This is a genomic window from Mesorhizobium sp. B2-8-9 (genome assembly GCF_006439475.1).
Lineage (GTDB): Bacteria > Pseudomonadota > Alphaproteobacteria > Rhizobiales > Rhizobiaceae > Mesorhizobium.
Window position 1 is genome coordinate 108,493 of record NZ_VFTQ01000009.1, and the last position, 54,890, is coordinate 163,382.

58 protein-coding genes, 1 tRNA gene and 1 pseudogene (2 of these 60 only partly in view) are annotated in these 54,890 nt (G+C 63.0%); 24 read left to right on the forward strand and 36 right to left on the reverse strand.

From position 1 onward, the window contains the following. The 5 genes from FJ423_RS13755 to cysS all read right to left on the reverse strand — a co-directional run. Window positions 1–221: the 5' end (the start) of a GFA family protein gene (locus FJ423_RS13755; RefSeq protein ID WP_095767181.1), read on the reverse strand. 256 nt of this gene lie to the left of the window's left edge; only the first 221 of its 477 coding nucleotides appear in the window; its start codon is at window positions 219–221; its stop codon lies off the left edge, out of view. Then, entirely contained in the window at window positions 218–709 is a 492-nt protein-coding gene (locus FJ423_RS13760; RefSeq protein ID WP_140842459.1) for a GFA family protein, read from the reverse strand. The genes FJ423_RS13755 and FJ423_RS13760 overlap by 4 nt, the downstream gene beginning before the upstream one ends. A gap of 21 nt (window positions 710–730) precedes the next feature. Continuing rightward, on the reverse strand, window positions 731–1,117 hold the full coding sequence (locus FJ423_RS13765) for a VOC family protein (protein WP_140842461.1): 387 nt from the start codon (window positions 1,115–1,117) through the stop codon (window positions 731–733). Continuing rightward, entirely contained in the window at window positions 1,114–1,512 is a 399-nt protein-coding gene (locus FJ423_RS13770; protein ID WP_140842463.1) for a DUF559 domain-containing protein, read from the reverse strand. The genes FJ423_RS13765 and FJ423_RS13770 overlap by 4 nt, the downstream gene beginning before the upstream one ends. 208 nt (window positions 1,513–1,720) lie before the next feature. Continuing rightward, a complete protein-coding gene (cysS, locus tag FJ423_RS13775) occupies window positions 1,721–3,172 on the reverse strand; it encodes a cysteine--tRNA ligase (RefSeq protein WP_140842465.1) in 1,452 nt (483 codons plus the stop codon). 394 nt (window positions 3,173–3,566) lie between these two features. On the opposite strand from cysS, the gene FJ423_RS13780 reads away from it, so the two are divergent. Beyond that, on the forward strand, window positions 3,567–3,722 hold the full coding sequence (locus tag FJ423_RS13780) for a hypothetical protein (protein ID WP_140842467.1): 156 nt from the start codon (window positions 3,567–3,569) through the stop codon (window positions 3,720–3,722). Between the two features lie 110 nt (window positions 3,723–3,832). Here FJ423_RS13780 and FJ423_RS13785 read toward each other — a convergent pair whose 3' ends face one another. Beyond that, the gene (locus FJ423_RS13785) at window positions 3,833–4,594 is read right to left on the reverse strand and encodes an SOS response-associated peptidase (RefSeq protein WP_140842469.1); all 762 of its coding nucleotides are present in this window, start codon (window positions 4,592–4,594) and stop codon (window positions 3,833–3,835) included. 116 nt (window positions 4,595–4,710) lie between these two features. Here FJ423_RS13785 and FJ423_RS13790 point away from each other — a divergent pair, with 116 nt between their 5' ends. The 4 genes from FJ423_RS13790 to FJ423_RS13805 all read left to right on the forward strand — a co-directional run bounded on the left by FJ423_RS13790 (window position 4,711) and on the right by FJ423_RS13805 (window position 7,109). After that, complete coding sequence (locus tag FJ423_RS13790) at window positions 4,711–5,136, forward strand: NUDIX hydrolase (protein WP_140842471.1); 426 nt, start codon at window positions 4,711–4,713, stop codon at window positions 5,134–5,136. A 71-nt stretch (window positions 5,137–5,207) separates the two neighbouring features. Then, the gene (locus FJ423_RS13795; RefSeq protein WP_140842597.1) at window positions 5,208–5,585 is read left to right on the forward strand and encodes a TIGR02301 family protein; all 378 of its coding nucleotides are present in this window, start codon (window positions 5,208–5,210) and stop codon (window positions 5,583–5,585) included. Window positions 5,586–5,938: 353 nt separating this feature from the next. Beyond that, window positions 5,939–6,196 carry a hypothetical protein gene (locus FJ423_RS13800; RefSeq protein WP_040984202.1) on the forward strand — a complete coding sequence of 86 codons (258 nt, stop codon included), beginning with the start codon at window positions 5,939–5,941 and terminating at the stop codon, window positions 6,194–6,196. A gap of 124 nt (window positions 6,197–6,320) precedes the next feature. Next, the gene (locus FJ423_RS13805) at window positions 6,321–7,109 is read left to right on the forward strand and encodes a hypothetical protein (protein ID WP_181174793.1); all 789 of its coding nucleotides are present in this window, start codon (window positions 6,321–6,323) and stop codon (window positions 7,107–7,109) included. Between the two features lie 122 nt (window positions 7,110–7,231). On the opposite strand, the gene FJ423_RS13810 is transcribed toward FJ423_RS13805, so the two are convergent. After that, entirely contained in the window at window positions 7,232–7,456 is a 225-nt protein-coding gene (locus FJ423_RS13810) for a hypothetical protein (RefSeq protein ID WP_140842599.1), read from the reverse strand. Between the two features lie 49 nt (window positions 7,457–7,505). After that, window positions 7,506–8,837: a dihydroorotase gene (locus FJ423_RS13815; RefSeq protein WP_140842475.1), complete on the reverse strand. Its 1,332-nt coding sequence runs from the start codon at window positions 8,835–8,837 to the stop codon at window positions 7,506–7,508. 85 nt (window positions 8,838–8,922) lie between these two features. On the opposite strand from FJ423_RS13815, the gene FJ423_RS13820 reads away from it, so the two are divergent. The 3 genes from FJ423_RS13820 (at window position 8,923) to FJ423_RS13830 (ending at window position 12,626) form a co-directional block, all read left to right on the forward strand. After that, on the forward strand, window positions 8,923–9,786 hold the full coding sequence (locus tag FJ423_RS13820) for a folate-binding protein YgfZ (RefSeq protein WP_140842477.1): 864 nt from the start codon (window positions 8,923–8,925) through the stop codon (window positions 9,784–9,786). Then, a complete protein-coding gene (locus FJ423_RS13825) occupies window positions 9,786–10,424 on the forward strand; it encodes an HD family hydrolase (protein ID WP_140842479.1) in 639 nt (212 codons plus the stop codon). Before FJ423_RS13820 ends, FJ423_RS13825 begins: the two co-directional genes overlap by 1 nt. A gap of 66 nt (window positions 10,425–10,490) precedes the next feature. Further along, window positions 10,491–12,626: an EAL domain-containing protein gene (locus FJ423_RS13830; protein WP_140842481.1), complete on the forward strand. Its 2,136-nt coding sequence runs from the start codon at window positions 10,491–10,493 to the stop codon at window positions 12,624–12,626. 152 nt (window positions 12,627–12,778) lie between these two features. Here the strand turns inward: FJ423_RS13830 and FJ423_RS13835 are convergent, their stop codons facing one another. The 8 genes from FJ423_RS13835 to FJ423_RS13870 form a co-directional block, all read right to left on the reverse strand. Next, window positions 12,779–13,669 (reverse strand): fatty acid desaturase family protein, encoded by an 891-nt coding sequence (locus FJ423_RS13835; protein WP_140842601.1) that lies wholly within the window; start codon window positions 13,667–13,669, stop codon window positions 12,779–12,781. 238 nt (window positions 13,670–13,907) lie between these two features. Next, the gene (locus FJ423_RS13840) at window positions 13,908–14,897 is read right to left on the reverse strand and encodes a DMT family transporter (protein WP_181174794.1); all 990 of its coding nucleotides are present in this window, start codon (window positions 14,895–14,897) and stop codon (window positions 13,908–13,910) included. A 226-nt stretch (window positions 14,898–15,123) separates the two neighbouring features. Next, window positions 15,124–15,759 (reverse strand): hypothetical protein, encoded by a 636-nt coding sequence (locus FJ423_RS13845; RefSeq protein WP_140842485.1) that lies wholly within the window; start codon window positions 15,757–15,759, stop codon window positions 15,124–15,126. A gap of 111 nt (window positions 15,760–15,870) precedes the next feature. Next, window positions 15,871–16,143 (reverse strand): DUF3303 family protein, encoded by a 273-nt coding sequence (locus FJ423_RS13850; protein WP_095766946.1) that lies wholly within the window; start codon window positions 16,141–16,143, stop codon window positions 15,871–15,873. Between the two features lie 219 nt (window positions 16,144–16,362). Next, window positions 16,363–17,826 carry a RimK family protein gene (locus FJ423_RS13855; protein ID WP_140842487.1) on the reverse strand — a complete coding sequence of 488 codons (1,464 nt, stop codon included), beginning with the start codon at window positions 17,824–17,826 and terminating at the stop codon, window positions 16,363–16,365. A gap of 4 nt (window positions 17,827–17,830) precedes the next feature. Next, a complete protein-coding gene (locus FJ423_RS13860; RefSeq protein WP_140842489.1) occupies window positions 17,831–18,928 on the reverse strand; it encodes a GNAT family N-acetyltransferase/peptidase C39 family protein in 1,098 nt (365 codons plus the stop codon). Window positions 18,929–19,137: 209 nt separating this feature from the next. After that, complete coding sequence (locus tag FJ423_RS13865; RefSeq protein WP_140842491.1) at window positions 19,138–19,932, reverse strand: anti-sigma factor; 795 nt, start codon at window positions 19,930–19,932, stop codon at window positions 19,138–19,140. Continuing rightward, window positions 19,929–20,447, reverse strand: coding sequence for an RNA polymerase sigma factor (locus FJ423_RS13870; protein WP_040984221.1), 519 nt, complete (start codon window positions 20,445–20,447; stop codon window positions 19,929–19,931). The genes FJ423_RS13865 and FJ423_RS13870 overlap by 4 nt, the downstream gene beginning before the upstream one ends. Window positions 20,448–20,656: 209 nt before the next feature. On the opposite strand from FJ423_RS13870, the gene FJ423_RS13875 reads away from it, so the two are divergent. Continuing rightward, window positions 20,657–20,908, forward strand: a complete 252-nt coding sequence (locus FJ423_RS13875; RefSeq protein WP_140842493.1) for a prevent-host-death protein — start codon at window positions 20,657–20,659, stop codon at window positions 20,906–20,908. A 53-nt stretch (window positions 20,909–20,961) separates the two neighbouring features. Beyond that, entirely contained in the window at window positions 20,962–21,285 is a 324-nt protein-coding gene (locus tag FJ423_RS13880) for a hypothetical protein (RefSeq protein ID WP_224607503.1), read from the forward strand. Window positions 21,286–21,313: 28 nt separating this feature from the next. Here FJ423_RS13880 and FJ423_RS13885 read toward each other — a convergent pair whose 3' ends face one another. After that, on the reverse strand, window positions 21,314–24,082 hold the full coding sequence (locus FJ423_RS13885; RefSeq protein WP_140842495.1) for a DUF2339 domain-containing protein: 2,769 nt from the start codon (window positions 24,080–24,082) through the stop codon (window positions 21,314–21,316). Between the two features lie 235 nt (window positions 24,083–24,317). Here FJ423_RS13885 and FJ423_RS13890 point away from each other — a divergent pair, with 235 nt between their 5' ends. Further along, complete coding sequence (locus FJ423_RS13890) at window positions 24,318–24,782, forward strand: NUDIX domain-containing protein (protein ID WP_140842497.1); 465 nt, start codon at window positions 24,318–24,320, stop codon at window positions 24,780–24,782. Window positions 24,783–24,795: 13 nt separating this feature from the next. On the opposite strand, the gene recO is transcribed toward FJ423_RS13890, so the two are convergent. Beyond that, entirely contained in the window at window positions 24,796–25,554 is a 759-nt protein-coding gene (gene recO, locus FJ423_RS13895) for a DNA repair protein RecO (RefSeq protein WP_140842499.1), read from the reverse strand. Between the two features lie 252 nt (window positions 25,555–25,806). Between recO and FJ423_RS13900 the strand changes: the two genes are divergently transcribed. Both FJ423_RS13900 and FJ423_RS13905 read left to right on the forward strand, forming a co-directional pair. Next, entirely contained in the window at window positions 25,807–26,610 is an 804-nt protein-coding gene (locus FJ423_RS13900; RefSeq protein WP_140842501.1) for a type II CAAX endopeptidase family protein, read from the forward strand. A 207-nt stretch (window positions 26,611–26,817) separates the two neighbouring features. Beyond that, a complete protein-coding gene (locus FJ423_RS13905; protein WP_210239560.1) occupies window positions 26,818–27,258 on the forward strand; it encodes a VOC family protein in 441 nt (146 codons plus the stop codon). A 38-nt stretch (window positions 27,259–27,296) separates the two neighbouring features. Here FJ423_RS13905 and FJ423_RS13910 read toward each other — a convergent pair. The 6 genes and pseudogenes from FJ423_RS13910 to FJ423_RS13935 all read right to left on the reverse strand — a co-directional run bounded on the left by FJ423_RS13910 (window position 27,297) and on the right by FJ423_RS13935 (window position 31,696). Beyond that, window positions 27,297–28,191: pseudogene (locus FJ423_RS13910) on the reverse strand (aminoglycoside phosphotransferase family protein). A 40-nt stretch (window positions 28,192–28,231) separates the two neighbouring features. After that, window positions 28,232–29,164 (reverse strand): GTPase Era, encoded by a 933-nt coding sequence (gene era / locus FJ423_RS13915; RefSeq protein ID WP_140842504.1) that lies wholly within the window; start codon window positions 29,162–29,164, stop codon window positions 28,232–28,234. Then, window positions 29,149–29,865, reverse strand: coding sequence for a ribonuclease III (gene rnc, locus FJ423_RS13920; protein ID WP_140842506.1), 717 nt, complete (start codon window positions 29,863–29,865; stop codon window positions 29,149–29,151). Before rnc ends, era begins: the two co-directional genes overlap by 16 nt. Window positions 29,866–29,869: 4 nt before the next feature. Further along, window positions 29,870–30,619, reverse strand: coding sequence for a signal peptidase I (lepB, locus tag FJ423_RS13925; protein ID WP_095766934.1), 750 nt, complete (start codon window positions 30,617–30,619; stop codon window positions 29,870–29,872). Between the two features lie 79 nt (window positions 30,620–30,698). After that, window positions 30,699–31,112: a holo-ACP synthase gene (acpS, locus tag FJ423_RS13930; protein WP_140699845.1), complete on the reverse strand. Its 414-nt coding sequence runs from the start codon at window positions 31,110–31,112 to the stop codon at window positions 30,699–30,701. Further along, window positions 31,109–31,696, reverse strand: coding sequence for a DUF2062 domain-containing protein (locus FJ423_RS13935; protein ID WP_140842508.1), 588 nt, complete (start codon window positions 31,694–31,696; stop codon window positions 31,109–31,111). The genes acpS and FJ423_RS13935 overlap by 4 nt, the downstream gene beginning before the upstream one ends. A 211-nt stretch (window positions 31,697–31,907) precedes the next feature. On the opposite strand from FJ423_RS13935, the gene FJ423_RS13940 reads away from it, so the two are divergent. Further along, on the forward strand, window positions 31,908–32,438 hold the full coding sequence (locus tag FJ423_RS13940) for a GNAT family N-acetyltransferase (protein WP_140842510.1): 531 nt from the start codon (window positions 31,908–31,910) through the stop codon (window positions 32,436–32,438). Here the strand turns inward: FJ423_RS13940 and FJ423_RS13945 are convergent. From FJ423_RS13945 to rpoZ, 4 genes are all read right to left on the reverse strand, one after another. Continuing rightward, complete coding sequence (locus FJ423_RS13945) at window positions 32,416–32,799, reverse strand: VOC family protein (protein ID WP_140842512.1); 384 nt, start codon at window positions 32,797–32,799, stop codon at window positions 32,416–32,418. The genes FJ423_RS13940 and FJ423_RS13945 overlap by 23 nt on opposite strands. Before the next feature lie 75 nt (window positions 32,800–32,874). Beyond that, entirely contained in the window at window positions 32,875–33,453 is a 579-nt protein-coding gene (pyrE, locus tag FJ423_RS13950) for an orotate phosphoribosyltransferase (protein WP_140842514.1), read from the reverse strand. Window positions 33,454–33,573: 120 nt separating this feature from the next. Continuing rightward, window positions 33,574–35,805, reverse strand: a complete 2,232-nt coding sequence (locus FJ423_RS13955) for a bifunctional (p)ppGpp synthetase/guanosine-3',5'-bis(diphosphate) 3'-pyrophosphohydrolase (RefSeq protein WP_140842516.1) — start codon at window positions 35,803–35,805, stop codon at window positions 33,574–33,576. A 124-nt stretch (window positions 35,806–35,929) separates the two neighbouring features. Continuing rightward, window positions 35,930–36,331 (reverse strand): DNA-directed RNA polymerase subunit omega, encoded by a 402-nt coding sequence (gene rpoZ / locus FJ423_RS13960; protein ID WP_095766929.1) that lies wholly within the window; start codon window positions 36,329–36,331, stop codon window positions 35,930–35,932. 304 nt (window positions 36,332–36,635) lie between these two features. Here rpoZ and FJ423_RS13965 point away from each other — a divergent pair, with 304 nt between their 5' ends. Both FJ423_RS13965 and FJ423_RS13970 read left to right on the forward strand, forming a co-directional pair. Further along, entirely contained in the window at window positions 36,636–37,217 is a 582-nt protein-coding gene (locus FJ423_RS13965; RefSeq protein ID WP_095766928.1) for an NYN domain-containing protein, read from the forward strand. 11 nt (window positions 37,218–37,228) lie between these two features. Beyond that, a complete protein-coding gene (locus FJ423_RS13970) occupies window positions 37,229–37,885 on the forward strand; it encodes a uracil-DNA glycosylase (protein ID WP_140842518.1) in 657 nt (218 codons plus the stop codon). Between the two features lie 33 nt (window positions 37,886–37,918). Here the strand turns inward: FJ423_RS13970 and FJ423_RS13975 are convergent, their stop codons facing one another. Further along, entirely contained in the window at window positions 37,919–38,392 is a 474-nt protein-coding gene (locus tag FJ423_RS13975; RefSeq protein WP_140842520.1) for an Lrp/AsnC ligand binding domain-containing protein, read from the reverse strand. Window positions 38,393–38,536: 144 nt separating this feature from the next. On the opposite strand from FJ423_RS13975, the gene FJ423_RS13980 reads away from it, so the two are divergent. Further along, window positions 38,537–39,466, forward strand: coding sequence for a DMT family transporter (locus FJ423_RS13980; RefSeq protein ID WP_140842522.1), 930 nt, complete (start codon window positions 38,537–38,539; stop codon window positions 39,464–39,466). A gap of 39 nt (window positions 39,467–39,505) precedes the next feature. Here the strand turns inward: FJ423_RS13980 and FJ423_RS13985 are convergent, their stop codons facing one another. The 3 genes from FJ423_RS13985 to dapA form a co-directional block, all read right to left on the reverse strand. Then, window positions 39,506–40,216, reverse strand: coding sequence for a GH25 family lysozyme (locus FJ423_RS13985; protein ID WP_140842525.1), 711 nt, complete (start codon window positions 40,214–40,216; stop codon window positions 39,506–39,508). A 92-nt stretch (window positions 40,217–40,308) separates the two neighbouring features. Beyond that, window positions 40,309–40,788 carry an SsrA-binding protein SmpB gene (gene smpB, locus FJ423_RS13990; protein ID WP_112095724.1) on the reverse strand — a complete coding sequence of 160 codons (480 nt, stop codon included), beginning with the start codon at window positions 40,786–40,788 and terminating at the stop codon, window positions 40,309–40,311. A 246-nt stretch (window positions 40,789–41,034) separates the two neighbouring features. Continuing rightward, entirely contained in the window at window positions 41,035–41,916 is an 882-nt protein-coding gene (gene dapA / locus FJ423_RS13995; protein ID WP_140842527.1) for a 4-hydroxy-tetrahydrodipicolinate synthase, read from the reverse strand. A gap of 464 nt (window positions 41,917–42,380) precedes the next feature. On the opposite strand from dapA, the gene FJ423_RS14000 reads away from it, so the two are divergent. Both FJ423_RS14000 and FJ423_RS14005 read left to right on the forward strand, forming a co-directional pair. Next, window positions 42,381–44,414: a lytic transglycosylase domain-containing protein gene (locus FJ423_RS14000; protein ID WP_140842529.1), complete on the forward strand. Its 2,034-nt coding sequence runs from the start codon at window positions 42,381–42,383 to the stop codon at window positions 44,412–44,414. A gap of 219 nt (window positions 44,415–44,633) precedes the next feature. Beyond that, the gene (locus tag FJ423_RS14005; protein WP_140842531.1) at window positions 44,634–45,527 is read left to right on the forward strand and encodes an alpha/beta hydrolase; all 894 of its coding nucleotides are present in this window, start codon (window positions 44,634–44,636) and stop codon (window positions 45,525–45,527) included. Between the two features lie 72 nt (window positions 45,528–45,599). Here the strand turns inward: FJ423_RS14005 and FJ423_RS14010 are convergent, their stop codons facing one another. The 3 genes from FJ423_RS14010 to FJ423_RS14020 all read right to left on the reverse strand — a co-directional run bounded on the left by FJ423_RS14010 (window position 45,600) and on the right by FJ423_RS14020 (window position 48,579). Continuing rightward, on the reverse strand, window positions 45,600–46,673 hold the full coding sequence (locus FJ423_RS14010) for a site-specific integrase (protein ID WP_140842533.1): 1,074 nt from the start codon (window positions 46,671–46,673) through the stop codon (window positions 45,600–45,602). 240 nt (window positions 46,674–46,913) lie between these two features. After that, window positions 46,914–48,098 (reverse strand): porin, encoded by a 1,185-nt coding sequence (locus FJ423_RS14015; protein ID WP_140842535.1) that lies wholly within the window; start codon window positions 48,096–48,098, stop codon window positions 46,914–46,916. Between the two features lie 390 nt (window positions 48,099–48,488). Then, window positions 48,489–48,579: transfer RNA gene (locus FJ423_RS14020), tRNA-Ser, on the reverse strand. 335 nt (window positions 48,580–48,914) lie between these two features. Here FJ423_RS14020 and FJ423_RS14025 point away from each other — a divergent pair. Beyond that, the gene (locus FJ423_RS14025; RefSeq protein WP_140842538.1) at window positions 48,915–50,096 is read left to right on the forward strand and encodes a porin; all 1,182 of its coding nucleotides are present in this window, start codon (window positions 48,915–48,917) and stop codon (window positions 50,094–50,096) included. Window positions 50,097–50,288: 192 nt separating this feature from the next. Here the strand turns inward: FJ423_RS14025 and FJ423_RS14030 are convergent, their stop codons facing one another. Further along, complete coding sequence (locus FJ423_RS14030) at window positions 50,289–51,965, reverse strand: sulfotransferase (RefSeq protein WP_140842540.1); 1,677 nt, start codon at window positions 51,963–51,965, stop codon at window positions 50,289–50,291. Between the two features lie 234 nt (window positions 51,966–52,199). Between FJ423_RS14030 and FJ423_RS14035 the strand changes: the two genes are divergently transcribed. From FJ423_RS14035 to FJ423_RS14050, 4 genes are all read left to right on the forward strand, one after another. Next, window positions 52,200–53,312, forward strand: a complete 1,113-nt coding sequence (locus FJ423_RS14035; protein WP_140842542.1) for a pyridoxal phosphate-dependent aminotransferase — start codon at window positions 52,200–52,202, stop codon at window positions 53,310–53,312. 212 nt (window positions 53,313–53,524) lie between these two features. Next, window positions 53,525–53,806, forward strand: coding sequence for an acylphosphatase (locus FJ423_RS14040; protein ID WP_140842544.1), 282 nt, complete (start codon window positions 53,525–53,527; stop codon window positions 53,804–53,806). 219 nt (window positions 53,807–54,025) lie between these two features. Further along, window positions 54,026–54,673, forward strand: coding sequence for a TetR/AcrR family transcriptional regulator (locus FJ423_RS14045; RefSeq protein WP_140842546.1), 648 nt, complete (start codon window positions 54,026–54,028; stop codon window positions 54,671–54,673). A gap of 42 nt (window positions 54,674–54,715) precedes the next feature. Continuing rightward, window positions 54,716–54,890 carry the start of an isovaleryl-CoA dehydrogenase gene (locus tag FJ423_RS14050; protein WP_140842548.1) on the forward strand. The gene runs 989 nt beyond the window's last position, so only the first 175 of its 1,164 coding nucleotides appear in the window; it begins with the start codon at window positions 54,716–54,718; its stop codon lies beyond the right edge, outside the window.

Consider the following 54,890-nt stretch of genomic DNA (forward strand, 5'->3'; position numbering starts at 1 on the left):
CAGAAGCCGCGGTCGATGTTGACCGAGGACTGAAAGTAGCTCGGCTCCTCATGGGTCCACTCGACGCCGTCCTTCGGCACCGTCACCAGCGCGCCGAAGAAATTGCCGAACTGTTTCTGGCACATGCGGCAATGGCAGATGGACGGGCGCCCGAGCTTGCCGTGGACGCGGAAACGTACGGCGCCGCACTGGCAGCCGCCTGTTCGAACTTGATCGGTCATGGTCTTTCCTCCGGCGGCCATTGGTCGGTGTCGTGATCGGGATGCTGATAGGAGACGAGCCCGGCCAGGTAAGGCGCGGACGCGATATCGGCCATCGTGTCCTCGGACGGCAGTTTGGGGATGGCGTCGACATAGGGAAGCTTTGCTTCGATGCCCCACTGGATGGTGGGCGCGATGCCGGTCGGATCATCGAAGGCGGCGATCGCCAGTGCTGTGCCATCCGGTGCCTCGAAAGTCAGCGGCGTTCCGCATTCGGCGCAGAAGCCGCGCCAGACGGCGTTGGACGAGCGGAAGCGCTTCGGCTCGCCGCGCGTCCAGTCGAGCGTGGCGCCGCGCACCGAGACCAGCGGCAGATAGAAATTGCCGCTCGCCTTCTGGCACATGCGGCAGTGGCAGACAGAAGCGTCGCCCAGCGCGCCCTCGACGCGGAAGCGCACGGCGCCGCACTGGCAGCCGCCTGTATAGACCGGCCGGTTGTCGAGGCTCATCGCTCACTCCTGGTCATGGGCTTACTCCGCATCATGGCAGACCGCCTCGACATTGTTGCCATCGGGATCGAAGACAAAGGCGCCGTAATAGTTGAGGTGGTAGTGCGGCCTCAGGCCCGGCCCACCATTGTCCTTGCCACCAGCGGCAAGCGCTGCTGCATGGAAAGCGTCGACCTCGGCGCGGCTGCGTGCGGTGAAGGCGACATGCTGAGTGGATTTGGGCTTGTCCCTGCTATCGCTCAGCCAGAACACCGGCCGGTCGCGGCCATAACCGCCAACCTTGGCGCCGCCGGTATATTCTTCCGGCACCATGTAAAGCAGCGAAGCCCCCAGCGGCGCCATCGCCTTGTCGTAGAAGGACTTGGACTTTTCGAAGTCGGATACATTGACGCCGAGATGATCGATCACGGGACGAGCTCCTCCGTTTGTGGCGCGGGCGCATCGGCTAGGCCGGCCACGATGACGATGTGCTTGCAGGCATTGTCGATATCGCGGATCACGTCGTCGTTCCAGAAGCGCAGGATGGTCCAGCCTAAAGCTTCGAGCTTCGCGGTTCGTGCAGTATCGGACGCCGACACTTCAGCAAGAGCGTGCTGAGAGCCATCGATCTCGACGATCAGCTTTTTGTCGGGGCAAGCAAAGTCGACGATGTATCCTGCGATAGGCATTTGGCGTCGGAATGACAGGCCCATGAGCCTATGTGCCCTGATCTCGTTCCAGAGCTTCAGTTCCGCATCTGTCATTTGCTTGCGCATCTTGCGCGCATTGCCGCGATGGGCGGGAGATACCCGATGATGGGTCATCGCGAGGCCCCCCTCTCTGTCCTGCCGGACATCTCCCCCTCAAGGGGGGAGATTGAATGTCGCCTAGCCTTTCGCCAATCGCCAACGTTGGAGATGGGACGCTGTCGCCGAAGCTGCTGATCTCCCCCCTTGAGGGGGAGATGTCCGGCAGGACAGAGGGGGGCGCCTCGCGCCATCCTCTCCAATTTCAGGTCGCGAGCACCCAGCATCACCGCTTGATCTCCCAGGTCGTCACTCGCTCGCCCGTCGCGGGGTCCTTGCCGTCCTTCAACTGCACGCCCTGCGCCAGAAGCTCGTCGCGGATGCGATCAGCCTCGGCCCAATTCTTGGCGGCGATGAATTCCAAGCGCTTGGCGATCGCCTTGGCGATCGCTTCCTCGTCCACCTTGGCCGCGCCCGTATCGAAGCCGAGGAAGGCCAGCGCAGTCTTCAGCGAAGCGGCGGCAGTATTCTCATTGGCACCGGTGTGCTCGACCGCCTCGCCGGCGAGCTGCGTCAGCCGCTGGAAGGCGGTGTAGGTGGCGAGGTCGTCCGACAGCGCTTCCACCACCTCGGCCGGCAATTCTTTTGCCGCAATAGGCGCGAGGTCGGCGGCGCGCTTCCATTTGCGCAGCGTGTTTTCCGCCTCCTCAAGCTTGCGCACGGAGAAGTCGATCGGCTCGCGGTAATGTGTCATCAGCATCGCCAGCCTGAGCACCTCGCCCGGCCATGCGCGGCCGCCGAAAGTGTCGGTCTCCAGCAGCTCATGGATCGAGAAGAAATTGCCGAGGCTCTTCGACATCTTCTGGCCTTCGACCTGCAGGAAGCCATTGTGCATCCAGACATTGGCCATGATCTTGGTGCCGTGGGCGCAGCGCGACTGGGCAATCTCGTTCTCGTGGTGCGGGAAGATCAGGTCTAGCCCGCCGCCATGGATGTCGAAGACCTCGCCAAGATAGGCGGCCGACATGGCCGAGCATTCGATGTGCCAGCCGGGCCGGCCCCTGCCCCACGGGCTCTCCCAGCCGGGCTCTTCCGGGCTCGACAGTTTCCACAGCACGAAATCGCCGGGGTTCTTCTTGTGCGCGTCGACAGCGATGCGCGCGCCCGCCTGCTGCTCGTCGAGATTGCGCTTCGAGAGCTCGCCATAGTCCGGCATCGAGGCGGTGTCGAACAGCACCTCGCCGCCGGCGACGTAGGCGTGGCCGCGTTCGATCAGTTGCGCAATCAGCGAGAGCATGTCGGCCTTACCGTCGGCACGCGGCGCGACAAACTCGGTGGCGCGCGGCTCGTAGGTGGGCTCAAGGCAACCGAGTGCGGCGACATCCTTGTGGTACTGATCGGCGGTCTTTTCGGTGACCTTGCGGATCGCATCGTTCAGCGAGAGCTTTCCGGCCGCGATGTCGTCGCCGAAGTCGCGCAGCGCCCTGGCATTTATCTTGTCGTCGACATCCGTGATGTTGCGCACATACGTGACGTGGCTTTCGCCGTAGAGATGGCGCAACAGACGGAAGAGCACGTCGAAGACGATCGCCGGACGCGCATTGCCGATATGGGCAAAGTCGTAGACGGTCGGGCCGCAGACATACATGCGCACGTTGTGCGGATCGATCGGAACGAAAAGTTCCTTCGCCCGCGTCAGCGTGTTGTAGAGGCTGAGGCCCTTCGATGCGTCCGACATGCGGTCCCGGTCCTTAATTTGGGTTCCCTGGAACCAGCTCTGCGCCGTTGGCGCAAATCAGGCTCCAGCCTGCTGGCCGGGGCGTTTTTTCCGATCTGGGGAAAGATGAGGCGAAAACGTCCGGACCAGCGCGAGGCTAGCCAATAATGCAAATGCCACAAATGGCGAAAGACGTTTTCATGGGCGGCTTTATCGCGCCGGCGGGTGTTGCCGTCAAGTCGCTCCGCTCAGGAAACATGTCGTTGGGTCACAGGTAAAGACAGGCCGAAACATTTTATTAAACATGTCGGCACAGTGATGAAACATTCGCCGACTAGACCGCCAGAAGTCACGATTTGGTCGGAATCAGCCGACAAACGCTGAACACGAAACCGTTACCAGGAGGGAGAGAATCATGGCTCGCACCAAGCAGGAACAGGACCGACAAACGCAGTCGGCTCTCGCCAGCCACTACCGCGCGATCGGCCCGGCGGCCATCGTCGCAGCGCTTCTTCGCACCGCGAAGAAGAAGAAGCCGACGCAGAAGATCGTCTCGCCGCGCGCCGCCTGACAAGAACGACCGGCACGGTTCCCAACCATGGGGACGCCGGCGATGAGGGCGCAAACAAGCGCCCTGGAGATGAAGGCCCCAAAGCAGCCTATCAAGGCGAGCAGCCTTTGCTAAAAGAGCGTCATCTGGTTTTCGTCCGCGCCGGGCTTCTGGCGCCTGGGCTTTTCGGCCTGTGGCGAAATGATGCCGCGCTCCTGGATCTCCGGCCCGGTGTTGGCGACCTTGTTGACCAGGTCTGAAACCGGAATCGCCTCGAAGAAATCGGGCTCGGCGGGCTTCAGCAGATCGAGCACGTCGCGCGGCTCCTGCGTGCGGCAATCGAGCCAGCGGGCGAAGTCGCACTCCTCGATCACCACGGGCATGCGGTCGTGGATATGGGCGATGCCGGCATTGGCCTCGGTCGTGATGATCGCACCGGTGTCCATCTCGGAACCGCCAGGTTCGGAGTAAGTCTCGATCAGGCCCGCGAAGGCAATCACCCCACCTCGCTTCGGCCGGATCCAGTAAGGCTGGCCCTTCTTGCCGCCCGACTGCTGCCATTCGTAAAAGCCGGAGGCCGGCACCAGAGCACGGCGGTGGCGCATGGCGGTTTTGAACGAAGCCTTTTGCAGCACGCCTTCGGAGCGGGCGTTGATGAGCAGCGGAAACGCCTTGGTGTTCTCGACCCAGGCAGGAATCAGGCCCCAGCGCACCAGCATCGCCTGACGATCCGGCAGGTTCGAGCCCGGCTCCCGCCGCGGCCCGGCAAGCGCCATAAGCACCGGCTGCGTTGGCGCGATGTTGTAGCGCGCCGGAAATTCCTCCAGCTCGGCCAGGCCGAGCAAGGCGGCGGTCTGGTCCGGCGTCGCGGTCAGGGCAAAGCGTCCGCACATGGATCGGGCTCGTCAGTTGATGTGCCATGAAAGTGGCGATGGAACCGCCACGCCGCAACGGCTAAAGCTGGATTCGCCCAATCGGTCCACAAAAGGCTGCAGAAAGATCGGCACGCATGGAACAGCGCAAGATCATACCGGCCGTTTCCGTCGCCGTCGTGCGCGGCGGCACCGTGCTTCTGGTCAAGCGCGCGCGAGCACCGTCGCAAGGGCTCTATGCCTATCCCGGCGGCAAGGTCGAGCCGGGCGAGACGCTTGCGCAAGCCGCGGCGCGCGAGTTGCAGGAAGAGACCGGGCTCGAGGCGACAGGCTACCGCCCGCTGCGCGACATCCATATCGACGGCCATGCTGAAAACCACGCTGTCGACTACCTGCTGACTGTGTTCGGCGCTGCCTATGCCGGCGGCGAGCCCGTTGCCAGCGACGATGCCGAGACCGCTGCGTTCTACACGCTGGCGGAAATGGCAGGAATGCCGCTGGCGGGCGACGTGTTCTCGGTCGCCGAGGAATTGCTTGGGTCAGCGCAAGGCACAAGGCGGTGAGCATCCAGAATGGCCTTGCGGGCGACGAAATGTTTCGCCACAAAGCCCTGCCCTTTCACCGCAAGGCTTTGATGACCCGCGCTCCCGCTTTTCTCGCCGCGTGCCTCGCCGTCAGCATGACCGTCGCAGCGTCCCCGGCGCCCGCCGCCGAGGCGCCTTTCGAGCCCGGGCTGATGCGGCTGGCGGAAGTGCTGGGATCGCTGCACTTCCTGCGCAACCTCTGCGGCGAGAAGGGCGACAAGTGGCGGGGCGAGATGGAAAAGCTGCTCGAATCGGAAAATCCCGATCCTGACCGGCGCGCCCGTTTCATCGCCTCGTTCAACCGCGGCTACCGCTCCTTCAGCGGCACCTACACGCGATGCACGCCTTCGGCGACCGAGGCCATCGCGCGCTACATGAAGGAAGGCGAGACGCTGTCGCGCGACATCGCTTCCCGCTACGGGAATTGAGACCGGCTCGACCGCTGCGCGTTTTGCCCAGATTTGTTGCGGGCAATCGGCGCCAATGTGACCTGCCTTATTGTGTCCTGTCTCGCTCTGGTGCAATCATGTGTTGCACTTGCGCAACAGTGTTAATGAAACGTTAGCGCGCAGTTGTGGAATTAACTCAAACTGAAGGTTTCGATGCCCCAAGCCGGTCTAATCGGCTAAGCTCGGCATCAATTGAGGGCAGTCTCGCCCGGAATGTGGATTTCGACCGTAAAAATGTCGTATTTACAAAGACTTAATTGAGACTGCGGACGAACTGACAGACCAAGCCGGATCCCTCGTCGGATCGACGCTTGTAGAAAGTGGATATCGCAATGGAACATGGTGTCAGCGACATCGACGCTTTGGTCAGGGAAGAAAAGCGGCTGACTGCCGTGGAGAGCCACAGCGAAGCGTGGGCCGAGGGCCTGTCGGCCGGCATCGAACCGGAAATCATCGCCGAAGCGGCGCTGGAGACCGCTTTCGGCGAGATGTTGCGCGCCAATGGCGAGACCTCGGCGCTTGCCCTGCTCGACCGCATGCGGGAAAAAGTGATTGCCGGCGCGTTCGAGCCGGAACGGCTGAAGCACTAGCCACCTGTTTTGACAGCGACTTTTTGATAGTGACTTTTGACGCGCCGTTTGGGCATCATGTCCATGCGCTCGGACATTCAATGTGCCGGCCGGGCCGAGCCCGGGAACCATGGAGAGGCAAGCGGTGAGATTTTCGATGTCAGGTCGGCCGCGTGGGCTGGCCCTCAGCATCCTGATCGCCGCCTCCTGCCTGGCGCTGCCTCTGTGCCTCACCAGCACGCCTTCCTACGCGCTGAGCGAGATTCAGCGCGAGGACGTGCCTTCGCCGGTCACCCCGCCCGCCAATAGCGACAGCCCCGCGCCCGGCGCTGCCGTGCCGATGCCGGAGCCGCCCGGCACCAAGCCCGCGGACGGCCAGCCGGCCGACGACACCGACAAGTCGGAGCCGGAGACGCCGCCCGCCAATGGCGGCATCACCAGCCCGCGCGCAGACCCTGACGCGCCACCGCCCGCGGTCGTCTACGACCTCAACACGCTTCCCGAACCAGTCAAGCGCATGCACGGGCTCCTCATCGAGGCCTGCCGGACCGGCGACATCGAGAAGCTGAGGCCGCTGATCGGCAAGGGCGAGGCGATGACCCAATTGTCGCTGGGCGACATCGATGGGGACCCGGTCACCTTCCTCAAGAGCCTTTCGGGGGACGGCGACGGCCAGGAAATCCTCGCCATCCTGGAAGAGGTGCTTTCGGCCGGCTACGTCCATGTCGACACCGGTACGCCGCAGGAACTCTATGTCTGGCCGTATTTCTTCGCGCTGCCGCTCGACAAGCTCGATGCCAGGCAGCGCGTCGAATTGTTCAAGCTGGTCACCGCCAGCGACTATGACGACATGAAGCAGTTCGGCGCCTACATCTTCTACCGCGTCGGCATCACCCCGACGGGACAGTGGCTGTTCTTCGTCGCCGGGGATTGAATTTCGCCCTTACTCGGTAAGGCTGGCGGGACAGCGCCCCCCTCTGTCCTGCCGGACAGAGGGGGGCGCGAAGAAACACGACCATAGCGGATCGTCCTATTGCCGAGGATTGTTGCGATGGCTCAGGCAGTGGTCAGAAGGATGCCGTGACCGAATTCGTCGGCCAATTTCATGATAAGCCGCTTCTCACGCGCCGTAAGGCGCTTTTGGTCGACAAAGCGCCAGTTGCGTTCGTAAAGCGCAAAGGCCTCTTTCGCGGGAATAGGGCGCGCGACATCGCGGTTCCAGGCGAGCGCCTGGAGCTCAGGAAACTCCGCAGGAATGATCGGCGCAATATTCGCGGTCATAGCCCACCCAAGACAATGCAGAGCGCTTAACAAATCCAATGTCGGGGGATCAGGCCGGCAGCGCCTCGGAGAACTCCACCGCCCTGCCCTGGCCGGGTGTCGCGATCTCGCCTTCCCACATGACGCGCACGCCGCGCACGATGGTGCCGACCGGCCAGCCGGTGACCTCTTTGCCGTCATAGGGTGTCCATCCGGCCCTGGAGCCGGCCTGCGCGTTGGTGATGGTCTCGCGCCGCTTCATGTCGACGATCGTGAAATCGGCATCGTAGCCGGCGGCGATGCGGCCTTTCCTGGCCAAGCCGAAAATGCGCTGCGGACCATGGCTGGAAAGGTCGACAAAGCGCTGCAGGCTGAGCCGGCCGGCATTGACGTGGTCGAGCATGATCGGCACCAGCGTCTGCACGCCGGTCATGCCGGACGGCGAGGCCGGATAGGGCTTCGCCTTCTCGGCCAGCGTGTGCGGCGCGTGGTCGGAGCCAAGGACATCGACGATGCCCTGCGAAATGCCGTGCCAGACGCCTTCACGATGGCGTGGCGCCCGCACCGGCGGGTTCATCTGGATGAGCGTGCCAAGCCGCGCATAGTCGTCGGCGCTCAGCGTCAGATGATGCGGCGTGGCCTCGCAGGTCGCGACATCCTTGTACTGCTCGAGGAAGACGATCTCCTCGGCCGTCGATATGTGCAGCACATGGATGCGCGCACGCGTCTGCCTGGCGATGCGCACCAGCCGCTCCGTGCAACGCAGCGCCGCGATCTCGTCGCGCCAGACGGGATGCGACGACGGATCGCCGTCGACGCGCTCGCCGAGCCGTTCGCGCAGGCGGAACTCGTCCTCCGAGTGGAAGGCGGAGCGGCGGCGGGTGTTGCGCAGGATCGAGGCGACGCCTTCGTCGTCCTCGACCAGAAGGTCGCCGGTGGACGAGCCCATGAACACTTTTATGCCGGCCGCGCCCGGTAGCCGTTCCAGTTCGCCGACATCACGAGCATTGTCGCGCGTCCCGCCGACCCAGAAGGCGAAGTCGCAATGCATGCGGCCGGTAGCGCGGCGCACCTTGTCGGCAAGTGCTGCCTCGCTGGTGGTCAGCGGATTGGTGTTGGGCATTTCGAAGACGGCGGTGACGCCGCCCAGCACCGCGGCGCGGGAGCCGGTTTCCAGATCCTCCTTGTGCTCCAGCCCCGGTTCGCGAAAATGCACCTGGCTGTCGACGACGCCCGGCAGGATGTGCAAGCCGGTGCAGTCAATGGTTTCGCCGGCCGAAGCCTGGCCGAGATCGCCGATCCGCGCGATGCGTCCGGCCTTCACGCCGATGTCGCGCCATCCCTCGCCGTCATGGTTGACCACCGTGCCGCCTGTCAGGATGAGGTCGAAGGTGGTTGCCATGGGCAGGTCCAATCTCTTGCGGGGGGAGTGTGGCCGGCTTACGTAATGACCGGACGTTTTGCAAGATCAGGCCGATTTCACGCTCATGCCCTTTGCCCAAATCAAAGACCGCGCGCTCGTTTCCGTGTCGGGCCCCGATGCCGAGCATTTTTTGCAGAACATCCTCACCACCGATCTCGACGCCCTTGGCCGGGGCCAGGCAAAACCTGGCGCGCTGCTTTCGCCGCAGGGCAAGATCCTGTTCGATTTCCTGGTCTCGCGCGCCGGCGACGATGGCTTCCAACTGGAATGCCGGGCCGACATCGCCGACGACTTCGTGCGCAGGCTGATGCTTTACCGGCTAAGGGCAAAGGCCGAGATCGCCAAGCAGGATCAGGTGCTTGTCACAGTCGCATGGGGTGATGATTCAACCGCCTCACGTTCTGATTCAACAGCGCTCTCCGACACGCGGTTTCAAGATATCACGGTTACGCGCACTTATGGCGGCGAGGCGCAGGACGGCAGCGACCCGAATGGCTGGCTGAACATGCGCATCGGCAACGGCATTGCCGAAAGCGGCAGCGACTACCAGCTTGGCGATGCCTTCCCGCATGACGTTCTGCTCGACGAGACGGGCGGCGTCGGTTTCAAGAAGGGCTGCTATATCGGCCAGGAAGTGGTCTCGCGCATGCAGCATCGCGGCACCGCGCGGCGCCGTGTGCTGATCGCTTCGGCCGATAGCCCCCTGCCCGCCGCCGGGACCGAGCTCACCGTGGCCGGCCGACTGGTGGGCACGCTCGGGTCTGTCGGCCACCGGACCGGTCTCGCCATTGCCCGCATCGACCGCGTCAAGGCGGCGCTGGATGCCGGCGAGGCGATCACGGCGGGCGAGATTCCGGTAAGGCTCGCCATTCCCGCCTGGGTGAAGTACACCTTCCCTGAAGGTGCGGTCAGCGCGGAGGAGGCCTGATGGCGGCCGACCGGGCCGGCGCGCCGCCGCGCGCCTGGCAACGCATGCTGTCCGGACGGCGGCTCGACCTGCTCGATCCCTCGCCGCTGGACATCGAGATCGCCGATATCGCGCACGGGCTCGCCCGCGTCGCGCGCTGGAACGGCCAGACCAGAGGCGACCATGCCTTCTCGGTGGCGCAGCATTCGCTGCTGGTCGAAGCTCTCTACGGTGAACTGGCGCCTGCCGCCCCGGCCGAGGCGCGGCTCGCAGCGCTGCTGCATGATGCGCCGGAATATGTCATCGGCGACATGATCTCGCCGTTCAAATCGGTGATGGGCGGTTCCTACAAGGATTGCGAGCTGCGCCTGCAGCGCGCGATCCATCTGCGTTTCTCGCTGCCGGCGGAACTCGCCGCCTCCTTGCGCAACGACATCAAGCGCGCCGACCAGATCGCCGCCTATTACGAGGCGACGCTACTGGCCGGCTTTTCGACCGCTGAGGCGACCGAGTATTTCGGCCGGCCGCGCGGCTTCTCCGCCGATAGCTTCGACTTCACACCAAAATCCGTGACCTGGGCGCAAACAGCTTTTCTCAGGCGTTTCAAGACGCTGGAAACCAGGCGCCAGTCTTCGCGCGCGGTCAATTCCACCCCTTAATAGAACGCTAAATTAACCGGCGAGCAGGACAGTATTTGCGTTCGGTCACGATCCGAAGGCGTGCTCATGCCCGGCGCACATGTCAAGACTGGTTCGTTCGCCGGCAAGCGAAGAGCGGCCGGTGTTGGCCCGGTGCGACGAATAGCCGAAGAACTTCGCGCGCAGAACGAGCGCTTCGCGGCGGCTGTCGAGAATATGTCGCATGGCCTGTGCATGTTCGACGCCGATGAGCGGATGATTATCTGCAACCGCAACTACATCGACCTTTTCCGCCTCGACGCCAAGGTGATGAAGCCCGGCATCCGCTTCTTCGACATCCTCCAGCACAGCGTCGATATCGGCATCGCCTCGCAAAGCGCCGAGGAGCTCTATGCCGTCCGCAAGCCCTATATCGACGGCGCGAAGCCCTCGACCTATGAGGAGGCTCTGGCGGATGGGCGCATCATCGTCATCTCGCACCGGCCGCTGGCTTCCGGCGGCTGGGTCTCGATCTACGAGGACGTGACCGTGCAACGGCGCGCCGAAAAGGAGCTGAAGGAGCAGCACCGCCGCTTCGACGCTGCCTTAGCCAACATGTCGCAAGGCCTGCTGATGTATGACGCCGGCGGCAAGATGATCGTGCGCAATCAGCGTTTTCTGGAGCTCTACAACGTAGCCGCGGCGGATTTCCCGTTCGGCACGACGCACCGGGACGCGCTCAAACGACTGCTGGAGCTCGGCATCTACACAAAGATCGATGTCGACAGCGAAGTCGCCAAGACCGAAGCTTGCCTGCGGGCGGGGCAGATGCATTCGACTTACCGGTATCTTGCCGACGGCAGGACATTTCTGGTTGTCCGTCAGCCGATGAGCGGCGGTGGCTGGGTGGTGACCTTCGACGACGTCACCGAGCGCCGGCGCACCGAAGAGCGTATGACGCATCTTGCGCATCACGACACGCTGACCAACCTGCCCAACCGGTCGATGTTTCGCGAAAAGCTGGACCAGGCGCTTGGCGAGGCAAAGCCGCTGGCAATCCTGTCGCTCGACCTCGACCGCTTCAAGGCCGTTAACGACACGTTCGGCCACCCGGCCGGCGACTGGCTGCTGAAATGCGTCGCCAAGCGGCTACAGCAGGCCGTGCGCAGCAGCAAGGACGTGGTGGCGCGCTTCGGCGGCGACGAATTCGCCATCATCCAGTCGGGCATCAAGAGCGTCGCCGACGCCGAAAAGCTCGCCAAGCGCATTGTCGAGATCGTCGGCAAGCCTTATCGCGACAAGGGGCGAGAGATGCATGTTGGCGTGAGCCTCGGCATCGCGCTCTATCCCGGCGACGGACACGACGCCGACACGCTGCTCACCAACGCCGACATGGCGCTCTACCGGGGCAAGAGCGAAGGGCGCAACGTCTACCGCTTCTTCGAGCAGGGCATGGATGCGCTGATGCGGGAGCGCCGGGCGCTCGAGGCCGATCTCGAGGCAGCGCTGTCCAGGCGCGAATTCGAACTCGACTTCCAGCCGATCCTCGACATCGGCTCCGGCAAAATTGTCGGCGCGGAAGCCCTGATGCGCTGGCGCTCGCGGTCGCGCGGCCTGGTATCGCCGGAAAACTTCATCGCCGCCGCCGAGGAAACCGGACTGATCGTGCAGCTCGGCGATTGGGCGTTGCGCAAGGCTTGCAACGTGGCGGCGAACTGGCCGCCGGACATGCGCATGGCCGTCAATGTCTCGGCCGCGCAGATCAAGAGCGGCGGCTTCGCTCGCAGCGTGATCTCGGCGCTTGCCTTTTCCGGCCTGCCGGCCAATCGGCTGGAGCTCGAAATCACCGAGACGGTGATGATGGACGAAAGCGACGCGGTGCTGAAGGCGCTGAGCCAGTTGCGCGGTCTCGGCGTGCGCATCGCGCTCGACGATTTCGGCACTGGCTATTCCTCGCTTGGCTACCTTCGGCGCTTCCCCGTCGACAAGATCAAGATCGACCGCTCCTTCATCCGCGATCTCGACAAGCGCGACACGGCGGCGATCGTGCGCGCGGTGATCAGGCTCGGCGCCGAGCTCGGCATCACCGTCACCGCCGAAGGGGTCGAGACCGAAGCGCAGCTCGATATGCTTCGCAAAGCCGGTTGCGGCGAGGCGCAAGGCTTTCTGATCGGCGTGCCGGCCAAGGCGTCCGACATTGCCAGGCTGCTGCGCTCGCAGGCGCAGCTGCGCCAATCAGGCTGACTTCTCCTACTTGGACGTGTTGAGATTCAGGTCAGGCCGTGCCGGAAATGACGGATTCCGAGAACCGGAGCGGAGCGTACTGAAGTACGTGAGCACCGGAAGCGCAGGAAGCTGGCATTTGCAGGCCGGCATCACCTGAATATCGACACGCGCTAGCGCAGTGCCTCTATGTATTTCTCGTGGAAAGAGACATAGCCTGGCTCGACCACCTTGAGGTGCCGCTCGATCAGGCGGTGAAATTCCGGCAGCTGGTGGAACGGCACGCCGGGATAGGCGTGGTGTTCGGCATGGTAAGGCATGTTCCAGGCGAGCTTGCGCACCAGCCAGTTGGTCAGCGTCGTGCGCGTGTTTTCCAGCATGTTGGCGACAAAGGGACAGCGGCCGTGCTCGGCCAACAGATAGAGCCTGAGGAACGGCTGGCCGAGCAGTGCCGGCACGATCCAGACATAGAGCAGCACCGAGGCCCTGAACCAGACCGCAAGCGCCAGCAGGACGACATAGAAGGCGATCATCGCCCGTGCCTCGGCCTTCACCTTCGGCAAGCCCTTCGGCGGCACGTAGGTGTCGCGGCAGCGCCCAATTGCATTGGTGTAGAGCGTCTTGACATGCCCCCACCACACCGGCAGGCCGGAGACGTGGATGATGTATTGCCGCACCGTTTCGGGCTTCGGGAAAGCCAGCTCCGGATCGTTTTCGGGATCCTGGGTGAAGCGGTGATGGGCGAAGTGGAAGTAGCGGAACCAGACGGCCGGCAGCGCGAGCGCCAGGCTGCAAAAGCGCGCGACGGTATCGTTCAACCACTGCGTTTCGAACGCCGTCCTGTGCACCGTTTCATGCAGCAGCGTGAACAGGAACACGATCAGGATGCCCTGCGGCAGCATCAGGACCGGCCAGAAACGCACCTTGGCCGCGATCAGCGCGCCCAGGAGGATGATCGCGCCGAGATGGAGCGCCAACTGAACAAGGGCCGGCCCATCCGATTTGCCAGTCAGCCGGCTGCGCTCCTCATTCGTCAGCGAGGCTATCACGGAGCGATGGTCGATGGCTGCGTCGTGGTCGATTGCGTTCATGAGATCACGATACCCAGAAACAAACCTCTCGAAAAACGAGGATTTCTGCGAAGAGGTAAACTAATCCTATCTTTCGGATTGTCATGGCCGCCCTTCTCTCCTTGCGCGGACTTCAAGCCTTCGAAGCGGCGGCGCGGACAGGCAGCTTTGCGGCCGCGGCGTTGGTGCCGCGAGGTAATTGCGCAGAATGGCTACTTGTAGGGCTGGGCGGTTATGTCACGATGTCTGACTTTTGGGCGCCAGACATAACGTCACCACTTTCTGTCCTCACTGCGCGTTTGCGGCGTAGCACCAGCAATCCTGCTACTACAATTAAGACCATGCCCGAAATAGAGGCCGCGCTGGGTGCTATCCCGAAGAACAAAATGTCCCAAAGCGTGACAAATACCAAATAGCTGTACTCGAATGTTGAAACGACGGCAGGCGGCGCAGTCTGGTAGGCCCCTCCCAGCAACATTCCGTTGATAATCGCAAATCCGGCAAGCAGTGTCAGGACAAGCCAATCGTTCAGACCGACTTTTGACCAGGCGCCAAAAATGTACGGATAGGCGTCCGCAAATGTGCCTTGCGGTTGGAGCCAAAGCATCGACAAGCTGACAACTGCCCCGGCCAGCAACATGACGATATTCTGTGACAGCGATAGAGCTGCAAGGGGGACGTTCTGGCACCTCGCCCGTGTCGTGATATGCGCCAGAGCGTAGGATGCAGCCCCGACAATTGGAAGCAATGCCCATGGAGAGAAAGCGTCAGTTCCCGGCTGCAGCAAAACCACGACACCCGCAAATCCGAGGCAAACCCCCAGCCATCCCAGCGGTCCGACCGGTTCTCTAATCGCATATGCGGACAGCAACGTTATAAAAATGGGAGCTATGTAGTTGGCTGCTCCGACGGTCGATAAGCTTAAGAATGGAAGCGCCCCATAGAAAGCCAACAAGCTGGCCGTAATAAACATAGAACGCAGAAGCGGCCACTTACCCAAGGCGGCTTCCAGGATGCCCCGCTGTGCGCCGCTCACCCAGCAGGCTGCGAAGAGCATCGGGATAACCAAAACGCCACGCAAGCAAAATATTTGCCAAAGGGTCAGCTCGCCGCTGAAGAGCTTGAAAACGACGTCCTGGATGGAGATTGCAAGGGCCGCTGCGATAATCAGCGAAATACCACGCGCGATGTTTTGTGGCCGGAGTCCAACGACAGCTGTCAATTTTCCCCCTCTGCTGAAGTCATTCGCCTCCAGCAAATTGCCGAATGGATGCGGTTTTGGTTATGCCTTGTATACTGAGCTCATAATTAAGTATCGTTAAATTATGGAGCGCGTACCGGTCCACGGAATCGAAGTCTTTCTGGCTGTCGTGCACGAAGGGTCAATGTGCAGCTGCAGATGCGCTCGGTGTGCGCGCGGTCGGATCGCCGGCGCTTGGCGCCGCAGCTCAGCGCCGTCTTTGACCGAATTGGCCAGGGGCACGACGCGCCGGCTCGGGTATGATTGCCTGCCGAGCCGGTTCGGCACGCGGTCCGTGGGCAAATCCACCCGGCACGAACCCAAGCACTATTATTGCGGCGATGAAGCTGTATTGCAGGATGTCAAAGGCCGGCGGCGGAAGACTGCCGGGAAGAACTGAAATTGCAAGCTTCGGCGCAAGAACGCCGAACCCTACCGCGGCCGGCCAACCAATGTCGCGCACGCGGGCGAATACCATCCAAATGATCGCGACGATGGTGGCAAAGCCCATCGCCACAAGGATGGAGATATAGACCGTGCCGATGGCGGAGCTCTTTGCCTCCATAGCGAGCCCTCTGGCGACCATGCCGGAAGCAAGTTGCTCGGCGGATTTCGGCTTATCGTGCATCCCATAGTCCGGCGTCCTCAGTTCCTCGACAAAGGACTTTTGGCTCAGGGCCATACTGTTGCCGTCAGCCGCATAGATCTGCCTTTGAATGTTCTCTTTGGTCCCGACCAGAAAATGCTGGATAGGGTCCTTGGCAAAATCAAACCCGATCAAGAAGACCAAAAGAACGAGGTAAAGAATTTGGCCGCAATTGCCCGATTGAAACAGCCTGATCATCTTTTTAGAGCCTCTGGGCAATCCACAATATAGGCGGAATAGCAAGCCGGGCTTAAGACGCAGTTAGGCAGTTCTGCGCAAATTGAAGAAACGGCGGGCTAGGATATTCGCTTAGAGATGCCCGGCCAGCGCCGCAACCATGTCCTTGCTCGTCGCTACCGGAACGATCTCGAACTCGACGAGGTCGTTCCACTCGATGGCCCAGCGCTGCAGGATCGTGACGTCGTCGGCCTCCACCAGCAGGAAGCAGCGGCTCATGTCGGCCGCGATCCAGGAGTGGTGGACAACGAGCTCGTCAGGCTTCAGCCGGCCCTTGTCGCGAAAGCGGCGATAGATCTCCTTGCGGTCCGCGCCATGAAAGTCCTCGATCACTAGGAACAGCATTTGTTTCCCTCGGTTTGAGTGATTGCGACTTGGGGAATTGAGGAACTGGGGAACTGATGAACTGAGGAGATCAGGAAACGAGGAGCTGAGAAAGCGAGGACGGATGGTTCCGCCAGACACTCCATTCTTCAATCCTTCAATTCTTCAATTCTTCAATTCTTCAATTCTTCAATTCTTCAATTTCAGTTCCTCAGTTCCCCAGTTCCTCTTCTCCCGCCACTACTTGTCCGGCCTTTCCAGGCGCTCCAGGAACCACTGCGTCAGCCGTACCCAGAGCTCGTCCTTCTCGCCGGAATCCTCCCAGCCGTGGTCGAGGTTGGGATTATCGTTGACCTCGATGACGAAGACCCCGTCCTTGGTCTCCTTGAGGTCGACGCCGTAGAGCCCGTCGCCGATGCATTTTGCCGCCCGCACCGCCGTCTCGACGACATGGGGCGGCGTCTGCTTCAGCGTGAACGTCTTGATGCCGCCCTGGTCGGGCTTGCCGCTGGCCTTGTGGTTGACGATCTGCCAGTGCTTCTTCGCCATCAGATAATGCACGGCAAACAGCGGCTGGCCGCCGAGCACGCCGACGCGCCAGTCATATTCGGTCGGGATGAATTTCTGCGCGATCAAGAGATCGGAATCGTCCAGCCATTCGGTCGCGAGCTTGGTCAGCTCCGACATGTTCTCGCATTTCTTGACGCCGCGCGAGAAAGACGAATCCGGGATCTTCAGCACCAGGGGGAAGCCGAGCGTCTGCGCCGCCACCTCGAAGTCGGACGTGCCGGCAATCATCACCGTCGGCGGCACCGGCACTTTGTTGTAGGTCATCAGCTCGTTGAGATAGACCTTGTTGGTGCAGCGGATCATCGACAGCGGATCGTCGATCACCGGCATGCCTTCCTGCTGGGCGCGGCGCGCGAAGCGGTAGGTGTGGTTGGAGATCGCCGTGGTCTCGCGGATAAACAGCGCGTCGTAGTTAGCGAGTTTGGCGAGGTCCTTCCTGGTGATCGGCTCGACCTCGACGCCCATCTTCTCGGCGATTCTCGCCCAATAGCGCAGCGAGGAAATCTCCGACGGCGGCAGTTCCTCATGCGGGTCGACCAGCGTCGCGAACGTATAGCGCGCCGGCGTGCGGCCCTTGGTGTCGCGCCATTCGCGGTTGGTGTAAGTGTCCAGGCACTGCAGGAAGAACTCTTCCTCATCCTCGGACATGCGGGCAAGCGGCAGGAAGCCAATCTTGCGGATCGAGGCCCATTCGGCGCTGTCCTTGATGTGGACCTCGAGCGCCGGCGCGCGGAACCAGTCGAACAACAGCTTGGCGAAACGATCCCATATCTTCGACGGACCGATGCCGAAGAAGATCGCTACCTTGGCCGGAAAGATCCCGCCGAGATCCTTGCGGCATTTGTTCAGGGCGAGCTCGAGCTCCGGCAGCGCGTGCTCGTAGAGCTTGCGCTCCGAAAGGTCGATCATGGTCTCGACGGTCGGGATCACCCTGTGGCCGCGCGAGCCGGCCAGCAGCGAGGCATAGTAGCCGCGGCTCTGATAGCCGTAGTTGTTCGACAGGTTGATCACCTTCGGCCGCTGGCCGCGGAACAGCGCCGGATGCGCGAGATAGTCGCGGTTGGTGATGATCTTGTGGGGTGTGGCCACCTGATCGAGATCGTTCTGCCTGCCTGTCAGGATAACCCAGGTCATTGTCTCAGCGTTTTCCCAGAGTGATGGCGGCGCGCAAACCGTCGCGGCCGAACTGCGCCATATTCATGAAGATGTCGTAGGGCACCGGAATGTTCGCGGCATCGAGGATCGTTTCCTGCCTTTCATCCTCGACCCAGGGATCGTGGATCAGGATATGGTCGCCATCGTCGCCGATGGCCAGCACCCAATGCGGCACCTTCTTGCCGAACATCAGGAAGCCGCTGATCAGGACCACAACCAGTTTGCCCTCGGCAAGGGCGTCACGGATGTCGCCGATGCCGAACGGACGGTAATTGACAGGGATGCCGTAAAGTTCGGCACGGCGGCGGAAATCGACCTGGGCAAGCTCCATCACCCGGCGCTTGTCCTCGCTCCTCACCGACTGCAGGAACAACGCGCCGTAAAAGGAGACGAATATCTCGGCCGCAAGTCCGCTCTCATAGCCGGCGACCGCCAGGCCGAAAGGCTCGCAGCCGCCAGGGCCGGACATCATGAAGACCGTGGTCGCCTCGCGCCACAGGCGGATTTCCATGACGGGATCGGGCACGAAGCCAGGATCGAAATTGGCCATCGCCATCATCAGGCAGCAAGGGCCGCAGGTGAACTCGCAGGTCTGCTGGTAGAACGGCACCCTGGTCGCGGTCGGAGTGTCGCCGCGCAGCGTCTTTTCGTAGCGCAGCGCCGTGGCGCCATCCTCGTAATAGTCGGGCTCGCGGCCCAGTTTTCGATAGCCGGCCTGCTCGTAGATCCGGATGGCGCGGTCGTTGTCCTCGCGCACTTCGAGGCGCAGCAACAGCCGGTCGTGCTCGAAGGCCGCTTCCTCGGCGGCCGCCAGCAGAAGGCGGCCGATACCGAGCCGACCGAAGAAGGGGCCGACGGCGATGGAATAGAGCCGCGCCACTCCGCTGCCCTTGCGAAACAGCACCACCGCATAGCCGGCGACGCGGCCCTCGTTCTCGGCCACCAGCATCTCGGCGGTTTCGCGTTCGATGAACTGGCGAAAGGAGCGGCGCGAGAGCCTGTCGCCCGGAAAAACAGCCTTCTCGATGGCAGCGAGGTCATCGACGTCTGACGCGCGGGCCTTGCGGATCTCGGCAGGCATGCGGGCTTGGGAGAACCTCGATTGGGTTAAAGAAAACGGCCCCGGTGGATGCGTCGCGAACACCGGCCGGACCGCCAGTATTCATCAAGCGCTATCGCTCCTTGATTAGGGCTGAATTGTGACAGTTTCCGCCCCGGCTGGAAAGGGCAAAGCGTTTGAACAGGACTGCCGTTCAAAGGGCTGCCGGCCGCCGAAAAAAGGCAGCCGGTTCAGCTCGATATGCCTGCCACGAGCTGGCCATAGGCGGTTTTTGCGACATCCGACAGCCGCTCCGGCGGCAACGAGCCGACGACGGCGCAAGCATAGCCTTTATCCAGCCAGTAGACCGCCTCCGGTCCGCCCCCCTCGGCAGTATAGGTGCCCTTGGACGTCGCCGACGATTCGGCGGTGACAAAGAGCGAGATGCGCTCGCCCTTGGCGTCCTCGTAGAGCAGCATCGCCGCCTTGCCCTGGCCGCCGGCCGGCAGCAGCCGGCCACCGACCAGTTGGAAGCCCTCGGCCGCCAGGTCGGGCGCAACCAGCTTCAGCCCGACTCGGTTCGACAGCCAGGTCTGGAGATGGTCCTTGTCGCTTGCCGGGACCTCGACGGCATGGCGCTTCTCGGCGGCGTACAAGACATGGGCAGCGATCGCCTGCTCGGCGAGCTGGTCGTCGCCGTCGTCGCCGCGGCTGACGCTGTCGATGCCGGCGACATAGCCGCCGAGGCCGCCCACAGCGAGCACAACGGCGGCCGCGGCCGAGAGCCACCAGCGCGAGCGCCAGGGCGATGCTTTTGCAGGCGCGTCGCCAAGCACGACCTGCCGCAGCCTTGCCGGCACCGGCTCTTCCATCACGCCGACCAGGGCGGCGCGCATGGCGGCGCGGTCGGCGATGTAGCGCGCGGACTTTGCCTTCATCTCGGGATTGCCCTCGAGCCAGGCTTCGTAAGCCATGCGCTCCTCGCCCGGCAGTTCGCCGTCGAGGGCCATATGGATATCGCGTTCGGAAAAATCGCTGCGGGTCATTTTTCGACGATCCTTATCGAGCGGCGGCGCGATGTGTCATCGAGCAATCCTCGCAATTCCTCGCGGCCGCGCGCAATGCGCGACATCAGCGTGCCGGCCGGCACGCCAAGGATGTTGGCGGCCTCGGCATAGGAAAAACCCTCGATGGCGACCATCACCAAGGCCGCGCGGCGATCGGGGCTGATCGCCTGCAAGGCATCCATGATCTCGCGCGAGGCGATGGTCTCGACCTGATCGGCGGGTGCGGCTTGGGCTTCACCGGCTTCGAGAGGCAGCATCGCCGCCTCGCCGCGCCGGTTGACCTTGCGCATCTGGTCGATGAACAAGTGATGCATGATCGTAAACAGCCACCTCCGGGGGCTCTCTCCAGTCTGCCAGTTGTCGAGCCGCACGAGCGCCCGCTCCAGGCAATCCTGGACCAGGTCGTCGGCGGAATCGCGCTCGCGCAGCAGCGAGCGCGCATAGCGCCGCAGCCGCGGTATTTCGCTCAGGATCGCTGCCTTCTTGTCGTCCATGACCGCTTGTTTCGAGGTCGCTTTCCATCCGGATAGAACGCGCCTTCGCGGCGCGGTGCAAGCAGTCAGCGCGAAGCGGCCCAACCGCTGCGGTTACCCAAGCGCATGAATAACGCCGGCGGAGGGCGGTTTATTCCGGCCCAAATCGCATAGGACCACTATTTAGTACGTAAAATAGGTATACTGGGTATATTACGCATGAGGCGCCGATGAAACAATTCACCTTTTCATACATGAACCGCGCATCGGGCGAGATCCTCGAAACGGCGATGATCGAGCCTGTAGCTCTTACGAAACGCGGTAAAGAGAAGCTGATCATCCTTTCAGCCAGACAATACTGGCAACTCGTTGGCTCGTCTGATGCCGCCGCTTGTACGATCGAGAACGCGCCTGACGCGACCCACAACGAGCTGATGTCGGGTTTGGAAGCCATCACAGCCGACGATGGGTCGGATGTTTAAGCCGGGCGATCTGCTCAGGTATTACTATCTGTGGGCGCGGCAGGCCGACGCTGGTGAAGAATCCGGCCGCAAGGCGCGTCCTGTCTGCATCGTGGTCAGAACTCCGACTACACCGGCAGCGCTGTTCCTGTTCCCGCTTACGTCGCAGCAACCCGACGCATATTGCAGTCAGTGAGATCGAGTGTCGGAGGGGCGGCTTCGATTTTCCGTCATGGCTGATCCTCGACCAGTACAACCGGGTGCGGACCGACGAAGCTTACGACCTCGTCACGGTGAAACCCATCGGTTCTTTCAGTCCAGCATTCGTTCGAAAGATTGCTGGCCTCATCAAAGAGGCAGCCGACCAGCGCGGGCTGCGCGGGATCGTTCGAAAATAGCCGCAACGACCCAAGGAGCTCCAGCCTCTCACGCTTCCCTCGCCGCCCTTGTCAGCAGCCGCTGATAGAACAGCCCTATCCCGATCAGTACGGCACCCAGACCGATGAAGGACAGCGCGCGCAGCACGCCTTCGAGTTCCGACATGTCGAAGAGGAAGACTTTCAGCACCGCGACCGCGATCAGCGCCGCCGACGCGATGCGCAATACCTGCGATTTCAGCCGGACGCCGGCGGCAAGCAGCGCCACGCCGATGACCAGCCAGAGCGCGGAGTAGGTATAGGTCTCGAGCTGGCCGAGCCCGCTCCACAGGGCGATGAACTCGCCCTTGAACAGGCGGCGCACCGAGAGCGTGGCATAGGCGAAGGCAAGCAGCGCGGCGATCAGCGCGAGCATTGCCGCATACCATTGCGGGCGCTTGTCGCGGACATAGAGTGCCAGCGCCCCGGCGGCGACCGCCGGCAGCAGATAGGCGAGAAACAAAAGGTTGAAGACGGGAACCGTACCGGTCGACTCGTCCGTCAGCAGCGGGTTCAGCACGACGAAATGCTGGACGGCGATCAGGCCGGCCGAAACCACGCCGGCGGCCATCGAGCCATAACGCAGGACCGAGCTCGGCGAGCGCATGTCGATGGCGACCAGTATGGCGCCGGCGCCGAGCGCGATCAGCGTATAGATCGCCTGTTCGGCAAGAGTGAGGGTGCCGGTGTCGATGACGCCGCCATGCATGGCATGGCGCACCAGCATGGCAATGGTGAGCAGCGCGAACAGGGCCGACGCCGCTTCCATGGCAAGGCGCGGCCGGCCATTGGTGGTGCGGGCGAGCTGCCAGGCGGCGAAACCGAAGGCGAGCGCCGGCACGCCATAGCCCGGCAGCAGCCAGTTCAAGACCGGCGTCCTGGCGAGAGATGCCGCGCCGACGATGGTCGGATCGAAGGCGACGCGGCCGAGCACGGCGACCGCCGCGCCCACCGCGATCCAGCCCAGCACGGGGTAGGTGCGCCAGCGCGTTGCCAGCGCCGGGACGACAGCGGCGGCGCCGAGCAGCAGGGTCGTCCAGCCGGAGTCGAAGGCCATGTGCAGCATCAGCAGGCCGGCGACGCCGGCGCCGCCGAGCGCGAATGACACGGCCGGGCCGCCGGCCAGCGGCGGCTCCTCGGCGCGCGCGATCCATTCGCCGCCGGCGGCGAAGGCGAGCGCCAGCAACAGGGCCGGCAGCGCATAGCCGAGATCGCGGTCGATATCGCCGAAGGTCAGCCACAGCGTCAGAAGCACCACCAGCGGCGCAATGACGCCCCAGGCCGCCCAGCAGGCTGCGCGCACTGGAGCGGCGGCGGCGAAGCGGCGTGCCGCCCAGAAACCGGCGGCGAGGAAGATCATGCCGAGCGCGACGCCGATGCGGAAAGTCAGCACGTCGGACGACACCAAAGGCTGAGCGTCGAGCCCGACATCGAGCGCATCCGCCCCGATCGTGGCGGGCGGGATGATACCCAGATAGATCATCACGGTCGCGATGCCGGCGGCAAAGACGAGCGGAAGCGCGCGCGGCCGGTAGAGCGCCGCCGCGACCAGCGCGGCCAGCAGGATCGCGCCGTGCAAGGCATCGCCGGCGCTGGCAAAGGCCGGATCGACGGACAGGCCGAGCGCGCTCAAGGCGATGAAGAAGCCGGGAACGATCGAAGGCCAGTCGAAGCCGCGCGCCGTATCGTCGCGGCCAGTAACCAAGAAAAGGCCGAGCCAGACGAAAGCCAGCACGGCGAGCGTCGCCAGGCTGATGAACAGGACGGCGGCGAGGTTCACCTCCGGCGCGTCGACCATGTAGAGAATGGTCCAGACGCCGGCGCCGGCAAAGGCCGCGGCGACCAGCGCCCTCCAGTCGCGGATGCGGGCGATTGCCGCCGTGGCGGCAAGCACGATCGCGAGATAGACGAACAAGGCCCAGGGATTGGGTGCTTCCGAGGCGACCAGCGCCGGCGTGACCATGGCGCCGACGAGGCCGATGCCGGCCAACGCCAGGCCATGCAGGAGCGAAGCGCCAATGGTCGCGACGCCGATGATGCCAAGCAGCGCGAAAGCCGTCGCCGGACCGATGAAGCCATAGATGGCGTGCGCCGCGTAGACCGTGCCGAACAGGATGAAGGCGCCCGCCCCGGTCAGAATCGCGGGGATGTAGGCGCCGGCGGCGCCCTGCACCGGCACCCTGAAGCCGGTGCGACGGATGAATTCGGCGCCGGCAATCAGCACCAGGCCGAGGATGCCGGCCATGGCGAGGCGCACGCCAGGGCCGAAAATGCCGGCCTCGATGGTGTAGCGGATCAGAAACAGGCCGCCCAGTGCCAGCGCGATGCCGCCGACCCAGACCGCCCAGCGAGTGCCCAGCGCTGTTTCGACATCGGTTTGGCGCGCCGCCTTGGGGGCCTCGGGAGATCCGGCCGCGGGCGTCTCGGCTACGGTGGCGGGTTGCGCCGGTGCGGCGGATTGCACCGGTGCCGCCTTGCCCTTCGTCCAGGGTCCGGCCACGGCCTCGCCTTCGGCGGTCTCGGGCCTCGCGACGACCTCCTCGGCCGCGGTCGCGCCCTCCGCCAACGGCGCGGCAGGCGCCGCGGCTGCCTCGGCCTTCTCGGCAAGACCGTCCTGCGCGGCGTCCGCCGCGTTGGGCGCCGACAGCGAAGCTCCAGGCTGCACAAGGCCGCGCAGGATACCGAGCTCGCGCTCGACCAGCGCAATGCGGTTCTGCTGTCGTGAGACGATGACGAAAAGAGCTATGACGGCGGCAATGGCGATCAGGCTGAAAAACATGGCGGTTTCCCTCAAAACCAGACCGGTCGTGGCCAAAGAATGCGGCAATGAGACGGCTGGTGCAAATCAGCGTCTTGCCGGCTAACAAGATCGAGCATGTTTCGTCGCCGATTGCCAGCAACTTGCCGGTTTGTCCAATGCCAAACCGCCGAAGCGGCTGACGGGAGTCTGTGAACGCGGCCGTGAAATACTCGTGCTATTCTCGCGCGATCGAAGAAATGCCGTGAGGTGACCGATGCCGCAACGAAGCGCCGGCCTGCTGATCCATAGGCGAGCCTCAGGTGTGTTCGAATTTCTGCTCATTCATCCTGGCGGACCTTTCTGGTCCAGAAAGGATGAAGGCGCGTGGTCAATCCCGAAGGGACTGATCGGCGACAAAGAGGACGAGCTCGAGGCCGCCAAGCGTGAAGCCGAAGAGGAGCTTGGGGTCGCCATCGACGGCGATTTCCAGCCGCTCGGCAGCTACAAGCAGCCGGGCGGCAAGATCGTCATCGCGTGGAGCGTCGAGGCCGACATTGATGCCAATGCCGTCAGGAGCAACATGTTCACCATGGAATGGCCGCCGAAATCGGGGACCATGAAAGCGTTTCCCGAAGTCGACAAGGCCGGCTGGTTTTCGCTGCCCGAAGCTGGCATCAAGATTCTCAAGGGCCAGCGCCCCATGCTCGATGATTTCCTGGAGCGGCGGGGCGCGGATTAGGCGGTTGCCTCTGCTATCCCGCCTGGCCGGCAATCGCCTTCACCGCCGCATGGTGCCGGCGCAGCGCGGCCAGAAAGCCGGCGCGGGCATCGGGCGGCTCGAGGCCGCGCGGCTCGTAGACATGGCGGGTGAAGAAGAAGCCGCTCAGCCGGAAGGCGTCTTCCAGTGCTTCCGCATCGGCGCGCAGGCCGGAGCCGCGCTGCAGGAAGGCGGGAAGCGCCAGCATCTTGTCATGCCAGGGCGCGCCGGCGCTGCGCGAGACGGCGCGTCCGGATTTCGGCGACACATAGGCGAGATCCTGCCTGGTGCCGGTCGCCGCGCATTGGCTGAGATCGAGGCCGAAGCCCAGTTCATCGAGGATAAGCAGCTCGAAGCGCGCCACCAGCTCTCCCGCCGCGTCGGCATCATCGAGATGCGAGATCATTACGGCAAGCGCCTCGTAGAGCCCGCCATGAGCGTCGCGCTCGGGCAGCAGCCTCAGATGCGCGGCCATGGTCTGCAGGCCGTAGACGGCGACGGCGCTGTCCATCAGCCGCGCGGCGTTCATCTCGATCGCTTCGGCCTGGAAGATGCCGAGATGCTCGTCGAGCCGCGCCCGCCACAGAAGGTCGACGCGGTTGCCGGGCTGCAGCACCGGCTGCTGCTTGCGCGAGCGCCCTCCCCGCACCAGACCGAGATGGCGGCCATGGGCACGCGTCATCACCTCGAGGATGGCGCTGGTTTCGCCATGCTTGCGAGTGCCGAGAACGATTCCCTCGTCGCGCCATTCCATGGCGGGAGCTTTTCACCTGTTCGGTGGCGAAATCAAGGTTGACACGGCTCAAGCGGCGAGGATGCTGCCAGCTCCAAATATCGGAATTTTCTCAGAAAGCATTCGGGATTCTCGGGCCGCGCGAATGTCAAATGCAGACGCGTTGACCGGGTGGCCAGCGCAGACCGCCGAACGTAACGGCCGGCCTTTTCCCGAAATGTCGACCTCGCGGGCAGGCGACTTTCGCAACCATTGCCCGATGCGAGATCCGACATGAGCTCCTTCCTGAACCTGGTGTGGAGACACCGGTTGACCTTCTTCTTTGCGCTGGCGCTAGGCTTGACGTGGCTGGCGTTCATCCCCTTCTATCTGTCGCATGGCGAGAGCATTCCCTGGTTTACTTTCGGACCGGCCGTTTCCGGCTTCATCGTGGCGGCACTTGTCGGTGGCTGGAGCGCGGTCAAGGCGATCCTGACCTCGATGGTGAAATGGCGCGTCCGCCCGATCTGGTATCTGGCGGCGTTCGGCCTGCCGTTCGGGGCGCAGCTTGCCTCGATCCTGATCAATTCGCTGTTCGGCTCGGTGCAGCCCGCCTGGGGCAATATCCCCGCCGTCTCCGAAATGCTGCCGATGATCGCGCTCTACGCCGTTTTCAGCGGTCCACTGGGCGAGGAACCCGGCTGGCGCGGCTTTGCGGCACCGCGCCTGCTTGCCTGCCGCTCGGCGCTCGCCAGCAGCCTGATCCTTGGCGTGATATGGGCCGTCTGGCATTTCCCGCTCGGCCTAGTCGGCGACCTCAGCCTCTACGGCACGATCAATGTCGTGCTGGCCGCTATCGTCTTCACCTGGCTCTACCAGAACACCGGCAGTGTGCTGCTTGCCATCCTGATGCATGTCACGCACCAGAACAGCGTGCGCTTCCTCGGGAAGGTGTTCGTCGAAGGCGACTATGTGCAGCAGCAATGGATCGCTGTAGCGATCTGGGCGATGATCACGGTCGCGATTGTTGCGTATTACGGCACGGAGAGATTCGTGCGCCGGCCGGCGGCACGGCTTGTGGTTGCCACAACAGCATAGGCGCCAACGGATTGCGGCGGCCGCAACAGGGCAGGCCGCCGTTTCGGACCACCGAGCATTCTTGTCCTGCCGCTACGTCCGGGAACCGGAGAGGACGGCCTGTGTTTATGATGATGGCGCCGCTGTCGCGCAAACCGCCAACCGTACGAGCAGTTGCGGCAGAGAGCACCAACGAGCCCAGCGATGACGATAAGGCCTCTTCGTTACTTGAACGCAGTCGTTCCGCACATCTATGTCCAAGGCGCGGCCAAGGCCGTGGCCTTCTATGCCAAGGCGTTCGGTGCCGAAGAAGAGTTGCGCATCACGGCACCGGATGGGCGGATCGTCCATAGCGAGCTCACCATCTGCAATGCAACGGTGATGCTCGGCGATCCCACCAGCCGGATCTATGATGAGCCACGGCATCTCGGAGCATGCACGGCGGGCCTGCATCTGATGGTGGATGACAATGCAGCGGTTCTGGCTCGCGCGGTGGCTTCAGGTTGCGAGCAAGTCCAGCCTCCAACGGACATGTTTTACGGCGCGAACTCAGCCAGCGTGCGCGACCCGTTCGGCCATGTCTGGGTGCTGCTGACATGGAAGGAAGACCTATCGCCGGCCGAAATGGAGCGCCGCGGCAAGGCCGCCCTGGGTGGCGAGAATCCTTGAGCATGACCCGAAGAGTTGTGACACTTCAGAGATGGCGATCACGTCCAGCGTTCGTAATCGGCAAGCACCTCGTCGATCACGTTGCGCTGCCTTTCCGCCTCGGCCTGGTTGGCGTCGTGCCCGGCGACGGTGATCAGCGCCTTCCATAGCGCCCAGCCGCGGCCGCGCGCCCAAGTGGCGTCGTCGATGTCGATGCGGGTGCGAAACGCCTCGCGGCTTTCGCCTTCGAAGAATGTCCAGCTTATAGCAAGATCGCAGGACGGGTCGCCGACGCCGGAGGTGCCGAAATCGATGACGGCGCTCAAGCTGCTGTCCTCGACCAGAAGATTGCCCGAGGCGACATCGCCGTGGAACCAGACCGGCGAGCCATGCCAGGTGGCGGCAAGCGCTGCCTCCCATACGGCCGTTGCGGCTTGCGTGTCGATCCGGCCTTCGAGCGCGGCGATGGCCTGCCTCGCCTCGCCGTCATAGACGCTCAGCGATCCACCGCGATGGAAATTATGCTGACCAGGCGCAGGCCCATCCGTCACATCGATGCCTCGCAGCGCGACGAAGGAAATCGGCGAGCGAGACTGCGAAGGCGTTGAAATCGTCGATGCGTGCGCTCCGTGCCGTCTCGCCGTCGATCCAGCGATAGACAGACCAATGCCAGGGATAGCCCTCTGCCGGCTCGCCCATGGCCAGCGGCGTCGGAATGGGCAGCGGCAGATGTGGGGCGAGTTTCGGCAGCCAGCGATGTTCCTTCTCGACCTGCAGCGAATAGGCGGCCGCGCTCGGCAGCCTGACCGTCATGTCGTCGCCGAGATGGAAGGTGCGATTGTCCCAGCCGCCGAACTCGACCGGGCTGACCGGCAGATGCCGCCATTGCGGAAACTGCGCATCGACCAGCCGGCGGACGAGTTCGGTATCGATGGTTATCTTTGGATTATGCAATGTCGCTGGCCCGTTGCCGGGTCCTTCTACGCGGCAAGCATCAACGGGGAAACTCCAGCCCCATCTCGCGGTAGCGCTCGGGGTCGTCGCCCCAGTTCTCGCGCACCTTCACGAACAGGAAGAGGTGCACCTTCTGCTCCAGAATGCCAGCGATCTCCATCCGCGCGGCTTGCCCGATGGCGCGGATCGTCTCGCCCTTGTGGCCGAGCACGATCTTCTTCTGGCTGTCGCGCTCGACATAGATGACCTGCTCGATGCGCACCGAGCCGTCCTTCTTCTCTTCCCATTTCTCGGTTTCGATGTGCGAGGAATAGGGAAGCTCCTGATGCAGCCTCAGATAAAGTTTTTCGCGCGTGATCTCGGCCGCGAGCTGGCGCATCGGCAGGTCGGAGATCTGGTCCTCCGGATAGTACCAGGGACCGGCCGGAAGCGTCTCGGCGAGATAATCGAGCAGGTCCTTGCAGCCGGAGCCGGTCAGCGCGGAGACCATGAAAGTGCGCTTGAACGGCACGCGTTCGTTCGCGGTCGCGGCCAGGGCGAGAAGCGTTTCCGGCTTGACGCGGTCGACCTTGTTGAGAACCAGAAGCATCGGCTGCCTGACGTCCTTCAGCCGGTCGAGGATGGCATCAGCATCGCCTTTGATGCCGCGCTCGGCGTCGATCAGAAGCACGACGATATCGGCATCCTTGGCGCCGCCCCAGGCGGTGGTCACCATCGCCGTGTCCAGCCGCCGCTTCGGCTTGAAGATGCCCGGCGTGTCGACGAAGACGATCTGCGCGTTGTCATGCGTGGCAATGCCGCGCACGATGGCGCGGGTGGTCTGCACCTTGTGGGTGACAATCGATACCTTGGCGCCGACCAGTTGGTTGACCAGCGTCGACTTGCCGGCATTGGGCGCGCCGATCAGCGCTACGAAACCGGAGCGCGTCGCGGGGACTTGAGTGATTTCCGTTTCTGTCATGCCGCGCTCCATACGCCTTCGCGCAGCAAAAGAGTAGCCGCCGCGGCCTGCTCGGCCTCGCGCTTGGAGCGGCCGCTGCCGACGGCGGGCGCGAAAGAGCCGACCTTTACGCTGACCGTGAACACCGGGTCGTGGTCCGGTCCGTCACGGCCGTCGATATGGTAGGCGGGCACGGCGCCGGCGGCGGCCTGATGCGCCCATTCCTGCAATTCGGTCTTGGCGTCGCGGCGGGCAGCACCCATCGCCTGCGAGCGCGGCTGCCAGTAGCGGTGGATGAACGCGCGCGCCGCGTCTATCCCGCCGTCGAGATAGAGCACGGCGATCAGCGATTCCAGCGCATCGGCGCGCAGATTGGTGCGCTTGCGGCCCTCGAGATTGCGCACATCGGAACCGGCGCGCACCAGTTCCGGCAGGCCGATCTGTTCGGAGATTTCCGACAGCGCCTCGGCATTGACCAGCGCGTTGAGGCGCAGCGAAAGCTCGCCTTCGGCGGCATCGGGAAAGGAGGCGAGCAGCATGTCGGCCACGACGAGGCCGAGAACGCGGTCACCAAGGAATTCGAACCGCTCATAGTCAACGCCGGCATGGGTCGAACGGGCGCTGGCATGGGTCAGCGCCCGCTGCAGGCGCTGGCGGTCGGCGAAGACATGGCCGGTGCGCTCGACAAGCGCTTCGGCAAGGGCATCGGCGGTCAAACGCTTGCTGGCCGCCATCGCTCTAGTGGACGAAATGGAACAGGCGCCCGGCGCGCATCAACGACGGCCATTTCCATATCTCGAGCGGGCTCGCCTTGCCGGCGATCGAGAAGAAGATGAGGTTGGCGCGGCCGACAAGGTTCTCGGCCGGCACATAGCCGACGGCGAAGCGGCTGTCGGAGGAATTGTCGCGATTGTCGCCCATCATGAAATAGTGCCCGGGCGGCACGACGAATTCGCGCGTGTTGTCGCCGATCGAATCGGAATTGATGTCGAGCGTGTCGTAACTGACGCCGTTCGGCAGCGTTTCGCGGTAGACATCGATCGGCCGGTTTTCCTCGGTGACATCGGGATTGTCGATCTGGCCGGTCTTCACGCGCGGCACGCCGACGTCATTGATGAAAAGCTGGCCGTCCTTCACCTGGATCTTGTCGCCGGGCAGGCCGACGACGCGCTTGATGTAATCGACCGACGGATCCGGCGGGAACTTGAACACCACCACGTCGCCGCGCTTGGGCTCGGAACCCCAGATGCGGCCCGAGAAGAGATCGGGACCGAAGGGCAACGAGTAACGCGAATAGCCATAGGCCCATTTGGTGACGAAGAGATAGTCGCCTTCGAGCAGCGTCGGCCGCATCGAGCCGGACGGAATGGAGAAAGGCTGGAAGAGCAGCGTGCGGATGACGAGCGCGAGCAGCAGAGCCTGGATGATGACGGAAAAGGTCTCACCAAGCCCGCCGGATTTCTTCTGCGATTTTTCAGCCACGCTCATGTCGTCCTCGATTGTGCGATGTTGGTATAGAGTCTCGGCGGGCGCTGGGCAACGTCATGCCGCTCGTGGTCAGATGGAATCAATGTGGCGCTTGTTCGGCGGGCACTGCCTCGATGATCACAAAGGCTTGAGCAAGCGGGAAATCGTCGGTGATGGTGAGATGGATGAGGGCGCGGTGGCCTTTCGGCAGGATTTTCTCCAGCCTGGCCGCGGCGCCGCCGGTCAGCGCCATGGTCGGCGCGCCGCTCGGCAGGTTGACCACGCCCATGTCGCGCCAGAACACGCCCTCGGCCATGCCGGTACCCAACGCCTTGGCGCAGGCCTCCTTGGCGGCGAAGCGCTTGGCATAGGAAGCCGCGCGGGCGGCACGCGCCTCCGACTTGGCCTGCTCGACCTCGGTATAGATGCGCTGGACGAAGCGCTGGCCGTGCCGCTCCAGCGATTTCTCGATACGTCTGATGTCGATCAGGTCGCTGCCGATGCCGATGATCATTCCGCCGGCACTTCCCGTCGGCCCTGCCGCGCTTTCTTCTCGGCACGCTCGGCCATGCGCTTCCGGCGCTGCTCGCGAAACACCGTCATGCCCCAGCGGGTGATGGCGTAGAACACGAGCCCGAAGACCAGGCCGAGCGGCACCGCGCCGATCAGCATCGGCTCCAGAATGGGGTGCCAGAGCTTGGCGAAGGAAAGCTTGTGCATCATTTCGCCCAGATGCTCGGGCGGGCCGTGCTTCGGCAGATGCTCATGCAGCAGCAGCTTGCCGGTCTCCCAGGACGCGCCCCACAAAAGCGGGAAGGTCAGCGGATTGCCGAAGAACACCGCGCCGAGCGCTGCCGCGACCAGATTGCCGGCGATGATCCAGCACAGCACGGCGGCGACGATGAAGTGGAAGCCAAGCGGGAAGAAGGAGGCGAAAACGCCCGCGGCGACGCCGGCGGCGACGGAATGCGGCGTCGCCTTCAGCCGCAGGATGCGTTTGGAGAAATACTGCACGGAACGCGAGAACGAGCGGCGCGGCCAAAGATAAGTACGCACCTGTTCCAGGAAGCCATCAGGCTCTCGGCGTCGAAAAAGCACTCTGTTCCAGTTCCCGGTCCAATACGCGCTGCCCCTACCCACCGGGTCGCGCAAACACATCTTGCGCTTCGAGGGCGCAGAAAGGCAACAAGCTTTGATATAGCGACGACCGGGCCGCGCAACAACGAACGCCGCCGCGATGGTCTGCCGCAGGCTGTAACAACAGCGTCATTCTGGCGAAACTGAGGAAAACAACCCGGATGCGGAGCCGATGATCACCATTAGACCGGCGCGGGCCGAGGACGCCGGGGCGCTGCCGCGGATCGAACAGTCCGCCGGGCTGGCGTTCCGCGCCATTGCGGAACTGGCGTGGCTCGCCGACGGCGACAATATCAGCGTCGAGCGGCATCGCGCGCTGATCGCCGCCGGCGCATGCTGGATTGCCGCAGACGAGAAGGACCGGCCGGTCGGCTTCCTGAGCGCCGGGATCGAAGGCGATGCGCTGCATATCTGGGAGTTGGACGTGCGCCTCGACCGGCAGGGCCAAGGCATCGGCCGCGCGCTGCTCGAACAGGTGGTCGCGGACGCCGGGCGGCGCGGACTGGCCGCGGTGACGCTGACCACGTTTCGCGCCGTCGCCTGGAACGCGCCCTTCTATCGGAAGGCCGGATTTCGCATCCTGGAAGACGCCGAGATTGACGAACGGCTGGCAAGCCTGCTCGACGACGAGGCCAGGCACGGCATGCCTACGGGCCAGCGCTGCGCCATGCGGCTCGATCTCAGCCGGGTTGATACTCGCTGACCTCGACCAGATTGCCGTCCGGATCGCGGAAATAGACCGACATCATCTTGCCGCGCGCGCCGGTGCGTTCGACCGGACCGACTTCGATCGCCACGCCATTGGCCTCGAGGCTGGCCTGGACCTCGGCAAGCGGCACTGCCGCCACGAGGCAGAAATCGCCGGAACCCGGCGTCGGCGCCTTCGCCTTCGGCTCGAAGGTGCGACCGACTTCGTGCAGGTTGATCTTCTGCGAGCCGAACAGAAGCGCGGTCGGCCGGTTCGGTTCGTCGAGCCGCCGCATGCCGAGCACCCGCCGGTAGAAATCGCAGGTCGCTTCCAGCGAGCGGACCGTCAGCACGAAATGGTCGATCCCGGCGATCATTGTCGCCTCGGCGCGCGTCTCCGGCAAAGAGATTCAAGCGACGCGCTCAAGTGCCTGTTTTCAAACATTGCGATGTCAGATGTTGCGGCTTCCCGGCTTAACGGCTGGAATCGCGGCAAGTTCCGGCGGCAGGCGGTCGGCGGGATAGGCCGGCACTTCATATTCGGCAAGCGCGATCAGCGGCACGCCGACATCGGTCTTGCCGGCCGAACGGTCGATGATGCAAGCGGCGGCCACGACCTCGGCGCCAAGCTCGCGCAGGCAGTCGATGGTCTCGCGGATCGACAGGCCGGTGGTGACGATGTCCTCGACGATGACGACGCGCGAGCCCTTGGCAATCTCGAAGCGGCGCAACCTGAATTCGCCCCCTTCCCGCTCGACCCAGATCGCCGGGACACCGAGATGACGCGAGGTCTCATAGGCCGGGATCAGGCCGCCGATGGCCGGGCCAACGACGTAGTCTATCCCGCCCGGCACCGCCTTGCGGATCTTCTCGGCCAGCGCCTTGCACAGGCGCTCTGTCTTGTCGGCATGCATGAACACCCGCGCCTTCTGCAGGAAGACCGGACTGCGCAGTCCGGACGTCAAGATGAAATGCCCTTCGAGGACGGCGCCGGCCTCGCGGAAAATGCCCAGCACTTCGTCGGTGTTCATTGTTCGGTCCCCCTTGGCGAATGGTGGATGGTGAATGGTAGTGAGAGCACCTTCTATTCACTATTCACTATTCACTATTCACTATTCACTATTCACTATTCACTATTCACTATTCACTATTCACCCATTCACACGCCGCGCATCGCTGACGCTCGAATTGTCCTTGAGCTGCGACAGCAGCCGGTTGAGGTGCTTGAGATCCCAGACCTCGAGATCGATCAGCATCTCGGTGAAATCGGGTGCGGTGCGTATCATCGACAGCGTGTGGATGTTGGCATCGTTGGATGCGACGACCTGGGCGATGTCGGCCAACGAACCGGGCGCATTGATGGCGGTGACCGAGATGCGCGCCGGAAAACGCTCCTTGGTGCGCTCGTCGATGTCCCAGCGCACGTCGATCCAACGCTCGGGCTGGTCGTCGAAGGCCTGCAAAGCCGGCGACTGGATTGGATAGATGGTGATGCCGGTGCCGGGCTGGATGATGCCGACGATGCGATCGCCGGGTACAGCGCCCTCCGGCGCGAAACGCACCGGCAGGTCGCCGCGCACGCCGCGGATCGGCACCGCGCCGTCGCGCGGCTGCTCCTTGCCCTTGCGCGCGGCGCGCGTGCCGGGCATCTGGAACAGCATGCCGGCGGCGTTGCGGATCTTCGACCAGCCCTCCTCGCGCGGCTTGGGCGGGGCGACGGTGACGCGCTCGTCCTTATAGTCGGGGAAGACGGCTTTCATCACGTCGGTCGAGCTCAACTCGCCGCGGCCGACGGAAGCCAGCACGTCCTCGATATCCTTGCGCGCCAGCCGGTGCAGCACCGGTTTCAGGCTTTCCTTGGTGAAGGTCTTGCCGGCGCGTTCGAAGGCGCGTTCGAGGATGCGGGCGCCCAGGCCGGAATATTGCTTGCGGATCGCGTTCTTGGTGGCACGGCGGATGGCTGCGCGCGCCTTGCCGGTGACCACGACCGATTCCCAGGCGGCAGGCGGCACCTGCGCCTTGGAGCGGATGATCTCGACCTCGTCGCCGTTCTTCAGCTCCGTCATCAGCGGCATGATGCGGCCATTGACCTTGGCGCCGACGCAGGTGTCGCCGACATCGGTGTGGACGGCATAGGCGAAGTCGATCGGAGTGGCGCCGCGCGGCAGCGCGATCAGCATGCCCTTGGGCGTGAAGCAGAACACCTGGTCCTGGAACAGCTCCAGCTTGGTGTTCTCGAGGAAATCCTCGGGATTGTCGCCTTCGGCCAGTTGCTCGATGGTTCGCCGCAGCCATGCATAGGCGTTGGTCTCCCTGGAGATCGCATGGCCCGCGCCGTTCATCTTGCCGCCGGTATCCTTGTAGATCGAATGCGCGGCGACGCCATATTCGGCGATCTTGTTCATCTCCCTTGTGCGGATCTGCAATTCGACGCGCTGGCGCGACGGGCCGACGATGGTGGTGTGGATCGAACGGTAGTCGTTCTGCTTGGGCGTCGAGATGTAATCCTTGAAGCGGCCGGGCACCATCGACCAGGTGGTGTGAATGGCGCCAAGCGCGCGGTAGCAGTCGTCGACCGAATCGACCACGACGCGGAAACCGAAGATGTCGGAGAGCTGCTCGAAGGAGAGCGCCTTGGCCTCCATCTTGCGGAACACCGACCACGGCTTCTTCTGCCGGCTCTTCACGCTCGCCTTGATGTCGTGTTTTTCGAACAGGCCCGACAGCGCCGTCTCGATCTCCTGCAGGACGCCCCTGTTGCGCTCGAAAATCTCGGCAAGCCTTGCGGTAACGGCGCGGTAAGCCTCCGGATTGATGTAGCGGAAGGCTATTTCCTCCAGCTCCTCGCGCATGCCCTGCATGCCCATGCGCCCCGCCAGCGGCGCATAGATCTCCATCGTCTCCTCGGCGATGCGCAAGCGCTTGGCTTCCGGCATATGGTCGAGGGTGCGCATGTTGTGCAGACGGTCGGCGAGCTTGACGAGCAGAACGCGGACGTCCTCGGAGATCGCGAGCAGGAGCTTGCGCAGGTTCTCCGCCTGCTCGGCCTTTTTCGAGACCAGATCGAGCTTCTTCAGCTTGGTGAGGCCCTCGACCAGCTTGCCCATCTCGGGGCCGAATAACTCGTCGATCTCAGCGCGGGTCGCGGTCGTATCCTCGATCGTGTCATGCAGCAGGGCAACGGCGATGGTCGCTTCGTCCATATGCATGTCGGTGAGGATGGCGGCGACTTCGAGCGGATGCGAGAAATAGGGATCGCCCGAGGCGCGCTTCTGATGGCCATGCTTCTGCATGGCATAGACGTAGGCCTTGTTGAGCAGCGCCTCGTTGACGTCAGGCTTGTAGCGCTGGACGCGCTCGACAAGCTCATACTGACGCATCATGGGCGGGATCTCGCGGTGCTGAAATGATTGATGCGCCGCACCGACGTGCGACGCATCTCATAGATAGCCACGAAACCTAAGATACGGAAGTCCTGGATGGTTGATCCAACCCGGACAAAAGCACTTAGTAGTCGTCGCTCTTTTCCGGCGGCACCAGACCTTCGATGCCGGCGAGCAGGTCTTCCTCGCTCATGCGGTCGAAAGTGACGTTCTCCTCGGCGTCGTCGGCGTCGGCGGCAACGGCTGTCGCACCGGTCTGGTCGGCGATCGCCTCGCCCTCGGCTTCCGGCTCGTCGACCTCGACATGCTTCTGCAGCGAGTGGATCAGGTCTTCCTTGAGGTCGTCGGGAGACAGCGTCTCGTCGGCGATCTCGCGCAGCGCGATGACCGGGTTCTTGTCATTGTCGCGCGGAACGGTGATCTGCGCGCCCTGGCTGATCTGGCGGGCGCGATGGCCGGCGAGCAGCACGAGTTCAAAACGGTTGTCGACCTTGTCGATGCAATCTTCAACGGTTACGCGGGCCATGGACTGCCCCTTTCATGCGATGGATTTGATGGAAAGCTGGCGCGCTCCATAACGCGGGCGCGGCCGAAATACAAGCTTTATGGCGCCAGCGTCAGCTTGGCGGGCCGTTGCCCGGCTCATCATCGCGCCACGCCGTGAAGCTACCCACATAGTGGCGATCACAATTGCTTGCAACACAGGGCCATGCCCTTGGATATCCACAAATTGCGCGTTATCTCGGAGGTGACGGTACAAAGGTTCATTTGCCGGACCTATTCGTCAAGCGCTTTTAGACGACAAAAATTTTCGAAAGGAATGTTTTTCAATGTTCGATCCCCGTGAAAAGATCGCTCTTTTCATCGACGGCGCCAATCTCTATGCCACGTCCCGCGCGCTGGGCTTCGACATCGACTACCGCAAGCTCCTGTCGAGCTTCCAGAAGCGCGGCTACCTGCTGCGCGCCTATTATTACACCGCGCTGGTCGAGGATCAGGAATATTCGTCGATCCGGCCGCTGATCGACTGGCTCGACTATAACGGCTTCAAGGTGGTGACGAAACCCGCCAAGGAATTCACCGACTCGACCGGCCGCCGCAAGATCAAGGGCAACATGGACATCGAGTTGACCGTCGATGCGCTGGAGCTCGCCGATGTCGTCGACCACTATGTCATCTTCTCCGGCGACGGCGACTTCCGCACGCTGGTCGAAGCGTTGCAGCGGCGCGGGCGCAAGGTGTCGATCATCTCGACCATGGCCTCGCAGCCGCCGATGATCTCCGACGATCTGCGCCGCCAGGCCGATCATTTCATCGACCTGATGACGCTGAAGAGCGAGGTTGGCCGCGATCCGTCCGAGCGGCCGGCGCGCCGGCCGGAACCCGCCGAAGTCGACGAGGAAGATTATTGACGGCGGCGGCCTTGACCGCCGTGCCCTCCCCCGAACCCAGCCGTGACTGCCCGCTTTGCCCGCGGCTGCATGATTTCATCGCCGCCTGGCGCGAGCGTGAGCCCGGCTGGTTCAACGCGCCAGTGCCGACCTTCCTGCCGCCGGAGGGTGAAGATCCAGTCCGCCTCTTGATCGTCGGGCTGGCGCCCGGCCTGCGCGGCGCCAACCGCACGGGGCGCCCCTTCACCGGCGACTATGCCGGCGACCTGCTCTATGGCACGCTGATCGCGCACGGTTTTGCGCGTGGCGAGTTCAAGGCAAGGCCGGATGACGGCTTGCAACTCGTCGGCACGGCCATCACCAATGCGGTGCGCTGCGTGCCGCCGGAGAACAAGCCGGTGGGCGCCGAGATCGCCACCTGCCGGACCTTTCTCAAGCCGACCATCGCGCGCTTTCCCAACCTGCGCGCCATCCTGACGCTGGGTTCGATCGCTCATCAGTCGACTGTGCGGGCGCTGGGTGAGCGCGTCGCGGCCTTTCCGTTCCGCCATGGCGGGAGGCAGCAAGCCGGCGGCATCGCGCTGTTTTCCAGCTACCACTGCTCACGCTACAACACCAATACGGGCGTGCTGACGCAGGAGATGTTCGTCAGCGTGTTCAAGGAGATTGCGGCGTTCCTGAAGAGCTAGATTCAGGCGGCTTCCTGCCGGTCTGACACCCACTCATACCGGCAGCAGCGCATCCGGCTTCACGTCGCCGATGGAGGTATAAGTGTGCGTCTCCTTCACTCCCGGCAGCGCGAGAATGACCCGCGTCAGGAAATCCTGATAGGCGGCCATTTCCGAGATGCGCGCCTTTACCAGATAGTCGAAGCCGCCGACCACCATGTGGCACTCGAGAACCTCGGGCGCCTTGGTCACCGCCTCGGCGAAGCGCTCGAAAATATGCGGCGCCGTGTGATCGAGACGCACCTCGATGAAGACGAGCGTACCGCGTCCGATCTTTGCCGGATTGAGCACGGCCCTGACCGCGGTGATGTAGCCTTCCCGAAACAGCCGCTTCACCCGTAGGCTGGTGCCGGTCGGCGAGAGGCCGACACGCGACGCCAGATCAAGTGTGGTGCGACGCCCATCTTCTTGCAGCAATCGCAGGAGATTGCGGTCGACGCCGTCGAGGTCGCTTGCTTCAGCATTCACGCTAGACCTGCCTCTAATCTGCGAGTTTCACTCAAATTTCGAGAAAACAGCGTATTTTGCCACGGGCTTTTCGGCAATAGCCTGCGCTTTCATCGCTTTGTGCGGAGATGATCTTCGATGGCGATGTCACGACGGCGGCGGAACATGGCGGACGCGCGAGACTCAGGAAACCCCAGGCTGGCGATCATCGCGGGCCTCATTATGATCGGCATCTACTCCATCCAATTCGTCGCCGCCCGCTTCAGCCTCAGGGAGCATCTGACGGCGACGGATCTGGCCGCCTTGCGCTTTGGCGGCGCGGGGGCGGTCTTTCTGCCGATCGTCTGGCGCGGCGGCTTTGTAAGCATGAGGGCGCTCGGTTGGCGACGGGCCCTGGCATTGGCGGCGCTGGCCGGATTGCCTTATCCGCTGATTATCAATTGGAGCCTGACCTATGCCCCTGCCGCCCATGCGGCCGCGCTTTGTCCAGCGTCGATCGTCTTCTTTTCGTTCCTGCTGTCACGCATCGTCTTCAATGACGGCGCTTCGCGGCAACGGACCATCGGTGTCCTCGCGATTGTCGCCGGCCTGTCGCTGTTCATCGCGCCGGCGCGCGGCGGCACCGGCGGCGTTCTCTTCGGCGATATGCTTTTCATCGGATCGGGCCTGACGTTTTCGGCCTATGCCGTTCTTGTCAGGCGCTGGCGTGCCGATCCCGTTACGGCCACGGCCGCGGTAGTGCTCCTGTCCTGCCTGCCGCTGCCGATTCTCTACTTCGTCGCACCAAGCCATATCCATGCCGCGGCCGCCACGGAAATCATCAGCCAGATCGTGATCCAGGGGATTCTGGCCGGCGCGGCAGCCATGTTCCTCTATACCTATGTCGTCGGGCAGTTGGGGCCGCAGACGGCATCGCTGTTCCTGCCCGGCATACCCATCGCCACCGTGGCTGTCGGCATGGCGGTACTCGGCGAAACGCCGATGACGATCCAGGTCGCAGCCATTGCCATCATGGCCGCCGGGATGGGCTTGTCAGCGATCGGAGGGCGGATTGCCAATAGACGCCTTAATGCACCGGCGCCGGGAGGATCGTGAGCCTTCAGCGGTACGGCAAGCGATTCAAGGGCCGGCAATTCAAGGCGTCGGCGCAAACAACTTCGCCAGCGTCTCGCGGCCGCCTTTCAGGACGTTGAGATCGACATCGCCTTCGATGCCGTCGACGCGGCCCATATTGTGATACTGCCAGAAGATCCAGTCGTTCTCGCGCGGCCTCATCGCCAGCGAACGCAACCAGCGCCGGCGGTTAAGGATGCTGCCGGAATAGGCGTCTGCCGCCTCGTCGGTCAGATAGAAAATCGCTTGCTTGCCGAATGCCGTCTCGACCGGGCCGAGGAAAGCGGCAAGCTCGGCGTTCAACTGCTCGGGCGACGGGCGCTGCGGGCAATTGCCGCCAAACTCGATGTCGACCACCGGCGGCAAAAGCGGCTCGCTGCGCGGCACCACCGAGATGAAGTTCTTCGCCTGGTCGGCGCCTGGCCGGCAGAAGGTGAAGAAGTGATAGGCGCCGACCGCCAGGCCGGCCGCGCGGGCCTCGCGCAGATTGGTCGCGAACAGGGTATCGATATGGGTGCCGCCTTCGGTCGCCTTGATGATGGCGAAGGCGACATCGTCGGCGGCGACGCGGGGCCAGTCGATCTTTCCCTGATGATGCGAGACGTCGATGCCCCGGATCGGGAATTCCTCGCGATCCGGGGAAAAGCCGCGGAACCAGAAGAAGGCGCCCGCCACGACGGCACTGGCGACAACCGCGACGGCAAGGCCCCAGAAAACAATCCGCTTCCCCAAGACCATCCCCTGCCGCAAAGGCTCGTGCGCGCCTGACCGGAGAACCGGCCGGTGGCTTTTTTCACGCGGCCGGCGCTGCCAGCCCTGGAGGCTCAGCCGCGCTCCTTCAGCAGCCGGCCCTTCTCGCGCGACCAGTCGCGCTGTTTCTCGGTCTCGCGCTTGTCATGCAGCTTCTTGCCTCGCGCAACGGCGAGAAGCAGCTTGGCGCGGCCGCGGTCGTTGAAATAGATTTTCAGCGGCACCAGCGTCATGCCTTCGCGCTCGACGCTTTGCGAGAGTTTCGCCATCTCGCGCTTGGAGACCAGCAATTTGCGGCGCCGGCGCGGCTCGTGGTTGAAGCGGTTGGCCTGCAGATATTCCGGCAGATAGGAATTGATCAGCCAGATCTCGCCGCCCTCGGCCGAGGCGTAGCTTTCCTGGATGTTGGCCTGGCCCTGGCGCAGCGACTTGACCTCGGTGCCGGTCAGCACCAAGCCGGTCTCGATCGTGTCGAGCACCTCGTAGGAAAAGCGTGCCTTGCGGTTTTCCGCAACGGTCTTGTTGTTGGGATCGGCTTTCTTGACTTGATTCATGACGTCCAGAGTCCGTTTCGAAACTCGCTCCTGCGAGTCAGGTGAAGGTGTCAACAGAGCGCCGCGCGTTTTCTAAACGCGCAAAGGACGCTCTGCAGCCCGACTTTGCGCATGGTCCTTTCCGAAAGCGGATGCTTTCGGGGCCATGCGCGGAACCGGAGCGGAGCGTACATATAGTACGTGAGCACCGGAAGCGCAGGTGGCGCCTTCAGATGGCCGCAGGAGTAGAGTTTCCAAACGGGCTCGCTAATTAATCAAGCCGGCGTGCTTGAGCGCCGCGTCGAGCTTCTCGGCGGTCGAGGACTCGACCGTCACCAGCGGCGAACGGACCACGTTCTCGACCTTCCCCAGCTTCGACAGCGCGTATTTGGCGCCCGATACGCCAGGCTCAATGAAGATCGCCTTGTGCAGCGGCAGAAGCCGGTCCTGCAGCTCGAGCGCCTTGGCGCTGTCGCCGGAAAGCGTCGCTTCCTGGAACTCGGAGCAAAGGCGCGGCGCGACATTCGAGGTGACCGAAATACAGCCGATACCGCCATGAGCGTTGAAGCCGAGCGCGGAGGCGTCCTCACCGGAAAGCTGGATGAAATCCTTGCCGCAGGTCATGCGCTGCTCGGAGACGCGCTCGACCTTGCCGGTCGCGTCCTTGACGCCGGCAATGTTCTTGAAGTCGTGGCGCAGCCTGCCCATCGTCTCCGGCGTCATGTCGATCACCGAACGCGGCGGGATGTTGTAGATGATGATCGGCAGCCTGGTCGCCCTCGCGACGGCCGCGAAATGCTCATAGAGGCCGCGCTGCGTCGGCTTGTTGTAGTAAGGCGTGACCACAAGGGCGGCATCGGCGCCGGCCTGTTCGGCATACTTCACCAGGCCGACCGCTTCCTCGGTGTTGTTGGAGCCCGCGCCGGCCACCACCGGCACCCTGCCCTTGGCTACCTCGATGGCGACCTTGACGACATGGCGGTGCTCCTCATGCGACAGCGTCGGCGACTCGCCGGTGGTGCCGACGGGAACGAGACCCTTGGTGCCCTCGGCGATCTGCCATTCGACAAACGAGCGAAAGGCTTTCTCGTCGAAGCGCCCGCTCTTTTCGAACGGTGTCACGAGCGCAGTCAGCGAGCCTCTCAGCATGTCGTCCAAACTCCTTGGAACTTTGTCGGTTTATGCATGTCGTCGTCCCAAAACCGGTTTCCGCTTCTGGGCGACATGCATCGGTGTTTCATCAGATCGGTCAGTTGCGCGCCTTCTACCCGAAAGCGAAGCCGCGCACCATAGTCTCGACATGGTTCAGCGGCAAGCATCGGCGTAATGCCAGTGTCGTGGTTTCGATGTTCGCTAGAGGTTGATATCAGGCTCGGGGCGAACATCGAAAACCAAAACGACACTGGATTCGACAGTTGGCTGGTGTCCTGCGATTCTGAAATTCGCGCCGCGCCCGATATCAAGGTCATGCGAATTTCAGAATCGGGACACCAGCAAGCGCAATTCGAACGACCTCGATAACCTTTTGTTTACGAGCCCTTCACGACCTAAGTCTAGGCTTCGCATTGGGTTCTCAATGCCCGCGCCTGCTGGCGATGTGCTAGGATCATAAAATGCCGACGAGGCGGCCCCATCTTTTCGCGCTGTTGGGCGCGATCGTCGCGCTGACGCCTACCATGGCGATCGGCGGCAGCGTCGACGCGCGCGCGACGGCCTCGATTCCGGCGCCAGATGCGCCGCAGGCGCCGGGCCAGACGCCGATTGCCCCCGATATAGCGCAACTGAAGAGCGGGCTCGATGCGCTCGCCGCCAACAACATCGTCGGCGCGCGCAATGCGCGCGACACGCTGCCCGCCACCTCGCTCGACAAGCATATCCTCGCCTGGGCGATCGCGCTTTACGGCGGCGACCAGGTGCCGAGCGGCGAGATTGCCGACGCGGCCAAGATGCTGCCCGGATGGCCGGGCACGATCGCGCTGCGCAAGAACAGCGAGCGGGCGCTCTATCGCGAAAACCCGCCGCCGCAAGTGGTCGTGCAGGCCTTCGGCCGCAGCCAGCCGCTGACGCCGGAGGGCGTCATCATCCTTGCCCGCTCGCAGGTGGCGCTTGGCAACCAGGCCGCCGCTCGCGCGGTGCTGGTGCCGTTTTGGCGCAGCGAGAAGCTGGAAGCGAAGGATGAGACGGCCGTCATCAAGGAATTCGGCACGCTGATCCCGGCGGCCGACCATCGCTACCGCATGGAGCGCATGTTCTATGCCGACCGGCCGTCGTCGGCGCTGCGGGTCGCCGGCCTCGCCGGCGCACAGCCGCTGGCGGATGCCTGGGCGGCGGCCGACAAGGGCGACAAGAACGCCGCCAAGCTGTTGAAGGCAGTCCCCGCAGTGCTGCGCTCCGCCGGCTATTTCTTCGCCGAGGCGGAGTATCTGCGAAAGCAGCAGAAATTCGCCGAAGCCGCTGCTGCCGTGATGAAAGCGCCGACGAACCGCGATTCGCTGGTCGACCCCGATGCCTGGTGGGTCGAACGCCGCGTGCTCTCGCGCGAGCTGGTCGACCGGGGCGACATGAAGACCGCCTACAAGATTGTCTCCATGCATGCGGCCGAAAGCCCGGCAAATGCCGCCGAGGCCGAATTCCACGCCGGCTGGTACGCGCTGCGCGGCCTCAACGATCCGGCGACCGCGGCCACTCACCTCAAGCGCATCACCGAGCTCGCCCAGGGCCCGGTGTCGCTGTCGCGCGCCTATTACTGGCTCGGCCGGGCGGCGGAAGTCGGCGGCCCGGGCAGCGCCAAGGACTATTTCACGCGCGCGGCCAGCTACGGCACGACCTTCTATGGCCAGCTCGCCGGCGAGCGCGTGGGCTTGAGGACCCTCAACATCGCCTACCCGAAGCCGAGCGCGGCCGACCGCCAGAGTTTCGACGGCCGCGAAGCAGTGAGCGCGATCAAACGGCTGCAGGAAGCGGGCTATGACCGCTACGCCGAGACGCTCTACCGCGACCTTGCCGGCCAGCTGACCAGCCCGGGCGAGCTGGCGCTGCTGGCCGTGCTGGCCGAAAAGCAGGGCAACCATTTCATGGCGCTGAAGGTCGGCAAGATCGCCGCCCAGCGCGGCATCGATGTCGGCGCGCTTTCGCATCCGCTGGGCGTCATTCCCGATTCGGCCAACATTTCCGGGTCCGGCAAGGCGCTCGCCTATGCCATCGCCCGCCAGGAAAGCGAGTTCAATATCGGCGCCGTTTCCAGCGCCGGCGCGCGCGGCCTGCTGCAGTTGATGCCGGGCACCGCCAAGCAGTTGGCAAAAAAGGCCGGCATGAATTTCTCGCAGGCGCGGCTGACGACGGATGCCGGCTATAACGCGACGCTGGGCTCGGCCTTCCTCGGCGAGCAGCTCGACCGTTTCGGCGGCTCCTATGTGCTGACCTTCGCCGGCTACAATGCCGGCCCGAACCGCGCCGCCCAATGGGTGGCGAAATACGGCGACCCGCGCGGCAAGGACGTGGATGCGGTCGTCGATTGGATCGAGCGGATTCCCTACACGGAAACAAGAAGTTACATGCAGCGCGTGATGGAAAATTACGAGGTCTACAAGATGCGTATTTCGGGGAAATACGACATCGTGGGGGATCTCGTGAATGGGCGGAGCTGAGGTTCTTCCTTCTCCCCTTGTGGGAGAAGGTGGCCGCGAAGCGGCCGGATGAGGGGTGTTCCAGCGGAGTGAGACGACGGCGTTCCCTGGAACACCCCTCATCCGTCTCGGCGCTATCGCGCCGATCCACCTTCTCCCACAAGGGGAGAAGGAAGAGTGTTTGACGACCCTTGCCCTCGTCTGTAGCTGTCGGTCACCTCAACGAGGAGCAGCGTTCCGATGGCGAGCGACGAAGGCTTTTCCGACTTTTTCTACGCCGCGCCAGACGGCCTGAAGCTCCATGCTCGTATCTACGGCGAGGCGAACGCCGGCAGTTGGCCGGTCGTCTGCCTTCCCGGACTCACCCGCAACGCCCGCGACTTCCACGAACTGGCGCTTTACCTTTCAACCAAGGCGGCAAGGCCGCGCAAGGTCGTTGCCTTCGACTATCGCGGGCGCGGGCAATCCGACCGCGATCCCGATATCAGCCACTATAATGTCGGCGTCGAAGCCGGCGATGTCCTTGCCGGATTGTCGGCGCTCGGCATCGAGCAGGCCGCCTTCGTCGGCACGTCGCGGGGCGGCCTGATCATCCATGTGCTCGGCGCATTGAAGCCCGCCGTGCTGAAAGCCATCGTGCTCAACGACATCGGCCCGGTAATCGAGGCAGCGGGCCTGGCTCATATCCGCTCCTATCTCGATCGCGCGCCGAAACCGAAGACACTCGCCGAGGCGGTGGACGCCCAGCGGCGCGTGCATGGCGCCGATTTCCCGGCGCTCACCGACGCCGACTGGCTGCGGATGGTCCGGGCAATCTGCCGCGAGACGGAGGCCGGCTGGCTGCCGGATTTCGATCCGGCGCTGGTCGACACGCTGGCCGGCGTCGATTTCAGCAAGCCGTTGCCGGATCTGTGGCCGCAGTTCGACGCTTTAGCCACCGTGCCGCTGCTTGCCATTCGCGGCGGCAATTCAAAACTATTATCCGCTGCGACCGTCGAGGAGATGGGAAGGCGGCATCCCGGCATGGAGACGATCACCGTCGAAGGTCAGGGACACGCGCCCTTTCTGGAAACCGGCACTCTGCCGCGGGAGATTGCGGATTTCCTCGATCGGGCAGAGCGCAAATCAAAATAAAGTAAAGCCCGAGACTAACTCAGTTTCAGGCCTTCTCGATGAAATATAGATTCGCCGACGCGCGGCGCTCGCCTATTTGCCCTTCGAGCTCTTGCGGCGCGCCTTTGCCGGCTCCAGTCCGCTCTCCTTGCGAGCGGCTTTGCCAGGTGACGGCGCGGTCAAGGGGGAGGCAAAGACGGAGTTCTCCGCGGCGCTCGGCGCCTGGTCGCCGCGTGGCTTCTCGAGAACGACGACGCAGCCATCGAGATCGTTGGTGGCGAGGTGCGCGTAACGCATGGTCATCGACAGCGTCTGGTGGCCGAGCCACATCTGCACGCGCCTTATGTCGATACCGCCCTGGACAAGGCGCGAAGCGCAGGTGTGGCGCAGGATATGCGGTACCACCTGTTCATCGGCGCCAAGACCGACTTCCGCTTTCGCTTCGTTCCAGATGGCGCGGTACTGCGCCTGGCTGAGCTTGGTGAACGGACCCTTCGGCCGGCGACCCTCGGTGGTCGGCGGCAGCTTGATCACCTCCTTGACCCGTTCGGTCATCGGGATGGTGCGGCTGCGGCCGGATTTCGTGATCCAAAATGAGACGCGGTGCTCCTGGATGTCGTTCCAGATCAGGCCGAGCGCCTCGCCTAGACGGCAGCCGGTGTCGACCAGGAAAACGGAAAGTCTGTAAGCATCCTCGCTGCGGCTCTTGATGGCAGCGAACAGCCTTGTCTCTTCGTCCCTTTCGAGGAAACGAATCCGTCCCGCCCGCTCCTTCTGGCGGCGGAACTCGGGCAGGCTGTGGATATCTCCCATCTTATGAGCCTTGCGCAGCAGCTTGCTGAGTGCAGCCATCTTGCGATTGATGGTTGCGTTGCTGTTCCCGCGCTGGCGCAAGGTACCGATAAGATTGTCCAAGGTGTTCTGGTCAAAGGTGCTGAAACGTTCTCCGAGAAGGATCTCGTCTATTTCACCGATGAACGAGCTGACATTGTATTTATGCCGCCCATCATCCCAGAGTATATCCCGGTATGCTGCAAAGAGTTCCCCGATCCTGTGCGATTTTACTTCCCGGATCTTGTCGTAGGTGTACCTAAACTTCGAATTCTGAGAAGAAAATACCGCAAAATGACCAGAGGGTTCCCCCTCTTGAATCGCTTCGTTCGACATTTTAGCCACACCCCCTGTGGTTAAGCTTTCAGCCCTAACCGTTCGGAGATGTCCTTTCAAGAGTTTTCGAATCTTGCAGCCGACCCCATCCGCCAGTGGCGGATCCCACAAAGTCGCTCCACAGACCCGATCAGCTTACCGTTTCACCCCCATCCTTTCGTTTGCTTCGACCAATCGCGAAAACAAAACGGCCCGGGCATTTGACGCCCGGGCCGGATTTCAGTTGTTGCAGTCCGGCCCTTAGAAGGAGCGCTGGAAGCGCAGCATGCCGCCGATGGCGTCGTCGTCGCCAGCAGCAATACCAGTCCAGTTGTGATTCGTGCCAAGGGTATCAGCTTCGTCGATTTTGCCTGCATTGACGTAGTCGACTTCAGCCGTAATCGTGAAGCCGGGAACGATGTCGTAGGCGATGTTGGCGGCGATACCGAGGTTCTCACCTTCGTCATACGACACCTGAGCGTTGAACGAGGTCTTCTCGTTGAACTTGTAGGTGCCACCGCCCCAGATTGCCCAGTTTTCGTCCCACTGCTTGTAGAAGCCGCGGCCACCAGCCGGGAGCGTATACGTCGGGTCACTGTAGTTGTCATCGGTGCCGTAGCCGGCCATGATGAACAGCGAGATCGCGTCGTTGACATTCACGTCCAAGCGGACCTTGCCGGCAACTTCTTCATAGTTGCTGTCATAGGCAATGACGCCCGTGATGGCGCCCCACCCTTGAGTCCACTTCACGCCGCCGACGACATGCGGAACATAGCTGTCGATCGTGCCCACGCCGTACTGACCAAAAGTACCGTCGCCCGCGCCTTCTTCCAGCGAGACCACGGCCGAGAAGCCGTTGCCGGCGTCGAAGTAGTACTGGACGACGTTGGTGTCGAAATCACCGTAGGGAACCAGCGTATCCTGGATGACGTTGCCGGCGTAGCCGATGAACGTGTTGAAGGCCGATTCGTCCTTACCGACGCGCAGGCCACCGAGCTGGATCCAGGCGAAGTTCAGCGAGGCACCGCTGTTGCCAGCGGGATTGCCATAGGTGGTAGCGTAGCGGTTGTTGTTCTGGAAGTTGAAGCGGGTCTCGGTGTAGGTCTTCAACGTGCCGAGCTCGGTTTCCTGGCCGGTCCAGGTCTTCAGCGTGAAGCGCGCCTTCTTATAGAAAGTGTCCTGCGGATCGCCATCCCTCACATCACGGGACTCCGCGCCGTCGAACGAACCGACGTCGCCGACGCCGATGTCGTAACGGACATAGCCGCCGATGCGCAGGCAGGTCTCGGTGCCGGGGATATAGAAGTAGCCCGAGCCGTACACGTCGCAGATCTTGACGTATTCAGCCGGTTCCGGCTCGGCGACGGTCACCGCGTCGGCGGCGCGGGCACCGGAAACTGCGATCAAGGCCGCAGCTGAGCCGAGAAGAAGGCTCTTGATGTTCATTTTCTGACCTCCAGTCAAAAGTTAAAAAACGGGTCTGGGTATTTTTTGCTGAAGGACAGCGTTCCCTGCCCCATCCCCACTACCGAAAAAGATGCGCACCGCGCCGCTCCTTCGAACATGACCTTTACCCAGGCGGCGGCGGCGTTCAACCACGATCGTATCGGCAGAAGCCCCATCCGGACGCTATACCCGGACGTTGTTGCACAAATGACACGATTTGGCCTCACTCTGAAAGCTCTCGTTAACCATCGAGGCCCGCGAGACGATCGAATCCGGGCGAATCCGGCGATCGGCCGGCTGAATTGCGGCGCCCCGGCGAGTCGCCCTGTCCGGTTCTTGCCGCAGAATCGTCTTGCGAAGGGAGGCTTTCGCGCACAGCGCAGGGGAGTATGGCGGAGAGGATGGGATTCGAACCCACGAGAAGCTTTTGACCTCTACTCCCTTAGCAGGGGAGCGCCTTCGACCACTCGGCCACCTCTCCGTCGCGCCGCTGGATAAAGAAAAGCGTGGGCACAATCAACAAGCCGGCGCCATAATCGCCGAAAAATCGTCTGGCCGGCAACCTCGGAAAGCGGTGGAGCATCGGCATCGCATCGGCCCAGACGTGGCGAATCGTGACTTATGCCGCCTTTTCGAGCCCGCAGAGGCGCCTTCATTGGAGCGCCATCGTAGACCGGAAACCGGACACGCAATCACCGGCAGACGCCCTTCGCGCCGCTGCGCGGGGACGAAAAAGGGCGCAATAACAAGGCATTGCCCATAATCTTGATCGAAGGTTCGCGTCGCCTCCGTTCGATTCTGACTGGAGGTCAGAAAATGAACATCAAGAGCCTTCTTCTCGGCTCAGCTGCGGCCTTGATCGCAGTTTCCGGTGCTCGCGCCGCCGACGCTGTGACCGTCGCCGAGCCGGAACCGGCTGAATACGTCAAGATCTGCGACGTGTACGGCTCGGGCTACTTCTATATCCCCGGCACCGAGACCTGCCTGCGCATCGGCGGCTATGTCCGTTACGACATCGGCCTCGGTGACGTCGGCTCATTCGACGGCGCGAAGAATGTCGACCACCAGGACGGCGACATCCACAGCACCTGGTACAAGAACACCCGCTTCACGCTGAAGACCTGGACCGGCCAGGAAACCGAGCTCGGCACGTTGAAGACCTACACCGAGACACGCTTCAACTTCGGCAACAACAATCGCGGCGCATCCTTCAACCCGGTCACAGGTGGTTATGTCGACAATCCGGCGGGCAACAAGAACGTCTCGCTGAATTTCGCCTGGATCCAGCTCGGTGGTCTGCGCGTCGGTAAGGACGAATCGGCCTTCGACACGTTCATCGGCTATGCCGGCAATGTGATCCAGGATACGCTGGTCCCCTATGGCGACTTCGACACCAACGTCGTCCAGTATTACTTCGACGCCGGCAACGGCTTCTCGGCGGTGGTTTCGCTGGAAGAAGGTGCAGGCACTGTCGGCACGATCGACAGCTATGTTCCGCATGTCGTCGGCGGCGTGAAGTACACGCAGGGCTGGGGCGCCATCACCGGCGTAGTGGCCTACGATAGCAACTACGAGGAAGTCGCTGGCAAGGTCCGCTTGGACGTGAATGTCACCAATGAACTGTCGCTGTTCGGCATGTTCGGCTACGGCAGCGACAACAATCTGAGCGACCCGACCAACGTCATCGACGCCCGTGGTCGCGGCTTCTACAAGATCTGGGGCGGCAACTGGGCATTCTGGGCCGGCGGCACCTACAAGTTCAACGAGAAGACCTCGTTCAACCTCCAGGTGTCGGGTGACGAGGACAAGAACTACGGCGTGGCGGCGAACGTCGCCTACGACATCGTTCCCGGCTTCACGGTCACCGCCGAAGTCGACTACGATCACTTTGGCAAGTTTGACCAGTGGAACGCCGATCCCACCTCGACCGTCAACTTCACCGGTGCGGACAAGAAGAACAGCGTCGGCGGCCTGCTCCGCTTCCAGCGTTCGTTCTAACAGGCATTGCCTGATCGAAATCGATAACCCGGCGGGCAACCGCCGGGTTTTTCTTTCTCCCTTCCAGCACCCCGGCACCGTTTGCACAAAGCGCTGCATTCGGGGCGATCGCCGGAATTGCACGCTATCGGAGCCTTGGAGACTGAGCACTCAGCGCAGAGAGCGCTATGGCTCGGCGCGAATTGCTACTGGTCAAACCTCAGCAAGATCTCCCAACGCTTCGATCAGAGGCTGGATCTCGCTCTCGTAATTCTTCCATCGCTTGACGGACGATTTGTAGATCGGCTGACGAACCTGCCAGCGACTGTAAGTATTTACCGAGCGGTCCTTGTCAAAGAAACGCAGGCAGGCATCGTCCCAAGGCAGCCCGAGATAATCTATCAAGCGGCGCGACTGCTCCTCCTGATTTTCAATCAATGTTTCATACCGGTTTTCGAAGATGCGACCCGGAAGAACCTTCTTCCAGTGTCGCAACAGGCGATCGTACTCCCTGTAGTAGAGCCCCAGTGTCTGAAGATCAGCGCTATAGCTGTGCGCTTTGTTGAATTGCAGAACAAAGCAGGAGACACAATTGTCGATGGCATCGCGGCGGCAATGAATGATGCGTGCATTGGGAAAAAGAATGCCGATCAGGCCGATCAGCTCGAAATTGTGAGGCATCTTGTCGACGATTCGAAGCGAATCGGGAGCCCGCTCGCGCAGATAGGAAAGGTGCTCCTCGGCTAAAGCCCTGGTCAGAGCGGGAGTAATCGTCGCCATCGATTTGCCGAGATTCGCGTCGGAACGGTGTGCGAGGCCGATCCCGTTGGCCATTCGTCTAAGCTTGCTCAACTCGCCAGCGCCATGAACATCGGGATGGCTGGCACAGATCTGCTCGGTCAGCGTCGTGCCCGAGCGAGGCATGCCGACAACGAATACAGGCACCTCCGACGGGCTGCCATGAGCCGCCATTGAAGCCACCATTTCCGGAGTGAAAGTTTCGATCATGGCATCCACCCAGCGACGGTAGTTTTCCAGATCGAATTTTTGGCCTCCGGCTTGATTTCCTTTCTTGAAGTGATCCATCGCCTCCTTGTAGTGACGGAGGTCGTTGAGCAACTTTCCTGCCGCGTGATGGAGCGCTGCCGCCCCTTCCGCTCCATGGGCCGGGTCTCGAAGCTCGGCTAGGATTGCCGCAAGCTCGGGCGGCTCTTCCGTGTACTTGCGCGTGTGTACAAGTGCGTTGTACGCGGCCGGCACCGCGATGCGCCGTTCTATTGCCTCCTTCAGATGAACCGCGGCTTCCTCCATGCGACCGAGGCTTGCGAGCGCGTGGGGCAGCCCCATCCGGGCTAGAGGATGATCTCGGTCGATCTTCAGCGCCTTCTCGAAGAGCGGCAGCGCCATTTCTCCCTTGTCAAACGCATTGTAAGCATCACCCAAGGTACAAAGCGCCTCCACCAGATCCGGCTTCAAATCAAGAGCGTGCTGAATGTGCCTGATTGCCGGCGTAAATTCGCTGAGCTGCAAATAGGCTTCGCCGAGGCTAAGGTGGTAATAAGGATTTCGCGGGTCCTCTGCGACCGCACGGGCAAAATATCGCAGTGCCTTCTCGTTATCGTATCCGATGCCGAGGGTTCCCAGGATGTAGAAAGCCAAAGGGTGGTTTGGTGTACGCGCCAGAACCTTCAGGCAGAGTTCCTCGGCCTCCGGCAATTGCTCGGCTTTTTGCAGCTCAAGCGCCTGCCTCAACAGCATATCGTCGGCCTGATTGCGGGGCGGGCCGGCGTTCGGCTGGGCTTTGGGTGATGCAGCTTTCGGCGACACCGCTCTCGCCGAGGGCTGCGTCTTGAGGTGCTTTGCCCAGGCGGGCGGCAATCGGTTGCTCATCCCGCCTCGCTAGCAAAAGCGGCAGGGAGAATCCAGCGATACGTCGTCCGCATCGAATTCGGAGGCCAACGGCAGACGTCCGCCGCTGCGTTCACCAGACTCATGCGAGCGGCAAACCTCTCAAGAGCTGACGCCGGATACCGGTCAAGCCAGCTGATTTCAGCTTGTCGCCTAACTTGCACCCACCCCTCGCGCACGCTAGCAAGAAGACCCTTTCTCAAGCGAGCCTGTGCCATGCTTCGTCGCCCTTCCCTCACGCCGATCATCAGTGCGCTTCCCACCACGGTGCCGTTCGTTGGCCCGGAGGCCCAGGAGCGCGAGCGCGGGCGGCCGTTCCGGGCCCGCATCGGCGCCAACGAAAGCAGCTTCGGGCCTTCGCCGCGCGTCATAGCCCGCATGGAAAGCGTTGCCCGCGACCAGTGGATGTATTGCGATCCCGACAACTACGAATTGAAGGTGGCGGCCGCCGCGCATCACGGCGTGGCGATCGAAAACGTGGTCGTGGGCGAAGGCATCGACGGCCTGCTCGGCCTGGTGGCGCGCATGTATGTCGGCCCTGGCGACGCGGTGGTTACCTCGCTTGGCGCCTATCCCACCTTCAATTTCCATATCGCCGGCGTCGGCGGCCGCCTGGTGACGGTTCCCTATGCCAATGACAAAGAGGACCTGGACGGGCTTCTCGCCAAGGTCGCGAGCGAAAAGGCACCGCTGGTCTATCTTTCGAACCCCGACAATCCGATGGGAAGCTGGTGGGAGGCGCCGGATGTCGTTCGCTTCATCGAAGCGCTGCCGGAAACCACCATGCTCGTGCTCGATGAGGCCTATGGCGAGCTGGGACCGGCCTCGGCGCTGCCGGCGATCGATGTCGCGCGGCCGAACGTCATTCGCATGCGCACCTTCTCCAAAGCTTACGGCCTGGCCGGCATACGCTGCGGCTACGCCGTGGCGGAAGCGGAGGTGATCCGCGACTTCGAGAAGATCCGCAACCACTACGGCGTCAGCCGCATGGCGCAGATCGCCGGCCTTGAGGCGCTTGCTGATCAGGACTACCTGCGCTCGGTGGTGGCGCGCGTGGCGGCAGGCCGCGAGCGCATTTCAGCCATCGCCAGGCAGAACGATCTCAAGCCGTTGCCGTCGGCAACCAATTTCGTCACCGTCGACTGCGGCCGCGACGGCGCCTTCGCACTGAAGGTGATGCAGGGCCTCCTGTCGCACGACGTGTTCATCCGCAAGCCGATGGTGCCGGTGCTGGACCGCTGCATCAGGGTCAGCGTCGGGCTCGACCATGAGCTCGACATCTTCGCCGAGGAGTTGCCGGGCGCGCTGGCGGCGGCGCGGGGGAACTAGGATGTGTTGATATTCAGGTGATGCCAGCCTGCAAATGCTGGTTTTCTGCGCTTCCGGTGCTCACGGACCCGAATGTCCGCTCCGCTCCGGTTCTCGAAGCCACCATTTTCGGCTTGGCCTGACCTGAATCTCAACACACCCTAGCCCAAGCCCCTGTTGCCTTTGCCCCTTGCTGTGCCAGATTCCGCCAAGCGCAACGCGGAGCACAGGCAATGCAAGGCGAGCATAGAATCGTTCGGGCGCGCGTTTCCGGCACGGTTCAAGGTGTGAGTTACCGCGTCTGGGCACGCGCAGAAGCGATGCGTCTCGGGCTGACGGGTTGGGTGCACAACGAGCGTGACGGCTCGGTCACCGCACTGATCGCCGGCGCCGATGCCGCTGTCACGGCGATGATCGAACGCCTGTGGCAAGGGCCGCGGGGCGCGCTCGTCTCGAAGGTCGAGATCGAGGAAGCGGCCGAAGAGGCGCCGGTGGATTTCAGGATCATCGTGTAGGCCAGGTAGCTTCCCCTGAGAGAGGGGCAATCGCATATGGCTTTGGGAGTTCGGATAGCCGGCATGCCTTGATTGGCGTCATCCTCGGGCTTGTCCCGAGGATGACGGCGTTGCGTTGGACTTCGTCGATAAACTCATATGCGACAGCCGTACCTGGAGGGGAATTTGGAAGCTTGAATTAATTGAACGTTCGTTTTATTATTGCCGTCAGAGGCAAACATGGCACGCACCGCAGGTTCCGACGGGGAAAAGACCGAAGCGGCCGTTCGCGAGGCGGCGGTCAGCCTGATCGCGCGCCTCGGCTACGAGGCGATGTCGATGCGGCAGCTGGCGGCCGAGGTCGGCGTGCAGGCGGCAGCGCTCTATCGCTACTTCCCGACCAAGGAAGATCTGCTTTTCACCTTGATGCGAGAGCATATGGAAGGCCTGCTCGAGACTTGGGAAGCGACGCGACCGGCGAGCGTCGATCCGGTGGGCCGGCTCACCGCCTATGTCGAAAACCACATCGCTTTCCACATCGGGCGGCGTCACGCCACTCATGTCTCCAACATGGAATTGCGCAGCCTTTCGCATGAAAGGCTGACGCAGATCCTCAAAATGCGCACGGCCTATGAGAAGGAACTGCGCACGATCCTGCGCGACGGCGCCGAGGCCGGCGTCTTTCAGGTCGACGACACCGGGCTCACTGCCATGGCGCTGATCCAGATGATGACCGGCGTCATCGTCTGGTTCCGGCCGGGCGAGCGGCTGTCGATCGCCGAAGTCACGGCATCATATCTTTCGATGACAATGCGCCTGGTCGGCGCGACAATCAGCCATGGCAGCGCGCGTCCCTCGGGGCGCGCCAGGGACGCCGTGGCACTCTGATACGGCGCGATCTCCGCGAAGACCGGGGCAGGGAGGAACGGCATGTACACGAATACGCTGAACTTCGGACTTGATAGCGACATCGAGGGGCTGCGCGATACCGTGAGGCGCTTCGCCCAGGACAGGATCGCACCGATCGCGGCCGAGATCGACCGTTGCAACGAATTTCCCGCGCATCTTTGGGGCGAGCTCGGCGCGCTCGGCCTGCTCGGGATCA

What these genes read in the sequence shown, in the direction of transcription:
- FJ423_RS13890 (WP_140842497.1), top strand. Translation starts at nt 24,318, where the DNA reads ATGCCGCAACGAAGCGCCGGCCTGCTGATCCATAGGCGAGCCTCAGGT.
- FJ423_RS13820 (WP_140842477.1), top strand. Translation starts at nt 8,923, where the DNA reads ATGCCCTTTGCCCAAATCAAAGACCGCGCGCTCGTTTCCGTGTCGGGC.
- FJ423_RS14005 (WP_140842531.1), top strand. Translation starts at nt 44,634, where the DNA reads ATGGCGAGCGACGAAGGCTTTTCCGACTTTTTCTACGCCGCGCCAGAC.
- FJ423_RS14035 (WP_140842542.1), top strand. Translation starts at nt 52,200, where the DNA reads ATGCTTCGTCGCCCTTCCCTCACGCCGATCATCAGTGCGCTTCCCACC.
- FJ423_RS13965 (WP_095766928.1), top strand. Translation starts at nt 36,636, where the DNA reads ATGTTCGATCCCCGTGAAAAGATCGCTCTTTTCATCGACGGCGCCAAT.
- FJ423_RS13980 (WP_140842522.1), top strand. Translation starts at nt 38,537, where the DNA reads ATGGCGGACGCGCGAGACTCAGGAAACCCCAGGCTGGCGATCATCGCG.
- FJ423_RS13940 (WP_140842510.1), top strand. Translation starts at nt 31,908, where the DNA reads ATGATCACCATTAGACCGGCGCGGGCCGAGGACGCCGGGGCGCTGCCG.
- FJ423_RS13850 (WP_095766946.1), bottom strand. Translation starts at nt 16,143, where the DNA reads ATGCTGTTCCTAGTGATCGAGGACTTTCATGGCGCGGACCGCAAGGAG.
- FJ423_RS13785 (WP_140842469.1), bottom strand. Translation starts at nt 4,594, where the DNA reads ATGTGCGGACGCTTTGCCCTGACCGCGACGCCGGACCAGACCGCCGCC.
- era (WP_140842504.1), bottom strand. Translation starts at nt 29,164, where the DNA reads ATGGAGCGCGGCATGACAGAAACGGAAATCACTCAAGTCCCCGCGACG.
- FJ423_RS14040 (WP_140842544.1), top strand. Translation starts at nt 53,525, where the DNA reads ATGCAAGGCGAGCATAGAATCGTTCGGGCGCGCGTTTCCGGCACGGTT.
- FJ423_RS13875 (WP_140842493.1), top strand. Translation starts at nt 20,657, where the DNA reads ATGAAACAATTCACCTTTTCATACATGAACCGCGCATCGGGCGAGATC.
- acpS (WP_140699845.1), bottom strand. Translation starts at nt 31,112, where the DNA reads ATGATCATCGGCATCGGCAGCGACCTGATCGACATCAGACGTATCGAG.
- FJ423_RS14045 (WP_140842546.1), top strand. Translation starts at nt 54,026, where the DNA reads ATGGCACGCACCGCAGGTTCCGACGGGGAAAAGACCGAAGCGGCCGTT.
- FJ423_RS13795 (WP_140842597.1), top strand. Translation starts at nt 5,208, where the DNA reads ATGACCCGCGCTCCCGCTTTTCTCGCCGCGTGCCTCGCCGTCAGCATG.
- FJ423_RS14025 (WP_140842538.1), top strand. Translation starts at nt 48,915, where the DNA reads ATGAACATCAAGAGCCTTCTTCTCGGCTCAGCTGCGGCCTTGATCGCA.
- FJ423_RS13810 (WP_140842599.1), bottom strand. Translation starts at nt 7,456, where the DNA reads ATGACCGCGAATATTGCGCCGATCATTCCTGCGGAGTTTCCTGAGCTC.
- FJ423_RS13865 (WP_140842491.1), bottom strand. Translation starts at nt 19,932, where the DNA reads ATGACCCGCAGCGATTTTTCCGAACGCGATATCCATATGGCCCTCGAC.
- FJ423_RS13830 (WP_140842481.1), top strand. Translation starts at nt 10,491, where the DNA reads ATGCCCGGCGCACATGTCAAGACTGGTTCGTTCGCCGGCAAGCGAAGA.
- FJ423_RS13825 (WP_140842479.1), top strand. Translation starts at nt 9,786, where the DNA reads ATGGCGGCCGACCGGGCCGGCGCGCCGCCGCGCGCCTGGCAACGCATG.
- FJ423_RS13790 (WP_140842471.1), top strand. Translation starts at nt 4,711, where the DNA reads ATGGAACAGCGCAAGATCATACCGGCCGTTTCCGTCGCCGTCGTGCGC.
- FJ423_RS13855 (WP_140842487.1), bottom strand. Translation starts at nt 17,826, where the DNA reads ATGACCTGGGTTATCCTGACAGGCAGGCAGAACGATCTCGATCAGGTG.
- FJ423_RS13800 (WP_040984202.1), top strand. Translation starts at nt 5,939, where the DNA reads ATGGAACATGGTGTCAGCGACATCGACGCTTTGGTCAGGGAAGAAAAG.
- FJ423_RS13945 (WP_140842512.1), bottom strand. Translation starts at nt 32,799, where the DNA reads ATGATCGCCGGGATCGACCATTTCGTGCTGACGGTCCGCTCGCTGGAA.
- FJ423_RS13870 (WP_040984221.1), bottom strand. Translation starts at nt 20,447, where the DNA reads ATGGACGACAAGAAGGCAGCGATCCTGAGCGAAATACCGCGGCTGCGG.
- dapA (WP_140842527.1), bottom strand. Translation starts at nt 41,916, where the DNA reads ATGCTGAGAGGCTCGCTGACTGCGCTCGTGACACCGTTCGAAAAGAGC.
- FJ423_RS13885 (WP_140842495.1), bottom strand. Translation starts at nt 24,082, where the DNA reads ATGTTTTTCAGCCTGATCGCCATTGCCGCCGTCATAGCTCTTTTCGTC.
- FJ423_RS13760 (WP_140842459.1), bottom strand. Translation starts at nt 709, where the DNA reads ATGAGCCTCGACAACCGGCCGGTCTATACAGGCGGCTGCCAGTGCGGC.
- FJ423_RS14000 (WP_140842529.1), top strand. Translation starts at nt 42,381, where the DNA reads ATGCCGACGAGGCGGCCCCATCTTTTCGCGCTGTTGGGCGCGATCGTC.
- pyrE (WP_140842514.1), bottom strand. Translation starts at nt 33,453, where the DNA reads ATGAACACCGACGAAGTGCTGGGCATTTTCCGCGAGGCCGGCGCCGTC.
- FJ423_RS13900 (WP_140842501.1), top strand. Translation starts at nt 25,807, where the DNA reads ATGAGCTCCTTCCTGAACCTGGTGTGGAGACACCGGTTGACCTTCTTC.
- rnc (WP_140842506.1), bottom strand. Translation starts at nt 29,865, where the DNA reads ATGGCGGCCAGCAAGCGTTTGACCGCCGATGCCCTTGCCGAAGCGCTT.
- FJ423_RS13770 (WP_140842463.1), bottom strand. Translation starts at nt 1,512, where the DNA reads ATGACCCATCATCGGGTATCTCCCGCCCATCGCGGCAATGCGCGCAAG.
- FJ423_RS13860 (WP_140842489.1), bottom strand. Translation starts at nt 18,928, where the DNA reads ATGCCTGCCGAGATCCGCAAGGCCCGCGCGTCAGACGTCGATGACCTC.
- lepB (WP_095766934.1), bottom strand. Translation starts at nt 30,619, where the DNA reads ATGAGCGTGGCTGAAAAATCGCAGAAGAAATCCGGCGGGCTTGGTGAG.
- rpoZ (WP_095766929.1), bottom strand. Translation starts at nt 36,331, where the DNA reads ATGGCCCGCGTAACCGTTGAAGATTGCATCGACAAGGTCGACAACCGT.
- FJ423_RS13955 (WP_140842516.1), bottom strand. Translation starts at nt 35,805, where the DNA reads ATGATGCGTCAGTATGAGCTTGTCGAGCGCGTCCAGCGCTACAAGCCT.
- cysS (WP_140842465.1), bottom strand. Translation starts at nt 3,172, where the DNA reads ATGTCGGACGCATCGAAGGGCCTCAGCCTCTACAACACGCTGACGCGG.
- FJ423_RS13815 (WP_140842475.1), bottom strand. Translation starts at nt 8,837, where the DNA reads ATGGCAACCACCTTCGACCTCATCCTGACAGGCGGCACGGTGGTCAAC.
- recO (WP_140842499.1), bottom strand. Translation starts at nt 25,554, where the DNA reads ATGGAATGGCGCGACGAGGGAATCGTTCTCGGCACTCGCAAGCATGGC.
- FJ423_RS13845 (WP_140842485.1), bottom strand. Translation starts at nt 15,759, where the DNA reads ATGATCAGGCTGTTTCAATCGGGCAATTGCGGCCAAATTCTTTACCTC.
- smpB (WP_112095724.1), bottom strand. Translation starts at nt 40,788, where the DNA reads ATGAATCAAGTCAAGAAAGCCGATCCCAACAACAAGACCGTTGCGGAA.
- FJ423_RS14015 (WP_140842535.1), bottom strand. Translation starts at nt 48,098, where the DNA reads ATGAACATCAAGAGCCTTCTTCTCGGCTCAGCTGCGGCCTTGATCGCA.
- FJ423_RS13780 (WP_140842467.1), top strand. Translation starts at nt 3,567, where the DNA reads ATGGCTCGCACCAAGCAGGAACAGGACCGACAAACGCAGTCGGCTCTC.
- FJ423_RS14010 (WP_140842533.1), bottom strand. Translation starts at nt 46,673, where the DNA reads ATGTCGAACGAAGCGATTCAAGAGGGGGAACCCTCTGGTCATTTTGCG.
- FJ423_RS14030 (WP_140842540.1), bottom strand. Translation starts at nt 51,965, where the DNA reads ATGAGCAACCGATTGCCGCCCGCCTGGGCAAAGCACCTCAAGACGCAG.